Source organism: Micromonospora sp. NPDC005254 (assembly GCF_042872525.1).
Lineage (GTDB): Bacteria > Actinomycetota > Actinomycetes > Mycobacteriales > Micromonosporaceae > Micromonospora.
On the sequence record NZ_JBIAKM010000014.1, the window covers coordinates 57,672 to 112,009 of the forward strand.

A 54,338-nucleotide genomic window follows, 5' to 3' on the forward strand; every position below is an offset into this window, starting at 1 on the left:
GCACCGTCAGTCGCCGGGTGGCCATGGCGGCGTAGATCACTCCGTCGACCTGTCGGTCGAGCATGGCCTCGATGGCGTACTGCTCGAACGTGGCGTCACCCTGCGTCTCGGTGATGAGCAGCACGTGGTCACGCTCGCGGGCCGCGTCGAGCGCGCCGCGGATGAGACCGCCGGCGAAGCGGGTGGTGGCGACGATGTCGGAGACGAACGCGATGGTCGCGGTCTTGCGGGTACGCAGGCTGCGCGCCGCGAGGTTGGGACGGTAGCCCAGCTCCTCGGCGGCGGCGAACACGCGCTGGTGTGCCTCGGCCGAGAGCCGCGTGCCCTCCCTGCCGTTGAGCACCATCGACGCGGCGGTCTTGGACAGCCCGGCTCGCCGCGCGACGTCGGCCAGGGTTGCTCTGTTGCGGCCCATCAGTCCTCCGAATCAGGCGCGGTGCCACGGGCCCCGCTCCTGCCCATCATGATGCGTCGGCGCCCGGACTCTGGCCCCGGTCGGGTCGGGCGTCGTGTGAAGTCGATGTTTCCGGACCGTTGCCAGGTTGTCCTTGACAGCCTCCCGCGTCACGCGCATGCTCTGCTAAATCAGTTTAGCGACCACTTTTGGCGCGTCTGGAGACGTCGTCGGCCGCCGTGCTGAGGGTCAACGGTGGCCGGAACGTCTGCTGCGGCCGGGCGACCGCCACGACGTACCTGTCGTGGCTGTTCAGCCGGTCGCGGTGGTCCCGGTGGAGCCGTCGCGCGGCCCTGAGCCGCGGGACGCGCGGAGGAATCTAGGAGTCATTAAATGGCAGAATTGCTGACGAAAAGCCCGCGACGCAGAGCGGTCATCCTCGCGCCGCTGCTGGTGATCGGGCTCGCCGCGACGGCGTGCAGCGCTCCGGGAGCCGACCGGTCGTCGACCGCCGGGCCCGACGCCGCGGTCAAGACCGACCTGGGCACCGCGCCGATCAAGCTGGAGATGTACGCGGAGACCGGCTTCCCGCTGGCCAAGGCGCTCGCCGACGAGTTCACCAAGCAGCACCCGAACGTCACGTTCGCCATCCGCGAGGACCAGTTCACGGTGATCGTGGAGAACGCGCCGCGCGTCATGGCCTCGGACAACGCGCCCGACATCATCCGGCTCCCCACGATGGTCGACCTGGTGAAGGACGACCTGCTCAAGAACCTCGACCCGTACGTCAGCGCGTACGGCTGGGACAAGTTCCCGGCCTCGCAGCTCATGCAGTTGCGCGTCGGCGACAACACCCGGGGCACCGGCTCGCTCTACGGCATGGGGCTCGGCTACAGCGTCACCGGCGTCTTCTACAACAAGAAGCTGGCCAGCCAGGTCGGCATGACCCAGCCGCCGGCCACGGTCGCCGAGTTCGAGCAGCTGCTGGCGAAGGCGAAGACCAGCGGGGTCCAGCCGATCATGCAGTTCAACAAGAACACCGCGGGCATCAACTTCCCGCACCAGGCGCTGCAGAACCAGTTCGGTGACCCGGCCCAGGTCGCCGACTGGATCTTCCAGAAGCCGGGGGCCACCTTCGACACCCCGGCCGCGCTGAAGGCCACCCAGACCATCCAGAAGTGGGCCCAGGCCGGCTACTTCCCGAAGGACGCCAACGCCCTGGACTACGCGGGCATGGTCGGGCAGTTCCAGAAGGGCAACGGCCTGTTCATGTTCAACGGCGACTGGGAGTCGGCGAACCTGGACAAGGCGATGCCCGGCAACGTGGGCTTCTTCCTGTTCCCCGGCGAGGCTGCCGGCGCCAAGCACGTCGCGATGTCCGCCCCCAACACCTTCGGCGTCTCCGCGAAGGCCAAGAACCCGGACACCGCCGCGTACTTCCTGAACTGGGTCCACACCAACGCCAAGGCGCGGGAGATCGCCGTGACGGTCGGCGGTTCCAGCCCGGGCGGCCCGAGCGACCTGCCGGTGCCGGCCGCCGCCCCGAACACGGTGCTGGCCGAGACCCTCAAGGCGGCGCAGCAGCTCGGGGCCGAGAACGGCGCGGTGGACTTCACCGCCAACGCGACCGGCGGCATCTTCGCCGCCGCGATCACGCCGGAGATGCAGAAGCTGGTCGCCGGCCAGCAGACGCCCGAGGGATACGTGAAGGCGGTCCAGGCCGAGTACGCGAAGGAACTGTCCCGATGACGTCTGCCCTCGGCAGCGCACCAACCGGGCGGGACGACCAGGTGTCGCCGACGGGTCGTCCCGCCCGTTCCACGTCCACGCGGGCCCACCGACGCCGGTGGGCCCGCGCGGCCGGGACCGGCTGGTTGTACGTCCTGCCCGCCCTGCTGATGTACGCGGTCTTCGTCCTGCGCCCCCTCGCCCTGACCGTCCAGTACTCGTTCTACGACTGGAACGGGATCGGCGTCGCCCGCTGGGCGGGCCTGGACAACTACGTCACCGTGTTCACCGACAGCGACCTGCTGAAGATCATCTCCAACGCGATCATCCTGATCGTCTTCTTCAGTTTCATCCCGGTCGCGTTCGGGCTGCTGGTGGCGAGCATGGTCCGCCGGATCACCACCGGCGCGTTCGGGACGGTCGTCCGGACGATCCTGTTCCTGCCACAGGTCATCCCACTCGTCGCGGCTGGCATCGCGTGGAGTTGGCTGCTCTCGACCAACGGGCTGGTCAACCAGGTGTTGCGCGCGCTCGGGTTGGGTGGCCTCGCCCGCGCGTGGCTCGGCGACTTCGACACGGCGCTGCCCGCCGTCGGGGTGATCGGCGCCTGGGTCCTGCTCGGTCTCTGCACGATTCTGCTGGTCACCGGCATGAGCAAGATCGACCCGGCGCTCTACGAGGCCGCCCGGCTGGACGGCGCGGGGCCGGTCCGTGAGTTCCTCGCGGTGACCCTGCCCAGCCTGCGCCAGGAGATCGGGGTCTGCCTCACCGTCACGATCATCGCCGCCCTGGCGAGCTTCGACATCGTCTACATCTCGACCAGCGGAGGCCCGGGTCTGCAGACCACCGTTCCCGGCCTGGAGATCTACCGCCTCGCCTTCTCGCAGCGTCAGGTCGGGCTGGCCTCGGCGCTCGCCGTCGTGCTCATGCTGCTGGTGCTGGCGTTCGTGCTGCCGATCCAGCGACTGACCCGCAAGGAGAAGCCGTGAACCTGAGCCGACGTGAGCAGGTGACCGGGCGAGTCTTCCTGATCGCCCTGATCCTCGTCACCTTGCTGCCGTTCGTGAGCATGCTCTCGGCCGCCCTGCAACCGCGCGGCACCGTACCCGACGGGCTGGCCTGGCCGTCCGACCCGCAGTGGGGAAACTTCGCCGACGCGTTCACCGCCGCCAACATGGGCGCGCTGCTGCGCTCCAGTCTGCTCATCGTGGCAGGCGTCGTACCGGTGTCGGTGCTCATCGCCACCATGGCCGGCTTCGGGCTGGGCCAGTTGCGGGTGCCCGGCGGCCGGCTCGTCTTCGGCCTGCTGCTGCTCGGACTCACCCTGCCGTTCGAGGCCGTGGTCACCCCGCTCTACTACCAGATGCAGGACCTCGGGCTGCTCAACACCCGGTGGGCCATCATCCTGCCGCTGATCGGCCTCTACATGCCGTTCGCGGTGTTCTGGATGCGTGCCCACTTCACCAACGTGCCGGTCGAGCTGTCCGAGGCCGCCCGGGTGGACGGCAGCAGCACCTGGCAGCTGTTCTGGCGGGTCCAGGTGCCGCTCGCCCGACCGGCCATCGCGTCGCTGACGATCCTGATGTTCCTGTGGACGTGGAACCAGTTCCTGCTCGCGATCGTCCTCGTCGACGACGCCACCAAACGCACGATGGCCGGGGCGCTCGGTGCTTTCCAGGGCCAGTGGGGCACCGACCTGGTGCTGCTGTGCGCTGGTTCGCTACTGATCCTCACCCCTACCCTCATCGTGTTCCTGATCTTCCAGCGACAGTTCATCAAGGCCCTGATCCAGGGCTCACTGAAGGGATAGGCAGTGGCCACGCAGATCCACGGCGACGTCGACGAACGCTACGGGCGCGTCGCCGACGCGTTCCGCGACAACTTCACCTCCCGGGGCGAGGTCGGCGCCGCGGTCACCCTCTACGTGCGGGGCCGCAAGGTCGTCGACCTGTACGGCGGGCTGGCCGACACCCGCACCGGACGGCCCTGGACGGCGCACACGCCGGCCGTCGTCTTCTCCTGCACCAAGGGAATCCTGGCGATCTGCGCGTACCTGCTGGCGCAGCAGGGGTGGCTGGACCTCGACGCGCCCGTGACGCGCTACTGGCCGGAGTTCGGTCAGCACGGCAAGGCGGACATCCCCGTACGCTGGCTGCTCACCCACCAGGCCGGCCTGCCGGCCCTGGACCGGCCCCTGACCCTCGACGAGGTGCTCGCCTGGGACCCGGTCGTCGCGGCGATCGAGGCGCAGACGCCGCTGTGGCAGCCGGGCACCGCGCACAGCTACCACTCGATGACCTACGGGTGGCTCGTCGGCGAGGTCATCCACCGCGTCACCGGCCAGCTGCCCGGCGCGTACTTCCACGACACCCTCGCGCGGCCGCTGGGACTGCGGACCTGGCTCGGGCTCCCCGCCAGCGAGCGCGACACCGTCGCCTGGGATCTGGCGCCACCGCCGGACGCCGATCCGTTCGTCGACCCGGTCGCCGAACGGGGCATCACCATGGGTGGCGCGTTCGCCTTCCCCGCCGACGCCGACGGTCTGGTCAGCTTCAACGACCCCGCCATCCAGGCCGCCGGCGTCCCGGGCGCGGGCGCGGTGAGCACCGCGGACGGCCTGGCGCGGCTCTACGCGGCCTGCGTGTCCGACCTGCGGGGTGGCCCCCTGCTCACCGGGGCGTCGGTGGACGACGCGGTCGTCGTCCGCTCCCAGGGTCAGCAGCGACACGGCCCGCCCGACACCGGCCAGCGCTGGGGCAGCGGCTTTCTGCTGCACTCTCCGCCGGCGCGGCCGCTGCTCGGGGAGCGCAGCTTCGGCCACGACGGCGCCGGAGGAAACCTCGCCTTCGCCGACGCGCACCACGAGGTGGGGTTCGGCTACGTGGTCAACCAGATGTACTCCGCGGGCGACGAGCGCGCCAACCGGTTGACCGCTGCCGTCCGCTCCAGCCTGGACGCCTGAGCCGGCCGGCTGCGGTGTGAGTCGGCGCCGCACGGGGTAGGCAGGACGTCGACGGCGGCCACGCAGCGAGATGCCGCCACGATCCGACGGGGTGACCGACTGTGCGCGACTCCCACCTGCCGGCGGGTGCCGGCCGACACGGACGTCGGCGATGACCGAGCCGACGGTGGATCCCGCGCAGGCGCTGGCCGAGTTGAGCCGGATCAGACTCGACGAGATCAGCCTCGACGACATGCTGCGCCGGGTGGCCACGCTGGCCAACCGGAGCGTTCCCGGCGCCAGGGAGGTCTCGGTCACCCTGGTCCGGAATCGCGCGGGTTGGACCGCCGCGTTCACCGGCGATCTGGCCCGCGAGCTGGACGAGCGGCAGTACGAGCAGGATCGGGGCCCGCAAGGTGCGTGACGTCGCGGAGGCCCTGGTTGCCAGGGTGGTCCAGAGGACTCGGGTGTGAGCAGGCGCCGACCTGCGCCGGACGTCCGTCGCGGTCACCACCTGGGCCCCGCCGTGGGTGCACCTCGCGCTGCTGCTCCTGCTTCTTGGCGTACGGGCGGTGGCGCGGCGACGTCGACGACGCCTGGCCGGCCCGCTGGCGCTGGCCCGGGAGCAGGACGGCCAGGCGTCCGTACGCCGTCCATCTGATCTTCTGGTAGTACGGCACCCCCGGGGCGCGCGGCACGTCCGCGACGCCCCGGGGGTGCCGGGGTGGTGAGCTGAGAGGGGACGGATCAGCTCGCGGTGCAGGTGGGGGTGCCGGACGGGCTGGCACCGGTGCCCTGGAAGCCGAACTCGGTGCTGGCTCCCGCGCCGACCTGGCCGTTGTAGTCGACGTTGCGGAAGTCCACAGTGCCCGACGAGCCGCTGGCCTGCGCGCTCCAGGTGTTGGTGACTGCGGTGCCCGAGGGCAGCGTGATCCGGACCGTCCAACCCCGCAGGGCCGTCGAACCGGCGGTGACCTTGACGGTGGCGACGAAGCCGCCGTTCCAGGAGTTCAGCGACACCGAGGCCGAGCATCCGGCACCGGTCGGCGGCGGGGTCGTGGGCGGCGGAGTGGTCGGCGGCGGAGTGGTCGGCGGCGGGGTGGTGGGCGGCGGGGTCGTCGGCGGCGGGGTGGTCGGGGTGGGGGTTCCGCCGGAGTTCAGGGCATTGAGGACCGAGGTGTACGCCGCCTTCTTGTTGCCCGAGCGGTCGAACAGCAGGGGGTTGTCGTTGCCGCGCCACGAGTCGCTGTCCCGGACACCCCACACCGTGATGCCGGTGCAGCGGGGAATGGCCAGGCAGGCCCGCGTGACCTGGGCGTAGGCGTTGGCCTGGTTGGAGCCCTGGGTGATGTCCAGCTCGGTGATCTGCACGTCGACGCCGAGGTCGGCGAAGCGCTGCAGGTTGGCCTGGTAGTCACTGGGCACCGAGGTGCCCAGGTGGGACTGGAAGCCGACGCAGTCGATGGGCACGCCGCGGGACTTGAAGTCGCGCACCATGTTGTAGATGCCGGTGGACTTCGCGTTGATCCCGTCGGTGTTGTAGTCGTTGTAGCAGAGCTTCGCGCCCGGGTCGGCGGCGCGGGCGGCGCGGAACGCCGCCTCGATCCAGTCGTTGCCGGTGCGCTGAAGGTTCGAGTCCCGCCGACCGCCGCCGCCACCGTCGGCGAACGCCTCGTTCACCACGTCCCAGGCGTAGATCTTGCCGCGGTAGTGGGTGGCGACCTGCGTGACGTGATTGATCGCGGCGTTGCGCAGCGCGGTGCCGGACATGCTCTGCGCCCAACCCGGCTGCTGCTGGTACCACAGCAGCGTGTGGCCGCGGACGATCATGCCGTGCGACTGGGCGTGGGCGACGATCTGGTCCCCGCCGCTGTAGCTGAACCGACCCTGCTGCGGCTCGGTGGCGTCCCACTTCATCTCGTTCTCGGGAGTGAGCTGGTTGAACTCCCGGTTCACGATGGTGGCGAACTGGCTGTCGGACAGCTTGAAGGCGGGTACCGCCGCACCGTAGTAACGGCCCTTCTCGGCCGCCGAGGCACCCAGAGTGGTGCCGGCGTTGGCGGCGGAGGTCACCGCCACCGTCGCGGCGACCGCCGCGAGGGTGGCCGCGAGCGGCATCAGCACCCGACGGCCCCGGATCCGGGGCCGCGGTGCGCGTTCGTCGGGGATCTTGTCCATGGTCCTGCCTTTCGAGGTGGTGGCGGCCGGAGTCGAGGGTCGCTGCCAGACCGGCGGTGGGCTGCCCGTGGGAAACCGCTCGGGGTGGATGTGGGCGGGCCCGGGGACGGTGCGACAGGTCGCCAACGGCGATGCCTGAGGGCGGACGTCATGACGGAGCGACCGCGTGCGCGGACGCGGGAACACGGCGTACGCCGGACAGGTGTGGCTCGGACAGGTCACCGACCGTCGACCGGGTCGCGGGACCCGATGCCCTTCGAGGTGCCGGTGACTCCGAGCGGGAGGGACGTGCCCTCGACTCCGTGGCGGAACATAGCATGTTATCGATAACATGCTCAAGGTGAGCGATGGCCGGGCAGCGAGCCTCTCCGGCTATGACGCCCGCGCGGCGAGTTCCAGGCGTTACCGCTAACACTGGCCTGATGCGACGGCGGGTCGATGGTGGACGAAGGGCGTTCGCCGCAGCCCTTTGCCAGCAACGCTTTTTTGGTCGGACGTATGGTGCGCGACGCGTGCATAACGATGCCACAACATGCCTGTAAGACCTTGGCAACATGAGTGTGACCGTGGGAAGGTAACGCCTGATCGCAGGAAACATCCGATCTATCGCGCAGGCGCTGCGGGGAGTGGCCCGTGTGTGACGTCCTGGGGAGGTCCGGTTGCTGAGGAATGCGTCGATCACCGGCGGGGACGCGTGTCGAGCCGGGGACACAGTGGACGAGAGCCGGGCCCGGCGATGAGTGCGGCCGAGGCGACTGCGGAGCCCCAGGGCGGCGCGCTCAACGACTGGTTGCGGGAGCGCATCTCGCACGCGCTCAGTGAGTTCACCGCGGCCACCGCGCTCGTCGTCCTGTTCATCGCGTTGAGTTTCGCCAGTCCCTACTTCCTGACGGCCGACAACCTGTTCAACATCGGCGCGCAGACCGCTGTGATCGCCATCATCGCCGCCGCGCAGACGATGGTCATCATCACCCGGGGCATCGACCTGTCGGTCGGCTCGGTCGCCGCGCTCGCCGGAGTGGCGGGAGCGATGGTCGTCCGTGACCTGGGTTTCCCGCTCCTGGCGGCGACGGCGGTCGCGATCGGTGTCGGTGCCCTGGCCGGGCTGCTCAACGGGCTGCTGGTGACCGTCGCCCGGATACCCCCGTTCATCGCGACGCTGGGGACGATGTCGGTCGGCCGGGGCCTGGTCTTCATCATCACCGGGGCGGTCGGCGTCTACGGTCTGCCCCGATCGTTCCAGCTGCTCGGCAACGGCGAGATCATCGGTATCCCGTTCGCTGTGGTGATCACCGCGGTGGTCGCCGTCGGGGTCGCGTTTCTGCTCTCGCAGACCCGCTTCGGGCAGTACACCTACGCCATGGGGTCCAACCTGGAAGCCGCCCGCCGCTCCGGCATCGGGGTCGGCCGCCACCTGACGTACGTGTACGTCCTGGCGGGTGTGCTGGTCGGTCTGGGTGGCATGATCGCCGCCTCCCGGGTCAACTCCGGCCAGCCGAACTACGGCATATCGCTGGAACTCGACGTCATCGCCGCCGCGGTCATCGGCGGCGCCAGCCTGTTCGGAGGGCAGGGCCGGATCGTCGGGACCATCATCGGCGCCTTCCTCATCGCCCTGGTCCGCAACGGCGCCGTCCTGCTCGACATCAGCATCCACTACCAGCAGGTGATCGTCGGCCTGATCATCTGGGCCGCCGTCTACTTCGACCAGTACCGCCGTCGGCGGCTGGAGTCACGGGGCTGACATGCCGTTCCCGGAGTTCGACAGAGGAAGGACGCACACCATGTCACACACCACCACCAGCCGACGGCCACGAGGGCGTCTTCTGCGCGCACAGGTCATCGTCGCCGTCGCCGCGGCGACCGCTCTGCTCAGCGCGTGCGGCGGAGTCGAGGTCCGCGACGGAGGCGACGGCGCGACCAAGGACGCGGCCGGGCCGCTGAAGCTCGCCGTCGTGCCGAAGGCTGTCGGGGCCGACTACTGGAACACGGTGAAGGCGGGCGCCGAGTGCGCCGCGCAGCGCGCCGGCGACGTCACGGTCCAGTGGGACGGGGTGACGACCGAGACGGACGTCGAGGGCCAGGTCAACCTGATCCAGAACTTCGTCACCAAGAAGGTCGACGGCATCGTCTACGCGGCCACCGACTCCCGGGCGTTGGCGCCGGCCACCGACCAGGCGCTCGGCGCCGACATCCCGGTCGCGATGATCGACTCGGGCACCAGCCCCCAGCCGTCGAGCGTGCCGCTCTTCGCCACCGACAACAAGGCGTCGGCCGTCGAGGCGGCCAAACTGCTCGCCACCGAACTGGGCCCCGGCAACCACGACGTGGCGCTTGTGGAGTTCCAACCCGGCTCGCAGACCAACACCGAGCGGGTCGACGGCTTCAAGGCCGGCCTCGCGCAGTTCCCCAACCTCAAGCTGGTCGGGCAGCAGCCCAGCCGCAGTGACGTCAACGAGGCGCGGCGGGTGACCGAGAACATCCTGACCGCGAACCCCAACCTCGCCGGCATCTTCGCGGCCAACGAGCCGAGCGTGCTCGGCGCCGCGCAGGCCATCCAGGCGGCCGGCAAGTCCGGCAAGGTGGTCATCATCGGTTGGGACGCCGCCCCCGACGAGATCGCGGGGCTGCGCAGCGGTCAGATCTCGGCGCTGGTCGTGCAGAACCCGTTCAAGATGGGCTACTTCGGCGTCGACAAGATGGTCAAGCACCTTCGGGACAAGGCGCCGCTGGCGTCGGCCGACACCGGCGTCACGTTCGTCACCAAGAAGAACATCGACTCGGCGGAGATCAAGGCGGTGCTCGAGCCCAGCTGCGCCAACCCTCCGGTGCAGTGATGGACGCCGCCCCGACGACCACCGTCGAGACCGACCAGCCGGCCGCCGACGAACCGCCGGTGCTCGAAGCCCGTGGCATCGTCAAGCGGTTCGGCCACGTCGAGGCGCTGCGTGGCGCGGACTTCACCGTCCACAAGGGCGAGGTCGTCGCCCTCATCGGCGACAACGGCGCCGGAAAGAGCACGCTGATCAAGACGCTGTCCGGTGTGCACCCGCCCGACGAGGGTGAGATCCGGGTGGGCGGTCGTCCCGTCCACTTCGCGACGCCGGTGGACGCCCGGCGCGCGGGAGTGGAGACCGTCTACCAGGATCTCGCGGTCGCCGACGATCTCAGCGTCGCCGCCAACCTCTACCTCGGGCGGGAGATCCTGCGCTCCGGGCCGCTCGGCCGGCTGGGGCTTCTCGACAAGCGCGCCATGCGGCAGGGGGCCGCCGCGGCGCTCGCCGAGCTGGGTGTGCGGATTCCCCGGGTCACCACGCCGATCGCGATGCTGTCCGGTGGGCAGCGGCAGTGCGTGGCGGTGGCGCGGGCGATCATCTGGGCGACGAACGTGGTCATCCTCGACGAGCCGACCGCGGCGTTGGGCGTCGTGCAGACCGGGCGGGTGCTCGACGTCGTCCGCCGGGCCCGTGACGCTGGCATGTCGGTGGTGCTGGTCAGCCACAACATGCCGCAGGTGCTCGAGATCGCCGACCGGGTGGAGGTGCTGCGCCTGGGCCGACGGGCGGCGCGGCTGCGTGCCGACGAGGTCACCACCGACGACCTGGTCGCGGCGATGACCGGGAGCACCGGCGCGGAGCGGGACGAGCGGTGAGGGCGATCGCCCGCCCGTGACCGAGCGCGAGGGGCCGGCATCGGTTCCGTTGGCGCGCGGAGCGGGCGGGCGATCACTGCGCCTGCGCGTCGACGCCCGTCTCACCCTCGTCGGGCAACCCCTGTAGCGACTCCTCCACACCGATCAGGTGGTTGGCCATCCGGGTGCGGGCCCGCTCCGGGTCGCGCGCCCGGAGGGCCTTGAGGATCGCCACGTGCTCGTCGTGGGTACGCCGGTCCGCGCCCTCCTCGTGCAGGCTCCGCCAGAGTCGCCCGCGCAGGGTGCGCCCGGCGAACGCCTCGATCAGGCCGATGAGCACCGGGTTGTCGGCGTGTGCGGCGATGATCCGGTGGAACGCGATGTCGATTTCCATGATCCGCTCATGGTCCTGCGGCGACCGACCGGCGATCCGGGCTGCCTCGTCGAGCAGCTCCCCGGCCTGGGCGAGGGCCTCGTCGGTGATCCTGGTCGCCGCCAACCGGGCGGCCTCGCACTCCAGCAGGCGGCGGACGGTGTGGATGTGCCGCCCGTCGCCCTGGCCCTGGAAGTCGACGACGAAGCCCATCGGGGCAAGCAGCTGCGGCGCGTCGAGGTTGGTGACGTACGTGCCGTCGCCCTGGCGGATGTTGACGATGCCGAGGATCGACAGCGCCGACATCCCCTCGCGCAGCGATCCCCGCGAGACGCCGAGGGACTCGGCGAGGTCCTTCTCGATGGGCAGCCGATCCCCGGGCTTGAACGTCCCTTCCAGGATCATCCGCTTGATGCCGTTCACCACTTCGTCGGTGCGGGACATGACACCTCCTAGCGGCCGGCGGGGGTGGCCGTCCCACCCGCGATCACGTACGGCTCCGGAGATGACACCGTAGCCGGGTCTGTCGCGGCCCAGTAGAGGCCGTCGGGGAACCGGTACCGCGCGATCGACTCGGGGTGCATCCGGGTGGAGTAGCCGGGCGTGCCGGGCAGAACGTAACCGCTGCCCCAGCCGGTGTCCCGGACGACACACGGGTCGGTGAAGTGCTCGTGCAGATGGTCGACGAACTCGGTCACGCGGCCGGTGAGATCCCCTGAGATGGCGACGTAGTCGAGCACCGACACGTGTTGGACCATCTCACAGAGCCCGACACCGCCGGCGTGCGGGCACACCGGGACGTCGAACTTCGCGGCGAGCAGCAGCACGGCGACGATCTCGTTGATGCTGGCCAGCCGGCCGGTGTCCAACTGGCAGAAGTCGATGGCCTCGGCCTGGAACAGCTGCTTGAACATCACCCGGTTGTGGCAGTGCTCGCCGGTGGCGACGCCGACAGGAGCGACGGCACGGCGTACGGCCGCGTGGCCCAGGATGTCGTCCGGGCTGGTCGGTTCCTCGATCCACAGTGGTGAGAACTGGGCGAGGGCCTTGACCCACTCGATGGCCTGGTCGACGTCCCACACCTGGTTGGCGTCGATCATCAGGTTGCGCTGCGGGCCGAGGATCTCCCGGGCGATCCGGCACCGCCGGATGTCGTCGTCGAGGTCGGCGCCGACCTTGAGCTTGACGTAGCCGTAGCCGGAGTCGACGGCCTCCTGGCACAGCCGGCGCAGCTTGTCGTCGCCGTAGCCGAGCCAGCCCGCCGAGGTGGTGTAGGCCGGGTAGCCGGTGCGCGCCAGCTCGGCCAGACGGTCGGTCTTCGTGCTCTGCTTGGCGCGCAGGATGGCCAGTGCCTCGTCCCGGGTCAGCGCGTCGGACAGGTAGCGCAGGTCGGCGATGTCGACGAGTTGCTCGGGGGACATGTCGGTGAGCAGCCGCCACAGCGGCTTGTCCGCGAGTCGCGCGGCCAGATCCCAGGCCGCGTTCAGCACGGCCGCCAGCGACAGGTGGATGACGCCCTTCTCCGGCCCGAGCCAGCGCAGCTGGGAGTCGGAGGTGAGCAGGCGGTAGACGGCCCCCATGTCGGCGGCCATCGTCGTCACGTCCATGCCCACCAGGCGGTGGGCCTGGTGCACCGCCGCCGCGACGACGATGTCGTTGCCCCGGCCGATGGTGAAGGTGAGGCCGTGACCGGCGAGCGGTGCGCCGGCGCTGTCGAGGCCGTCGGTGTGCAGGATGACGTAGGCCGCCGAGTAGTCGCCGTCCTTGTTCATGGCGTCGGACCCGTCAGCGGTCAGCGAGGTGGGGAAGCGGACGTCCTCGACGGTGACGCCAGTGATCTGCGGCATGCGCTCCTCGCCCGACTAGGCTAAAGATCTGATGATCATTTGGAGTATACGGAGGCTCGATCGGCTGCGTCAACGACATCGATCGACCCGTGCCAATATAGATCTAATGTTTTACGCTCTCTGGCGGCGTCCGGTGACCGCGTCCGTTCCTCGCCCGCCGGGGCGTCCGCCCGGCCGGATGGACGGATCGACACGGCGAGGGCGCGACGGGTTCCGTGTGACACCGGCGCTGCTTGCCGACCCTCCCGCAGGGCGGTCGACCTGCTCTGCCGCGCTGCGGGCCGCGTCGGCCGGCACCGCCCCGGCCGGGGCCGGGTGGTTGTCGTGAACATCGGCCGGGGCCCGATGAAGATTAGATGTTCGCCCCGATGGCCGACGTCGGCTCAGTCTGGCCGCACCGGTGCCGCTGAGCCGATACATCACATCTATGTGGACGCCGTTGCCGTCGGTGAGTCCCGTCGTGGTGCCGGCCGGCGGTGGCGTGTGCCGGCCTCGTCCGTGCTCAGCCGAGGGCGGCCAGATCGGCGACGAGCTGCTCGACCCGGGTCCGGATGTCGTCGCGGATCGGACGGACGGCGTCGACGCCCCTGCCGGCCGGGTCGTCGAGCTTCCAGTCCTCGTAGCGCTTGCCGGGAAAGACCGGGCAGGCGTCGCCGCAGCCCATGGTCACGATGACGTCGGAGGACTCCGCGGTGGCGTACTCCAGGAGGGTGGGGGTCTGGTCGGTGATGTCGATGCCGACCTCGCGCATGGCCTGGACGGCGGCGGGGTTGATCGTCTCGGCCGGGGCGGAGCCGGCCGAGCGAACCTCGACGGTGTCGCCGGCGAGGTGGCGCAGCCAGCCGGCGGCCATCTGGGAGCGGCCGGCGTTGTGGACGCAGACGAACAGGACGCTGGGTTTGTCGCTCATCGTGACGCCTCTCGGTCAAGGGGTGGGGTGAAGAAGCGGCGGCGTGCCCAGAGCGAGACGTGGACGAGGCCGACCAGTACGGGCACCTCGATCAGCGGCCCGACGACCCCGGCCAGCGCCTGACCGGAGGCCACGCCGAAGGTGCCGATCGCGACGGCGATGGCGAGTTCGAAGTTGTTGCCGGCGGCGGTGAACGCGAGGGTGGTCGTGCGCGCGTAGCCGAGGTCGAGCGCCCGGCCGAGAGCGTAGGAACCGGCCCACATCAGCGCGAAGTACACCAGCAGCGGCAGGGCGATACGGGCGACGTCGAACGGCCGGCCGATGATGGCGTCGCCCTGAAGGGCGAACAGGATCACGATGGTGAACAGCAGCCCGTACAGGGCGGCGGGGCCGACGCGGGGCAGGAGGCGGGATTCGTACCACTCGCGACCCCGGGCGCGCTCGCCGAGGCGGCGGGTGAGGTAACCGGCCAGCAGCGGGATGCCGAGGAAGATGAGCACGTTGCGGGCGATCTCCCAGACCGAGACGCGCAACTCGGCGCCCGGCAACCCGAGCCAGCCGGGCAGCACCGACAGGTAGAACCAGCCGAGCAGGCCGAAGGCGAGGACCTGGAAGACGGAGTTGAGCGCGACCAGGACCGCCGCGGCCTCGCGGTCGCCGCACGCGAGGTCGTTCCAGATGACGACCATGGCGATGCAGCGGGCGAGGCCGACAATGATCAACCCGGTGCGGTACGCGGGCTGGTCAGCCAGGAACACCCAGGCCAGGGCGAACATCACGGCCGGGCCGACCAGCCAGTTGAGGACCAGCGACGAGACCAGCAGGCGGCGGTCGCCGGTCACGGTGTCGAGCCGGTCGTAGCGGACCTTCGCCAGCACCGGATACATCATGACCAGCAGGCCGATCGCGATCGGCAGCGAGATACCGCCGACCGCCACCGCCTCCAGCGCGTCGTCGAGCCCGGGGATCAGGCGGCCGAGCAGCAGCCCGACGACCATGGCCAGCCCGATCCAGACCGGCAGGAACCGGTCGAGTCGGGAGAGGCGACCGACGACGGCGCTCGCGGCCGGGTCGGCCTGGCGGATGGCGGTGCTCACGAGCATTCCGACCGGGCGGCGGGAGCGGGGCCTGCCTCGGTCGGGACGACGGTGAGCAGTGCGGCGAGTTGGTGCAGAACCGTCGGCCGGGCGCGGTAGTAGACCCAGGTGCCGCGACGCTCGGCGTCGACGAGCCCGGCCTCGCGCAGCGTCCTGAGGTGGTGCGAGATGGTCGGGCCGGTCAGGTCGAACGCGGGGGTGAGGTCGCAGACGCAGATCTCGCCGCCCTCGGCGGAGGCGATCATCGACATGAGCTGCAGGCGGACCGGGTCGCCGAGGGCCTTGAACGCGGGGGCGAGCGCGGCGGCGGTCTCGGCCGGCACACGCCGTTCGGACAGGGGCGGACAGCACAGCACGTCCACGGCCGCTTGTTTCGACATCAGTCTAGGTTGACAGACATCTAATCAGCGTGCAACTGTCTGATTCGACAGACGTCGAGACAGTCTCTCCTCGTCCGAGACCGGAACGGAGCCCGCCGATGGCCGACCTGACCACGCGCCCGATGACCGCCGGCGACGCCGACCGCGTCCTGACGATCTACCAGGCGGGCCTCGACGGCGGTGACGCCAGCTTCGAGACCACCGCGCCGACCTGGGCGGCGTTCGACGCCACCCGGCTGACCGCGCACCGCTTCGTGGCCGTGGACGGCAGCCACGCCATCCTCGGCTGGGTCGCCGTCACACCGACATCGAGCCGCCCGGTCTACGCCGGAGTGGTCGAGCACTCCGTCTACGTCGACCCGGCGGCCCAGGGGCGCGGGGTCGGCCGGCTGTTGCTCGACGCGTTGATCACCTCAACCGAGGCGGCCGGCATCTGGACCATCCAGTCCGGCATCTTCCCGGAGAACACCGGCAGTCTGGCCCTGCACCGGCGGGCCGGGTTCCGTGTCATCGGCGTCCGGGAGCGGATCGGCCGCCACCATGACCGCTGGCGCGACGTGGTTTTGCTGGAACGCCGCAGCCCCACCATCACCTGACAAGGAGTTACCCGATGAACGCCCTGGACAGCCTTCCCGTCGTGGTCGTCGGCGCTGGCCCGACCGGCCTCGCCGCAGCCGCCCACCTGCACGAACGCGGCCTGCCCTTCGTCGTCCTGGAAGCCGGCGACACCCCGGGCGCCGCCGTCGCCCAGTGGGGACACGTGCGGGTCTTCTCGCCCTGGCGCTACAACATCGACCCGGCCGCCCGCCGGATCCTCGACGACGCCGGCTGGCTCGCCCCCGACCCGGAGGCCCTGCCGACCGGGGCGGAGCTGGTCCGCGCGTACCTCCAGCCGCTCGCGGAGCTGCCCCAGCTCAAGCCCCACGTCCGCTACGGCGCCCGGGTCCAGGCGATCAGCCGCCTCGGCCTCGACCGGCTGCGCACCGCCGGCCGCGACACCACGCCGTTCCTGGTCCGCCTCGCCGACGGTGACGAGCTGCTGGCCCGCGCCGTGCTCGACGCCTCCGGCACCTGGGGCACCCCGAACGTCCTCGGCGCGTCCGGCCTGCCCGCCCGGGGTGAGGCCGACGTGGCCGCGTACCTCGAACACGCGCTGCCGGACGTGCTCGGCGCCGACCGGGACCGCTTCGCCGGCCGCCACACGCTCGTCGTGGGCGCCGGTCACTCCGCGGCGAACACCCTGCTGTCCCTGGCGGACCTGGCCGCCACCGAGCCGGGCACCGAGGTGACCTGGGCGATCCGCACCACCTCGCCCGCGCGCACGTACGGCGGCGAAGATGCCGACGCCCTGCCGGCGCGCGGCGCTCTCGGCGCGCGGCTGCGGGGGCACGTCGACGCGGGCCGGGTCCGGCTGCTCACCGGCTTCTGGGTGCACGCCCTCACACCGGCCGACGGGCGCGTCCGGGTGGTCGTCCGGCACGCCGACGGGGGCGAGGAGTCGGTGCTCGTGGACCGCGTCGTCGCGGCCACCGGGTTCCGCCCGGACCACTCGATCACCGCCGAGCTGCGGCTGGACCTCGACCCGGTGCTCGGCGCGACCCGCGCGCTCGCCCCGCTGATCGACCCGAACGAGCACTCCTGCGGCACCGTGCCTCCGCACGGCATCGACGAGCTCACCCACCCGGAGGTCGGCTACCACGCCGTCGGCATGAAGTCCTACGGTCGGGCGCCGACGTTCCTCATGGCCACCGGCTATGAGCAGGTCCGCTCGGTCGTCGCCGCCCTGGCCGGAGACTGGGCCGCCGCCCGCGACGTCCAGCTCGACCTGCCCGAGACCGGCGTGTGCTCCAGCAACGCCGCCGACTCGGTGAGCGGCGACAGCTGCTGCGGCCCGACGCCGGCCGCCGAGCCGGCCCGACGCGGGCTGGCCACCGGCGTCTCCGGCGGGCTGCTCAGCCTCGTCGCCGTCGACACCGCGCCCGCCGATGGCCAGGCCGGCGGCTGCTGCGCCAGCTGACGTCCCCGCGACGGCGGCGTCCGCCGGCCCCCGGGCCCGCGGGCGCCGCAACCGTCACCGGCGGCTGGCGCAGGCGACGCAGGTACGCGCCGACGGGCGGGCGGCGAGCCGCTCGGCGGGAATCGGGCGCAGGCATCGTTCGCAGACGCCGTAGCTGCCGGCGTCGACGCGGCTCACCGCCTCGTCCAGTTCGGCCAGGCGTCGACGTGCCGCGTCCAGGACGGCACTGAGCTGTGCCCGTTCGAACGCGATCGTGCTGCCCTCGGGGTCGTGTTCGTCGTCGGCGTTCGACGACCGGGACGCCTCGAACAGGCTCCGCAGGTCGCCCTCCAGCGCGGCGGCCTCAGCGGCGGTCTCGTCGCGCCGCCGGAGGAGATCCGCACGAATCGCGCGGGATTCGGTGTCCATGGCGGTTCCAGGCTACGCCCGGTGCCGCGCACCGGGGTCTACATGAAGTTGCGGGTGTGCAGGGCGGAGAGCGCGGCCGCCTCGTTCGACCGGAAGCCCAGCCGGACGAGTCGGCGCTGGCGGCCCTGGTCCATCGCCTGTTGCAGAGCACGCACGTGGTCGAAGCCGGCGGCCACGTCATCGGGGTCCCACCCGCCCGCCGCGAGCAGCACCAGCGCGTCGAAGACGTCCGCGTTGAGGCCCGCGGTGTCGGCCAACGCGTCGTGACGACGGTGGATCGCGGCACGGAGTCGGTCCCGCAGCAGCGGGTCGACCGTCGCCTGGTGCTCCAGATGGGCCATGCCGAACACCACGTGCCGGCGCTCGTCCTGCATCGCCAGCCAGCAGATCCGGCGGGTCACCGGATCGGGAGCGTGCCGCACCAGGAACCCCAGCAGGTCGACGAAGCTGCCCTCGCCGAGCACGGAGAGCAGGAACGACGCCAGGGCGAAATCGGACTCGGCGACGAGCGTGAAGAGCGACTGCCGGCCACCCGCCGAGGACGTGCCCAGCTCCGCGCCGCGCAGCAGCGCCCGCCGGCTGAAGACCTCCATGTGCCGGGCCTCGTCGGCCACCTGCACCGCGAGGAGCTGCACCACCTCCCGAAAGTGCGGGTGGATACGGCCGATGAACCGGGCCGGTACGACGAGAGCCGCCTGCTCGTTCTCGACCAGGTAGGTCATGACCTGCACGACCGCGGCCTCGACATCCGCCGGCAGCGCGAACGCGTCGTCCCACGGCACCGCCGTCTGCGGGTCCCACTGCCGTGCGGCGGCCTGCGCGTACAGCGCGGGGGCGATGTCGGCCCACACCAGATCGCGGTCGTCCAGGTCGAAGCGGGCCTCGGGCCCGCCGGCCTCCAGCAGCGCGCCACGGGCACCGAGCCCCCAGCGTGGCGGTGGACGGCTGCTCAGCGCCGAGGGCAGGGCAGGCCCGGCCCGCTCCGCGCCGAACCAGCGGTCGTCGTCGGCGGCGCCCCGGACGACGACCGCCACCAGGCGACTCCGGTCCGCGGGATCGGGCCATTCGACCCGGTGACCCCGGCTTCGGCACCACGCCGGCAGGTGCACCCCCAACGCCGCATCGGTGCCGGAGACCGCCACCCGGCCGCCGGGCGGCAACCCGGCCAGGGCGCGCTGTACCAACAGGTGCGCGCCACGGCCGAAGCCGAGGCCGCCGAGATCGATCTCGACGTCGGCGGTCACGGCCGATAGTCCGCGGCGGTCACCCGCCCGTCGGGGGCGTAGAACCCGCTCGCGTCGACCGCCTCGGCGAGGGCGTCGTACCCGGTCGTACGGCCGTCCTGCCAGGCCGTCAGGCCCTCCAGGTCGAGCAGCGGGCGCACCTGCGGATCGGCGTACGACATGCCGCGCAGCAGGGTGCCGAAGAGCCGGACCCCGTCGGACGCCGGCTCGCGCACCGTCATGTTGCAGTGGTCGTACCGCCCGGTCTGCGCGACGATCCGGGTGCCCTCGGGTGGCAGCGTGCCCTCCTGCACGAACATCAGGTGGTTGGCGTCGATCATGCAGGCGGCGTCGACCTCCCCGGCCGCCAGGGCGCGCGCGGCGTCACGTTCGCCCCCGACGTGGTCACCGTGCAGCCCGACACCGACGTCGAACCGGCGCACGTCGACCCGGACTCCGGCCGCGGCGAGGTGGCCGAGCGGGATCAGCGTGGCCTGCGGACTGTCCACCGCGCCGGTCGCCACCACCCTTCCGGCGAGATCCTCGACCCGGTGTACCGGCGAGTCGGCGCGCACCACCACGACCGAGGTGAGGTCCCGGTCGGTGTCGCGCATCGTGAGCGCGCGCACGGAGCCGCCAGCGGCCGTGGCAAGCCGGTCGGCTCGCAGCCACGCGAGCGGAGAGTTCCACGCGGCGTCGATGCGGCCGGCGACAAGGTCCTCGACCTGTCGCTCGTAGTGCGAGTAGAGGACGAAGTCGAAATCCAGGCCGTGACCGCGCAGCCAGCCGCGAAAGCCCTCCCAGATGGTGACGACCTTGGGGTCGTACGCGACCGCGCCCATCAGGACCGACGGCGCCGGCATCAGCGGTTGGCCTCGTCGAGCAGCGGCAGGCCGGTGGCGACGCGGCCCACGAAGTCGTGCAGAGCGTCAGTGGTCGGTGCCATCACCCGGGCGGCTCGCGAGTCGCGGAATCGGCGCTCCAGGCCCAACTCCTTGCGAAAGGCGCTGCCACCGCAGAGCCGCATCGCGCCGTCGGTGACGTCCGCGACCGTCTCGCCGGCCAGGGCCTTGACCTGCAACACGCGCAGCGTCGCGTCGTCCCGGCCGGTCTCCAGCGCGGTGAGGGTGTCACCGAGGAAGGCGCGCAGGGCGTCGGTGCGGATCTTCAACTGGGCGAAGTCGCGTCGGGCGACGGGCGCGTCGCGAAGCGCCGCGCCGGTGTGCGTGAGCGTGGTGCCGGTGAGGTGCCGGGCCGCCTCGGCGACGGCGCTGTCGGCGAGGCCGAGACAGAACGCCGAGTTGAGCACCAGGAACCAGGGGAGCACGGCGCCGAGCGCGGTGTCGAGGCCGGTGCCGTCGGTGCCCAGCATCGCGTCGGCGGGGACCACCACGCCCTCGGCCGTCATCGGCCGGGAGCCGTTGCCGCGCAGGCCCAGCCCGTCGAAGTCACCGGCGACGCGGAGCCCGGCGCTGTCGGCCGGAACAAGCCACAGCGTCATCGGCCCGGCCCCCGACGCCAGCGCAAGGCTCGACCAGACGTAGCTGTCGGCCTCGCCCGCCGCGGTGACCCAACTCTTGCGGGCGTCGAGTCGCACCGCGGCATCACCGGACGCCGTCGCCGACCCGGTGGGCGACCAGAAGTGGCTGCGGGATCCGAACTCGGAGAACGCCAACGTGGTCAGGTGACGGCCGGCGGCGATGGCCGCGCGAACCTCGTGCGGGCCGTGCGCCTCGATGACGGCGGTCGCCGCGTAGTGCATCAGAACCACCATCGCCGTGGACCCACACTCGGCGGCCAGCCGTTCGATGACGTCGGCGACCGCGCGCATGCCCTGGCCGCCGCCACCGACCTCGGGGGAGGAGGCCAGGCCGAGCAGGCCCGCCGTGGCGAGGGCATCGACGCCCTCGCGGGGGAAGGCGCCGTCCCGGTCGACGGCCTCCGCCTGCGGGCGGATCACCTCGTCGATCACGGTGGTGAGTGTGGTCAGGACGTCGGTGCGGGACTGGAAACTGTCGACACTGGCCGTCATGCGCGGTGCCCCCTTCATTCGGACCGGCGGGACCGCCATCGAGACTAGCCGATCCGGCCGTCATGATCGAGAGTGTGGTCTCACCGTCGGGAGGGGGTGTCCTCGCGGTGCGGCCGGGCGTGCGTGTCGTCCCGGTCGATCCGCAACTCCCGCTCCAACTCGGCGATGACCGCCCGCAGGTCGTCCAGCCGCTGGGTGAGCGCGATGCGGTCCACCTCGTCGGGTACGCCGTCGCCGTCCTCGTCGTAGCCGGGGGCCAACCGCTCGGTCATCTCCAGGCGGCGGGCCTCCTCCATCGAGTTGACGATGACCGCGATGAGGATGTTGAGCAGCAGGTTGACGGTGATCACCACGTAGCTGACGTAGTAGAGCAGCGTCCACGGCGAGATGGCCAGGCCCTGCTCGATGAGGTCCGGCAGTGTCTCCAGCGAGAGCAGCACGAACAACGTCAGCAGCGACCGGCCGATGTCGCCGTACTCGTCCGGGTACCTGTGGCCGAAGATCAGCCAGCCGGCCATCCCGTACACGTAGAGCGTCACCACGGCCAGGGCGAGGAACCCGCCGACACCGGGCAGGCTGCGCCACAGCGCGGACACGATGGTCCGCAGGCCCGGCGAGAACCGCACCAGCCGGACCATCCGGGCGACCCGCACCACGCGCAGCAGCGCCGAGTCACCGTGCAGGCCCGGAACGAAGATGGCCGCGATCACGACGAAGTCGAAGACGTTCCAGCCGTGCCGGAAGAAGTCCTGCGGACGTCGGCCGTAGGCCGCCAGCCGGATGCCGATCTCGACGACGAAGACGGCGCGGAAGAGCACCTCCAGCCCGTGCAGCGCCCGGGTCGCGGGGACCAGACCGTCGTACGTCTCCAGTCCGAGGACGATCCCGTTGGCGAGGATGACGACGACGATGCCGATCTCGAAGGGGCGGGAACGGGCGAGCCGTGCGCAGGCGTCGGCCAGCGCGGGCCGGTCACGCTGGGGTGTGGACGGTGCGTCTCGCTGCGCGGGCGCGGGCGGTCCGCTCATCAAGCGGCCGACCCGTCGGTGTGCGCCGAGGCGGCGTCGTGGGCCCACCTCGCATCGTCGGGCTGGCGGTGCGGGGGCATGGTCACCACCCTAGTCACGACGCGCAGCCGGGACGCCATCGTGGAGGCCACCATCGCCCTGGCCGACACCGGCGGGCGGGTGACGGAGGCGTACACCCTGTCACCCGCCCGATCGACGAACCGTGAGGAGACCGCGGCCGGTCAGGCCCGCGCGGCCCGGATGGCGTCGCGCAGCGGGGTGCTCGGCCGGCCGATCAACCGGCTGAGGTCGTCGCTGTCGGTGGCCAGCTCGCCGATGGCGATCGAGTGGTCGAGGGCGGCGACGAACCCGGCGGTGCCGGCGTCGAGCCCGACGTTCTCCAGCGCCGAGGCCAGCTCGGCGGCCGACAGGTCGCGGTGGACGACAGTGGTGCCGGTCACCTCGGTGACGGCGTCGGCCAGCTCGTCGAAGGTGAACGCGGCGCCGCCCAGCTCGTAGACGGCGTTGCCCTCCTCGTCCCGGGTCAGCGCCGCCGCCGCGGCGGCCGCGTAGTCGGTCCGGGGCGCGGCGGAGACCTTGCTGCCGCCGGTGGCACCGAGGATGGTGCCGCTCTGCAGGTACTGCGGCAGCTGGTCGGTGTAGTTCTCGGTGTACCAGCCGTTGCGCAGCACCGTGTACGGCAGGCCCGATGCGGCCAGGACGTCCTCGGTGGCCTTGTGCTCCGGTGCGAGCGGGTTCGTGGTCGTGTCGGCCTTCAGGATGCTGGTGTAGACCACGCGCCCGACCCCGGCGAGCGTGGCGGCCTCGATGACCGCGGTGTGCTGGGCGGTCCGCTGCCCGGGCGTGTCGCCGGAGATGAGCAGCAGGCGGCGTACGCCGGCCACGGCGCCGGGCAGCGTCGTCGGGTCGTCGTAGTCGGCCCGGCGGATCTCGACCCCGCGCGCGGCCAGGTCGGCGGCCTTCTCCGGGCTGCGAACGATCGCGGCGATCTCGGTGGCGGGCACGCCGGCGCCGAGCAGGTGCTCGATCACCAGGCGACCCAGCCGGCCGGTGGCGCCGGTGACGGCATACGTGGGCATGGGGACCTCCGATTGACGGTGACGAAACGTAAGCACTTACGAATCTACAGCACAAGCTCTCAGGTAAGCGTCGGGTAAGCTGGTGACATGAGCGACATGCCGGCCCGGGACCCGGCGGGGCCTACCCAGGAACTCGTCAGTGATGTCTTCGCGCGCGGCTGCACCTCCCGTGCCGCCTTCGAGAGCGTCACCTCGAAATGGGCCTCGCTCGCTCTGCTCGCGCTCGGTGAGGGCAGTTACCGGTTCAACGCGCTGCGGCGGCGCATCGACGGGGTGAGCGAGCGGATGCTCTCCCAGACCCTGCAGACTCTCGAACGCGACGGCATGCTCACCCGCGAGGTGCTCACCGCGATCCCGCCGCGCGTCGAATACTCGCTGACCCCTCTCGGCGCCCGGGTCGCCGATCAGTTGCGCGGCCTCGCGGACCTGCTGGAGGCCTCGGTGTCCGAGGTGCAGACCGCCGGCGAGCGGGAGCGGGGCTGACCCGAGCCGGAGTCCGCCGAGGCGGTCAGCGGTAGCTGATCAGTTCCAACAGCGAGCCGTCGGGGTCGCGGAAGTAGACACTTCTGCCCGGTCCGCGTCCGCCGTGGCGGTCCACCGGCCCGGCCTCCACCTCGACGCCGTGCCGCCGCAGGTGGTCGAGGATCTCGTCGGCGGTGCCCGGCCAGACGAGACAGAGGTCGCTGCCCCCGGCCTCGACGGGACGCCGGGCGACCAACGCGCCGACGTCCAGGCCCGGACCGTGCACGTTGAGCTGCTGGTCGCCGAACCGGTACGCGACCCGACCATCGGGTTGGTCGACGATCTGGGCGCCCAGGACATCCCGGTAGAAGGCGGTGGACCTCGCCCAGTCGGTCACCGCGATGACACAGTGGTCGAGCCGTAAACCGTCCGGCATGGCACCGAGCTTACGGCCGGGCCGTCCGGACGTGGGGCATGCGGCGCGGTCAGGCGCGGAGCGTCTCGCGAGGCGGCACGCCGTAGCTGGCGTGGTAGCGGGCGGTGAACCGGCTGTGGTTGGCGAACCCCCAGCGACTCGCGATGGCCGACACGGTCCCCTGTCCGGGGTCGGCCCGGACCAGGTCGTGGTGGGCCCGATCGAGCCGGATCCTGCGCAGGTACGCCATCGGGGTGGTGCCGAGATGGCGGCGGAAGGCGAGCTGCACCGCGCGCTGGGAGACGGCGGCGGCGCTGGCGATGTCGGCGGCGCTGATGTCCCGGTCGGCGTTCTCCTCCATGAATGCGACGGCGCGGCGCAGGGTGGCGGTGCTGGCGTCGCGGCGGTCCTCGGCGGTCTCGTCGGTGAACGCCGTGTTGGGGAAGATCGCGAGCGCTGCCGCGGCGAGCATCCGTGCGGCGTTGCCGATCACCAACGGCTGGGCGCTGGCGCTCGGGATGCTCGCCACGACATCGCTGACGTAACTGGTGGTTCGGTGCCACTGCCGGGCGAGCGGCGCGTTGACTCCGCCGAGGTCGGTGAACCGGATCTGGCCGGGCCTCCGGGCCGTGGCGGCGGTCGCCACCTGCGTCAACACGCCGAGGTCCAGGACGCAGAGTTCCACCTCGCCGGGGTCCCACCGCACGTGGACCGGCTGACCGGGACGGGTGACGAGAAAGGCGTCGCCGGGGCCGACCTGTTGGGGCACTACCTGCTCACGGCGTTGCTGGCCCACCAGGTGGGGCCGGACGCCCTGGTCCGCGTCGGGGCGCTCCTCGGCACCGTCCGGCGCTACCTGCCCGCCCCGCGGCCACCCGCGCACCGCAACGGGGGCCCCGAGCCCCGGCGACGCGACGTGCGAGCGGACAACAGCGTCGTGGGCCGGTACCGACGGACCACGCTGCCCGAGCACCTGCCCAGTCCGCCGAGCTGGACCTGCACCGGATGTGGCCGCGAATGGCCCTGCGCCACCAAGCAGAGCCAGCTGCTCGCCGAGTTCGGCGGGGCGCGTGCCGCGCTCGCCGTCTACCTCGGGTCGTGCCTCGTGGCCGCCGCCCAGGATCTGCCGACGCTGCCCCTGCCCCGAGTACGACTCCGCTTCCTGGGCTGGCTGCCACGCGCCCGGATCTGACGACACGCGCACGCCCCGCTGTCGGCGCGTGACCCACCGCCGCGCCCCGCGCGCCCTTCAACGGGCTCCGCGAGGGTGTTCATCGTGCACCCGCCCGTCGTACGGCGGACGTTCACCAACCTCTTCGAGGCTTCTTGATCGAAAGAGCATTCGCTTGATCGAGGAGAGGCTCTCACGTGCGAGACAAGCAAGCCGAAGAGATCGAGCACGCGCAGTTGTCGCGGCGCAAGCTGGTCAAGTACGCCGGCGTCGGCGCGACGCTGGCCGCCGCCAGCCCGCTGGTCGGCGCGGGCGCGGCGTGGGCCGACGAGGAGCGCCGACCCGGCGACGACACGAGCGACCGGGGCAACGCCAAGAACCGGTCCTGGCGCGCTGGTGACCACCACGTGCACTCCGAGTACAGCGGCGAGTTCGACACCGCGAAGAGCCCGATCGTCTTCCACAAGGGCGCGGACGCGGTCTACCCGATCGTCACCAACGCGATCATGGCCAAGAACTTCGGTCTGACCTGGGCAATGTGCACCGACCACGGTGGACCGACGCACTCGAAGGTGAACATCGAGCAGGCGTACCCCGACCTGTTGCGCTCGCGCAAGCTGGTCCCCGAGGTGCTCCAGTTCTGGGGCATGGAGTTCGACGCGCCCGCGCTGGACCACCACACGCTGATGATCCCGCGCCACGACGACGAGGCGAAGCAGCTCTTCGAGCTGGAGAGCCGGTTCGCCAAGTACGACGCGTTCCCCACCGACCCGGCCCGCGACACCGAGGCCAAGATGGTGGAGTTCCTCAAGGTCGCCCGGGGCATGCCGCACAAGCCGCTGGTCATCGCCCACCACGCCTCCCGGTCGGCGCCCGGCCTCGGTGTCTACGGCCAGGACACCCCGCGGGAGTTCCGCAACGGCAACAACGCCGCGCCCGACGTCTACGTCGGCTTCGAGGGCGCGCCCGGCCACCAGGCCGGTCCGCTCAACGGCGGCAAGCGCGGCGGGTACGGCAACCACCCCACCTACGGTGGCTTCGACCAGATGACCGCGCGGGTCGGTGGGCTCTGGGACTCGCTGCTCGGTGAGGGCCGGCGCTGGTGGATCACGGCGACGTCGGACTCGCACGTGCACTGGACGCGCGGCGGCTCGGACTTCTGGCCGGGCGAGTACAGCAAGACCTACGTGTACGCCCGCCAAGACTACGGCGACATCATGGACGGACTGCGCAACGGCCGGATCTGGGTGACCACCGGCGACCTGATCCGCAGCCTCGACGTGACCGCCAGATCCCAGGGGCAGACGGCCGAGGTCGGCGAGACCATCATGGTCAGTCGCCGCAGCCGCACCGACGTCGAGATCGAGATCACGTTCCGTCCGCTGGACGGTGTAAACGGCAACGGGGACCGTCCCGAGGTCCGTCGGGTCGACCTGATCGTCGGCCAGATCACCGGGCCGAGCGCCAACCCGGACGCCGACACCAACCCCACCACCACTGTGGTGGCCCGGTTCGGCCCGCGGGACTGGCGTCGCCAGGGTGCGGACTACGTCATCCGGCACACCCTGCGCAACGTCGAGGCCGACACCTACGCGCGGGTGCGCGGCACCAGCACCGACGAGGCGGAGCCGCTCGCCGACGGGCTGGAGAGCCCGTGGGACGACCTGTGGTTCTACTCGAACCCGGTGTTCGTGCACGTGCGCTGACCCGTCGCCGCAAGCGACGCTGCCGCCACACGGTGGGCCCGCCGGCACTCCTCGATGCACGATGGTCGGGGAGGGCCGGCGGGCCCACCTCGCCGTTCGACAGTCCGGTCAGCCGTCGCTGCGGCCGCGCGACCGGGCGGCGCGCGGCCGACCGTGCTCGGACGCTGCGCCCGGCCGGCTCGGCATCGGCGCAGCGGGTTCGGGCCGCACCTCGGCCACCGCCTGGCAGAGATCGCGCAGGGGGTCGATCGCCTGGGTCGAGCAGGCGACCCGTTGCAGCAGTGCGCGCAGGGTCGCCGACTCGGTCGGCGTGAGCGCCCCCAGCAGGTGCGCCTCGACCTGCCGCAGCGCCTCGCGCCGCTGCTCCCAGGCCGCCCGCCCGGCGTCGGTGACGTCCACCAGCCGGCTGCGCCGGTCGGCCGGGTCCGCCCGCCGGGCGACGAACCCCGGGCGTTCGAGGTCGTCGATCAGGTACGTGAGCACCGTCCGGTCGATGCCCAGCTCCTCGGCGATCGCGCCCTGGTTGCGGGCCGGCCCGGTGGCCGCGGCGGTGAGCACCTGATAACCGCGTGGGCCGCCGGGGAAATCGGTCAGGGTCTGCTCGGCTGCCCGGACGTAGCCCCGGAAGACGATCCCGAGCATCCAGCCCAGATCGTCGTCGAGGGGATCGGGCCGGTCCGGCCGGTCGCTGGCACCCGTCATGCCCCGACAATAGCGCAGGACAGCCAACCTTGTTGGCAACAGATGTTCTGTCTGACATAAGGTCGAGGCCACGACGCATCGTCCGACGCGTCGCGGACGACGGGAGGCTCGCACGATGAGCGACTACGGCCACGACCTGGTCTTCGGATCGTTCACCACGCCCGGCAACGACGATCCGGACCGCACGGTCGGGCTCGCGGTCCTGGCCGAGCAGGTCGGGCTGGATCTGGTCACCTTCCAGGACCATCCGTACCAGCCGCGATTTCTGGACACCTGGACGCTGCTGAGCTTCGTCGCGGCGCGGACGGACCGGGTGCACCTCTCGGCGAACGTCACCAACCTGCCGCTGCGCCCGCCCGCCGTGCTCGCCCGCAGCGTCGCCAGCCTCGACCTGCTCAGCGGCGGTCGGGTCGCGCTGGGTCTCGGCGCGGGGGCGTTCTGGGACGCCATCGAGGCGATGGGCGGCCGGCGGCTGACCCCCGGCCAGGGCGTACGGGCGCTGGAGGAGGGCATCGACGTCATCCGGCAGACGTGGGACGTCCAGGCGCGCGGCGGCGTGCGGGTCGACGGCGAGTTCCACCGGGTGGTCGGCGCCAAGCGCGGCCCCGCCCCCGCCCACGCGGTGCCGATCTGGCTCGGGGCGTACAAGCCGCGCATGCTCGCGCTCACCGGTCGTCGGGCCGATGGCTGGCTGCCCTCACTGGACTACCTCCAGCCCGGTGACCTGGCCAGGGGCAACAAGATCATCGACGATGCCGCCCAGGAGGCGGGCCGCTCGCCCCGCGACGTCCGCCGGCTGCTCAACATCTCCGGCACCTTCTCGTCGGCCGGGGGCGGCCCGTTGCACGGGCCCGCCGAGCAGTGGGTGCGGGAGTTGGTCGAGTTGGCGCTGGGCGAGGGCGTCGGCACGTTCATCCTCGCCAGCGACGACCCCGACGACCTGCGCCGGTTCGCAGGCGAGGTGGCCCCCGCCGTGCGCGAACTGGTCGCGGCCGAACGCGACAGTGGCGCCGCGTCGACGCGTACTCCCGCCGAGCCGGTGGTGGCCGCGGAGCCGGCGGCGCTCGTCGCGCCCTCCGCGCGGCCGACCCGCGCGAGGGTGACCGCCGGGGCCTTCGCGGTGGTGCCGACCCCGGACGACGGCCGGCGGCTCAGCGACCGGCAGGTCTGGGACGAGTCGGCCCGTCCCACCGGGCCCGCGCCCGACCCGACGCGCACCTACACCGCCCACGAGCAGGCCACCGGCCAGCACCTGGTGCAGGTGCACGACGGCCTGCGCGGCGAACTGGCCCAGATCCACGACCTGATCGAGCAGGTCGCGGCGGGCGAGATCGACGCCGGCGTGGCGCGATCGCAGATCAACACGATGACCATGCGGCAGAACCGGTGGACGCTCGGCGCCTACTGCGAGTCCTACTGCCGCATCGTCACCACCCACCACACCATCGAGGACCAGGCCCTCTTTCCGCGGCTGCGGCAGGCCGACCCGCGGCTGCGCCCGGTCGTCGACCGGCTGGAGCAGGAGCACCACGTCATCCACGACGTGCTGGAGGGGGTCGACAAGGCGCTGGTCGCGTACGTCGGGGCGCCGGACGGCCTGGCCGAGCTGCGCGCCGCGGTGAACCTGCTGACCGACGCCCTGCTGTCGCACCTCAGCTACGAGGAACGGGAACTGGTCGAGCCGCTGGCCCGCCTGGGGGTGAGCTGAGCGGAGGAACCGGCGTCTCCGGGGGTTGCTTCGCAAGATCTGAGAGGCTACTTTCGAAACATGTCTCTCAAGAATCCGTACGGGGATTTCGAGATCACCGAGCCGCAGGCGCTGCGGGCGCTGGCGCATCCTGTCCGGTTGGCCATCCTCGACCGGCTCCAGCAACACGGCCCGGCCACGGCCACCGGACTGTCGCCGCACGTCGGCGCCACGCCGTCGGTGGTCAGCTGGCACCTGCGCCACCTCGCGACGTTCGGCCTGGTCACCGATTGGGACGGCGCCACCAGCAAGCGGGAACGCTGGTGGCAGGCAGCCGCCCGGGGGTTCCGCTTCTCGCTGCCCGACGACGCCGAGGGGCAGGCCGCGGCCCGGCAGTTGCGCGGCGAGATGTTCGCCCGCTATGCCGAGGCACCCCAGCAGTGGCTGCTGCACGACGAGCCTCGGCTGAACACCGAGTGGCGCGGGCTGGCCGGGGTGGCCGACACCCGCTTCGTCGCCACACCGGACGAGCTGCGACACCTGGAAGAGGCGATCGAGGAGCTGCTCGCCCCGTACGTGCGGCGCAAGGACGACGAGACGACGCCGGACGGCGCCCAGCTCGTCCGGATGCTGCGGTACCTGCTGCCCGAATCCAGCGACGATTCGCCCGCGTCATGACGGCCGTCGACGCCCCGCCCGCACCGGCGCTGGGCCGCGACCGGCGGTTCCGCACCTTCTGGATGGGTGAGACGATCTCGGCGTTCGGCGACCGGATCAGCGAACTGGCCCTGCCGCTGATCGCCGTCTCCCTGCTCGCCGCGACGCCCGTGCAGGTCAGCGTCCTCACCGCGCTGATCTGGCTGCCCAACCTGCTGGGCCTGTTCCTCGGCGCGTGGGTGGACCAGCGCACCCACAAGCGTCGACTCCTGATCATCGCGGACCTCGCCCGCGCGGCCGTGCTGCTCAGCCTGCCCGTGGCCTACCTGTTCGGCGCGATCACCCTCACCCAGCTCTACCTGGTGGCGCTGCTCAGCGGCGCCGGGGCGGTGGTGTTCACCCTGGGACAGCAGGCGTTCTTCGTCGCCCTGGTGCCGCGGTCGGCGTACGTGGACGCGAACAGCAAACTCAGCGTGAGCCGGTCCCTCTCGTTCATCGCCGGCCCGGCCGTCGGCGGTGGGCTCGTGCAGGCGCTCAGCGCGCCGGTGGCGGTCCTCGTCGACGCGGTGTCCTTCCTGGCCTCCGCGCTGCTGCTGCGGCGCATCCCGGTCACCGAGTCGCCTCCGCCGCCACGGCGGACGTCCACCCTCGGCCTGGTCCGCGAGGGCCTGGTGCTGGTGCTGCGCCACCCGGTGCTGCGCGCCGCGCTCGGCTGCACCACCACCGTCAACTTCTTCACCTTCATCGCCGCGGCGCTGCTGGTGCTCTACGCCAACCGTGAACTCGGCCTGTCGGCCGGCGCCATCGGCGTCGCGTTCGGCATCGGCGCGCTCGGCGGACTGGCCGGCGCGGCCCTGGCGCCTCGCCTGTCGCGGGCCATCGGGTTGGGCCGTACCGCGATGATCGGCGTGGTGGTCTTCCCCGCACCGCTGGCGTTGACGGCGCTGATCGCCGGCCCGACCTGGGCGAAGGTGGCCATGCTGGCGGCCATCGAGATGGTCTCCAGCGTCGGGGTGATGCTGATGGACGTCAACCTCAACGCCCTGCTCACCGCCGTCACACCCGACGACGCGCGCGGTCGCCGGGCCGGCGCGTACAGCGCCGTCAACTACGGCATCCGGCCGCTCGGCGCGCTGGTCGGCGGCGCGCTGGGCACCACCCTCGGGCTGCGGCCGGCCCTGGTCGTCGCCGGAGTGGGCGGCGTGCTCGCCGTCCTGTGGCTGCTTGCGTCCCCGGTACGCCACATCACCACCCTCGACGACCCCGCGACCTGACCTGCCGGGCCGGCCCGCCGAGACCGTCGTCGCCCGCGCGGTCAGCCGATCTCCTCCACCAGCAACCGCGCCAGCTCGGCGGGTTGGGAGAACATCGGCCAGTGGCCGGTGGCCATCGTGACCAGCCGCCAGTGCTCGCTGGTCAGCAGCGCGGACACGGTGTCGTTGGGCTCCGGTCCGTCGAGCAGACATTTGACGTACGTCGTCGGCAGCTCGCCCAGCGGACGGGCCAGCACGGCCGGTTCGGTCAGCGTGGCGCCCGGGTGCGGGGTGGCGCCCTTGAGCAGCCGCGCGATCTGCTCGTCGGTGAGCCCCTGGCCGTCGAACTCGGCCGCGTCGGGCGGCGGCCAGTCGCCGCCGTTGTCGGCGAGCACCGACTCGAACGCCGCCTGACCCTGCCACCAGCCGGACGCGAACGACCCGCCGTCGACCGGCACCTCCGCGTCGACGTAGACCACCCGGGTCAACCGGTCGCCGATCCGCGCGGCGGCCTGACCCACCGGGATGCCCGCGTAGCTGTGCCCGACCAGCACCACGTCGCGCAGGTCGCGCCGCTCGATCTCGCCGACGATGTCCTGCACATGGGTCTGCTGCCCGGCGGGCACGCCAGGCCTCTCGGCGAGGCCGGAGAGGGTCAGGGGACAGGTCTGGTGGCCGGCGGCCCGCAGCCCCGGCACCACCTCGTCCCACGCCCACGACCCCAGCCACGCGCCGGCCACCAACATCACATTCGCCATGTCCGGAACCCTAGCGCCGACCTCTGACAGCCCGGCGCGTCATGACCAGGTCCGGGACTGGGCGTCGAACACCTCAGGTGGGCTCTCGACCGGCAGCACACAGAGCAGGTGCCCGCCGGGCGCCCGCAGAATCCGACACTCCAACCACTGCGACACCTCGGTGGCGCCCAGGCCGACCAGCCGAGCGGTCTCGGCCGCCACGTCGTCGGTCTCGATGTCGAGGTGGTAGCGCGGCGCGTCGTCGACGGCCTGGACGGCGGTGACCAGGCCCGGCAACGCCTCGTGCAGACCGACGAACTGCGGCTCGGCCGGATGGGTCCGGGTGCCGACGCCGAGTGCCGCCGACCAGAACTCCGCCGCCCGCGCGGCCTCCGCCTCGGGCGCGTCGATCAGCAACGCGTACACACGGCTTCGATGCATGCGAGGCAGGATATCGAGGACTCTCACCCACCGCCCGTCGCGCCGAGGCGAGCGGCGATCTGAGCCGGTAGCGGGTAGGGACTCTCGACCGGCAGGTGGTCCATCGCCGCTCGCTCATCGCCTGCCCGCACCAGCTCCCGTACACGGTGGACGGTTGGGGTGATGTCCGTGACGGCCACGATCCAGTCGTCGACGTACCGGGCGACCGCCGTACCGGACAACCCGACCTGCAGCGACCGATGGGGCAGCGCGGCCATCCGCACCGTCCGTTCCGGGTCCCACTGCACCCGTACCGGGCTGCTCCTCAGCTGCCGCGACCAGGTCGCCCGGTCACCGTGCACGTCCCGGTCGTAGTGGCTCAGACAGGCGTGCGCCAGCGCCCACTCGAAGCCCTCCCGCGCGATGTCGATCGACAGCACGCGCTCCTGGCCGGGCTTGGTGGCCCAGCCGCAGCGGTACATCATCCACCGGAACGACGGCTTGATCCAGGTCATGCGGTCCCGCTTGAAGGGGGCCACGAAGCGGCCGGCGGCCACGGCCGGCAGCGCGACCTCCGGGGGGTACGCCTGGTACACGGTGATCGTGTCGGCCGAATGGCGAGCGCGGATCTGACGGGCGGGAACGGACACGCCCCGATTCTCACCGATCGGGCCTCGACCGCTCCACAGGAATACCGCCCTCAGGCGTGGTCGCGCGGGGGCGGACCGGCGTCGACCGGCATCCGGTAGATCCGGACCGGATAGTCGACGGCCGAGTGGCCGCCGTTGAGCCCGGCGGTCAGGTGCAGTTGGGCCGCCGGCAGCCAGAGGTGACCCTCGGCGTCGAGCCACATCGCGTCCACCCAGGCCAGGCGCGGGTCGGCGACGAGCGTACGGACGCTGCGGTCCGGCCCCACAGCGAGCACGCGACGTCGCTCCACATCGCTGACGTAGATGGTGCCGAGCGCGTCGATGGCCGTGCCACCGGTGCTGGGCGTGTCCCACCAGGGCTCGACCCGCCGGGCCAGCTCCTCGGCGGACAGCGTCGGGTCGTCCAGCCAGCGGGTGCCGATCCGGGACATCCCACCCGAGGCCGGCTGGTAGTACAGCCACCGACCGTCCGGCGACACCTCCAGCTGGTCGGCGTTCAGGCACACCTCGGCGCCGCCGGGATCCCGCAGCGCCCGGCCGTCGGCGACCACCGGCCCGCCCACGGTGCTCGGGTGCCCGTCCAACACCCGTCGGCACCGGCCCGAGTCGAGGTCCAGCACGATGAGGCCGGGCGTGCCGGCGTCGGTGAGGTACGCGGTGCCGCCGTGAAACCGGACGTCGTCGACGTAGCTGCGCGGACGCACCGCGTCGTCGAGGTGGTAGACCCGGTCCACCCGGTCAGCGTCGACGTCGACGGCGATCAGCCGCGCGCCGCCGGGCACCTGCTCCCCGCCAAGCTGCGGCGACCCCGAATCGATGATCCACAGTCGGCCGTCCGGGCCGGCCCGCAACCCGTTGACGTGCACGAACGCTCCGTCCGGCGGTTGGTCCGGCTCGTTCCACGCGGCGTCCGGGTACGGGTTGCGACCGCCGTCCGGCAGCGCCTCGGCCACCTGCACGCCCGGCCCGTCCGCCGACGGGTAGCTCAGGAAGACCCGCCCCCGCAGGGTGGTCACACCCGTGCACACCCGATCCTCGACGAGCACGGGTGTCAACCGAGGATCCTCCTCGGTCCCAAGCCTGGACATGGGCCGCTCCTCGCGCGACGGGCGGCGTCGCCGATTCCCGTCGGTGATCCGCCACCGTTGGCGCGGTATCCCCGAGCCGACCCGGGCGAAACGCCCGGCCTCGCCGGGTGCGCTCAGCCGGGCCGGTCGACCAGTGCGGCGAGCCGTTTGGGCGCCTGCACGCAGTAGCTCTCGGTGAGCAGCTCGCCGACCTCGTCCCAGTCCGTGTCCTCGTCCAGGATCATGCCCAGCACGTTCGGGCTCCAGTCCGGCTTGTAGAAGGGGTGCCCGACGCTCAGCAGACCGGCGATCTCGTCGAGCGGCGATCGGAAGACCAACAGGCAGGCCGGCCGGTCGAGCGCGGCGGCGCGCGCGTGCACCGCCTGACGGTCGGGGTCGACGGTGAGCACGTGGGCGAAGGTGCGCCGGCGGATCCGCCAACGGGTGCCCACCCAGGCCGGCTCCTCGTAGGTCTCCGGCAATCCGCGGCAGATCGTGCGCAGCCGGTCGAGAACCTCGGGGTCGACGTCTCCGGGTGCGGTCACGGGCAGGACCCTAGTCGGCGGGTACGACATTGACGCCCGCCGGCGGGCGGTGGTGTGCTCCCGGCGGATCGGTCAGGATGGTTCGGGGGCGACGCCGGGCCGCCGCCCCCGACCCGACACACCCCAGCCCCGCCGAGGAGTTCCGTGCCGTCCACCCTGCTCTCCCGCCGTGACCTGGACTTCCTGCTGCACGACTGGTTGCGGGTGTCGCAGCTCGCCGAGCGCCCTCGCTACGCCGAGCACTCCCGGGAGACCTTCGACGACGCGCTGGACCTCGCCGAGCGGGTGGCCACCGAGCAGTTCGCCTCGCACAACCGGGCCGCCGACCTTGCCGAACCGACGTTCGACGGGCAGCGGGTGAGGCTGATCCCGCAGGTGCGCGCGGCGTTGGACAGCTTCGCCGAGACGGGTCTGCTCACGGCCGGGCTGGACGCCTCGGTCGGTGGCCTGCAACTGCCGCAGGCCGTCGCCGCCGCCTGCTTCGCCTGGTTCCAGGCGGCCAACGTGGCCACCTCGGCGTACCCGATGCTGACCCTGGGCAACGCGAAGCTGTTGTTGGCGCACGGCAGCGCCGAGCAGGTCGACACGTACGTCCGACCCATGCTGGAGGGCCGGTTCTTCGGCACCATGTGCCTGTCCGAGCCGCACGCGGGCAGCTCGCTGGCCGACATCACCACCCGGGCCGAGCCCCAGCCGGACGGGACGTACCGGCTCTTCGGCACCAAGATGTGGATCTCCGGCGGTGATCACGAGCTGGCCGAGAACATCGTCCACCTGGTGCTGGCGCGGATTCCCGGCGGGCCGCCCGGGGTGAAGGGCATCTCGCTGTTCATCGTGCCCAAGGTGCTCGTCGAGCCGGACGGATCGCTGGGCGACCGCAACGACGTGGTACTCGCCGGGCTCAACCACAAGATGGGTTTCCGGGGGACCACCAACACCCTGCTCAGCTTCGGCGACGGCGGCCACACCCCGGCCGGTCGCTCCGGCGCCGTCGGCCATCTGGTCGGCGTGCCGCACCAGGGGCTCGCCCAGATGTTCCACATGATGAACGGGGCCCGGATCGGTGTCGGCGCCGGTGCCATGGCGCTGGGCTACACCGGCTATCTCAAGAGCCTGGCGTACGCCCGCGAGCGGCCGCAGGGCCGGCCGGTCGACGCGAAGGACCCGGCGGCGCCGCAGGTGCCGATCATCGACCACCCGGACGTACGGCGGATGCTGCTGGCGCAGAAGAGCTACGTGGAGGGTGCCCTGGCCCTGGTGCTCTACTGCGCCCGGCTGCTCGACGAGGAGCAGACCGCCCCGGAGCAGACCGACCGCGAGCGGGCGCACCTGCTGCTGGACGTGCTCACCCCGATCACCAAGAGTTGGCCGTCGCAGTGGTGCCTGGTCGCCAACGACCTGGCGATCCAGGTGCTCGGCGGCGCCGGCTACACCCGCGACCACGACGTGGAGCAGCACTACCGGGACAACCGGCTCAACCCGATCCACGAGGGCACCCACGGCATCCAGGCGCTGGACCTGCTGGGGCGCAAGATGACCATGCGCGACGGCGCGGGCCTGCTCCTGCTGGCCGAGAGGATGGGCGACACCGTCAGCCGGGGCCGCCGGGCCGGGGGCGAGGCGGCCGAGCTGGCCGACCGGCTGGCCGGCGCGGTGGATCGGGTCGTCGCGGTCACCCGCCGGCTCTGGTCCGGCGGTGATCCGGTGCTCGCCCTGGCCAACGCCAGCGTCTACCTGGAGGCGGTCGGGCACGTGGTGATCGCGTGGATGTGGCTGGAGCAGGTGCTGGCGCTGCCGCCCCAGGAGGGTGGCGACGCCTTCCACGCCGGTAAGCGGCAGGCCGCCCGCTACTTCTTCACGGCCGAGCTGCCCCGGACGGGCCCGCAGTTCGACCTGCTGGACAGCCTCGACCGGACCACGCTCGACATGCGCGCCGACTGGTTCTGAACGGCCCCGGCGTCACCGTCGGCGGGTCTGGTGGTGCATGGCCTGCCGTCCCTTGACCACGCCCAGGATGATCACGATCACCAGCGCGATCAGACCGATGATGATCAGCCAGCGGACCGCCTCGAGGATCAGCCCGAGCAGAATCAGCACGCCGGCGACCACACCGACGACCCAGAGCAGGGCACGCATCGCGACCTCCCGTAACCCGGCCGCGGCGCGAGATGCGGCGACCCCGGGCTCCACGTCCCCGATTCCGCCAACCTCAAACGCCATCCCCAGGCGGAGTCAGCGGCGGGCGACGTAGACCGTGTTGGCGGACTGGCCGCCGGTCAGCGGGTTGGCGAACGGCACGACATGAGCCCGCGCGGTCGCGAACACCTCCGTGAGCGCCGCGACGAACTCGTCGTCCGGCGGGTCGTCCGACCACAGCGCGAAGACGCCCTCCGGTCGTAGCAGCGCGGCGAGTCGGCGTAGCCCGTCCGGCGCGTAGAAGGGGGCGTGGCTCGGGTGCAGGACGTTGCGCGGCGAGTGGTCGACGTCGAGCAGGACGGCGTCGTACCGACGTCCGGGCGTCTCGGCGTCGAACCCGTCGTCACCGGCCACGGCGGCGAAGAAGTCGGCTCGCGCGAACCGGGTCCGGGGGTCCTCGGCGAGCCCGGCCGCGAACGGCAGCAGTCCCCGCCGGTGCCAGTCGATGACGTCCTCGATGGCCTCCACCACGAGGAGTGTTCGCACCCGTGGGTCGGCCAGCGCGGTGCACGCGGTGTAGCCCAGCCCGAGGCCGCCGACCACCACGTCGAGGGCGTCGCCGGTCAGTTCGGCCAGGCCCAGCCGGGCCAGCTCGATCTCGGCGACGGGGAAGAGGCTGGACATCAGGTACTCGTCGTCGAGCTTGACCTCGTACACCTCGACCTGCAGCGCCGGATCGCGGCGCCGCCGCAGGCTGATCGCGCCGATCGGGGTCTCCCGCCAGGCCAGCTCCTCGAAACGCGCGCCCACGGGTGCCCTCTCGCCGCCGGATTCGTCCCCGGATGGTACCGGTCGGGGCCGGGCCCGCCACGCAGGGTCCACGGGACATCGACGCAGCGCATATCCTGTGGCCCGGTCGAACCAGCGGAAGGGACCTCATGCCGTCGCGGCAGGATCAGCTGCACTCCTACCAGTTCAGCGTCCAGCGGGCGGTCGCCGCACTGGTGATGCGGGAGACCGACCCCGCCCAGTCACCGTTTCGGCGGCTGGCGGGCGCGGGCCTGGCCAGCGTCCTCGTCGCGGCGATCGGGCTCGGGGGTTCGGCGCTCTACGGCCTGTTCGCCGGCGGTGGCAAGGGGTGGCGCGACCCCGGCGCGGTGATCGTGGAGAAGGAGTCCGGCGCCCGGTTCGTCTACCGGGAGCAGAAGCTGCACCCGGTGCTCAACTACGCGTCGGCGTTGCTGATCGTCGGCGCGGACCGGTCGAAGACCGTGCTGGTCTCCCGACGCTCGATCGACGACGTGCCGCGCGGCCTGCCCCTGGGCATCGCCGACGCGCCGGACTCGCTGCCCGCTCCGGGCCGGCTGGCGACGTCGGCCTGGACGGTCTGCTCGACGGCCGGCGGCGAGGACCCCCGCTCCGCGCTGCTGATCGGCACCGATCCCGACGGCGGTCGGCCGCTGGGCGACGACGCGCTGCTGCTGCGCCACCCGGACGGCGGCCTGCACCTCGTGTGGCACCAGCGCCGGTACCTGGTCCGCGATCCCAACCGGGTGCTGGCCGCGCTGGCGACCACCCGGACGCGGGCGGTGCCGGTCGCGCCGGCCCTGCTCAACGCGCTTCCCGCAGGCGTCGATCTGGCCCCGCTGGCGCTGCCCGGCGAGGGTCGACCCGCCACCCGCGTGCCGGGCGCCACGATCGGTCAGGTCTACCTGGTGCGCAACTCCGGCGGCGGCCGGCAGTACGCGGTGGCGCTCGACGACGGGCTGGCCGGGATCACCGAGTTGCAGGCCGGGCTGCTGCTGGCCCGCACCGGGCAGGGGGAGTCGGAACCGATGACGCTGGGCCGGTTCGCCGCGCTGCCCACGTTGCCCGATCTCGCCCCGAGCGGCCCGACCGCGCCGCCGCCCGTGCCGCCCCCGCTCGTCAGCTCCGACGACGCGGCGATCTGCGCCCGGGTCGGGGACGACGGCGGCACCGGCGAGGTGCTGCGGGGCGTACGGCTGCCGGACCTGGCGGCCGTCCCACGGACCGCGTCGAGCGGCGGCGCGGCGCTGGCCGACCACGTGGTGGTGCAGCCGGGTGGCGGCGCGGTGGTCGAGGCCGCCGCGGCGCCCGGCGCGTCCGGAGGCGCGGTGTCCGTGGTCACCGACCTGGGCCGGCGGTACGTGCTGGCCGACCGGGAGGTGCTGGCGATGCTCGGCTACCGCGACGTGCGACCGGTGCGGCTGCCCGCCGGCCTGGTCAGCCTCGTGCCGGCCGGCGCCACCCTGGACCCGGCCGCGGCCCGGGCCGTCGCCGCCCCGTCCTGACGCCGGTCGGGCGTCAGGCGGCCGGGCGACGCAGGATGCTGACCGCGAACGGCGCGTCGTCGCGCCATGGCCGCAGGTCCCAGGTGGCGAAGCGGTGCTCCAGGCGCAGCCCGGCGGCGACCGCGTCGGCGTCGAACGCGGTCAGCGGGTAGCCGCGTTCGGTGCCGAAGCCCACCGCCAGCACGCCGTCGGGGCGCAGGTGCCCGGCGAGTCGGCGCAGCACCTCCGGCTCGGTGCCGGCGGCGACGAAGGCGAGGACGTTGCCGGCCAGGACCGCCGCGTCGAACGGCTCCGCCTCCCCGAGCGCCGGCAGGTCCAGTTCGGCCAGGTCGGCGACCAGCCAGCGGGGGCCGGGGTGGTCGGCGCGGGCGGCCTCCACCAGCGCTGGGTCGGCGTCGACCCCGACCACGGTGTGCCCACGCTGGGCCAGCGCGGCGCCGACCCGGCCGGTGCCGCTGCCCGCGTCGAGGATCCGTGAGCCGGGCGCGACGAGCGCGTCGACCAGCCGGGCCTCGCCGGCCAGGTCCGCTCCCTCGGCGGCGAGCTTGCGGAACCGGTCGATGTACCACTGCGAGTGCTCCGGACCGGTGTCGGTCGCCCAGCGGGTCGGGTTGGCCATACGGCCACCGTAACCGGGCCGGTCGGGGCGCGACGGGTCGGTCCGGCAGGCGCACCGATCGGTGGCAGCTCAGCGGCGACGGGGTCGGCGTGTCGGGCCGCTGGGCTGCCACCGATCAGGGAACCGGTCAGCCCTTCTCCGCGCCGCTGGTCAGGCCCTCGGTGAGCAGCCGCTCGCTGGCGAAGAAGAGGATCACGATGGGCAGGGTGAGGACGACCGACCCGGCCATCAGCACCGTCTTGGGCACCTCCACGCCGTCGGCGAGCAGTGACAACCCCAGCGACACCGTCCACCGGTCCGGCTTGTCGACCAGGAACAGCAGGGCGAAGAGGAACTCGTTCCAAGCGATCATGAAGTCGTAGAGCGCGACCGCCATGATCGATGGCGCGGCGAGGGGCAGGCTGACCCGGCGGATGATGCCGAGTCGGCCGGCGCCGTCGATGGCCGCCGACTCCTCCAGACTGACCGGGATGGTCTCGAAGTAGTTCTTCAGCATGTAGACCGACACCGGCAGGGTCTGCGAGATGTAGACCAGCACCAGGCCGAACAGCGAGCCGCGCAGCCCGGCGAGGCTGAAGACCACGAACAGCGGGATCGCGATGACGATCGACGGGAACAGGTAGACGGCCAGGAACAGGAAGTCGACCTGCCGCCGGCCGAAGAACCGCAGCCGGGCCACCGCGTACGCGCCGGGGATCGCGACGAGCAGCGTGAGCACGGTCGCCGCGACGGCGACGAGGCCGCTGTTGCGGATGAAGGTGAGGAATCCCTGGCCGCCGTCGTCGGTGGCCTTGAGCACCTCGGCGTACGTGGCGACGGTCAACTCGCCGAAGCCGACGACCAGCGAGCCCGGGTCGAGTAGCAGCCGCTCGATGGGGCGCACCGAGAGCACGAGCATGTAGTAGAAGGGAAAGACGGTGACGACCAGGAACGCGGCGATCACCAGGCGGCGCAGCCAGCGCAGGCTCACCGTCTCGACCATGTCCCGGTCCATCAGCCGACCCTTCGTCCGAAGAAGCGCAGATAGATCAGCACGAACACGATGAGCACCACGGCCAGAACGACCGCCTGCGCGGCAGCCGCGCCGATGTCGGTACGGGCGGTGAGGAACTCGTACACCCGGACGCTGACCACCTCGGTGCCGGCGGCCCCGCCGGTGAGCAGGTAGACGTCGTCGAACTTGTTGAACGTCATGATGAAGCGCAGCACCCCCAGCAGGGCGATCACCGGCAGCAACTGCGGCAGCAGGATGTGCCGGAACCGCTGGGTGGGCGTGGCCCCGTCGACCCGGGCGGCCTCCTCCAGCTCACCGGGCACCGCCTGGAGCCGGGCCAGCAGGAACAGGAACGCGAACGGGAAGTAGCGCCACGCCTCGAACACGATGACCGTGGCCAGCGCTGTCGACTCCTGGGTGAGGAACGGCACGGGCGCGTCCCAGCCCAGCAGGCGCTGACCCCAGTGGTTGACGATGCCGAGTTGCGGGTCGAGCATCACCTGCCAGACGAAGGTGACCGCGACCACCGGCGCCACGTACGGCAGCAGCATGGAGGCCCGCACCAGCGTGCGGCCCCGGAACGGCCGGCGCACCACCAGCGCGGCGACCAGACCGAGCGCGATCGACCCGACGGTGCCGCCGATGCTGTAGAGCAGCGTGACCCACAGCGTGTCGGCGAAGCCGGGGGTGTGCAGCACCCGGTCGATGTTGTCCATGGTGAACTCGCCGAACAGCCCGGTCTTGCGCAGGGTGGCGAGCCGGACCCGCTGGAAGGCGAGCACCACGGTCCAGATGATCGGGATGCCGATGACCGCGATGGTGACGAGCAGGGTCGGCGCGACCAACGCCAGCCCGGCGCGGGACTCGCGGCGGCGCAGCGTCAGTGGTCGGCGGCGGGGCGGCTCCGGCCGCTCCTTCGTGGGGGAGCGGCCGGTGTCGGGGGCGGTGGTGGTCAATTGACGCCCGCCTTGATCGCTTCGACGTCCTTCCTGGCCCGGCCGGCGGCGGCCGCCGCGTCGGTCTTGCCGGAGGTGAGGTCGCCCAGCACCTTGGGCACCGGCAGCTCACCGAGCATGGCGCCGACCAGCTTGCCCTGCCCCTGGCTCAGGCCCCACCGCCCGAAGGTGTCCGGGCTGCTGCGCAGGGTGGCCAGCACCTCGTCGCCGTACACGTCGGCGAGGGGCAACTTGGCGTCCACGCCGGCCTGGCTGGTGTTCCAGGCGGTGAGGAACGCCTCCGGCTCGGCCGGGGTGCCCTTGCGCACCGGGAATCGACCCTCGGGGGACATGCCGAACCAGCGCGGGTAGCCGTCACCGAGCATGTACTCCACGAAGGACTTCGCCGGGTCGGCCGCCGCGCCGTCGAGCACGGCCCAGGAGCTGATCTCGCCGTACTGCGCGGGTTCGGTGCCGTTGGGGCCCTTGATCGCGGTGACGAACCCGCTGTTCTTGGCCAGGAACGTCGGGTCGGCCTGGCACTGGGGGCAGGTCGGTTTGGCGTCGTTGCGGAGCCCGGCCAGCTCGTCGAGGATGAACGGCGACCAGATCACCATGGCCGCCTTGCCCGCGAAGTAGGTGGCCCGCGTGGTGTCCACGTCCTGCGCGCCCTTCACCGAGCTGGTGCGGATGAGGTCGCCGTAGAAGCGGAACGCCTCGACGCACTGCGGCGAATCGAGCGTCACCGCGCCCGAGTCGTCGGTGAGCTGGCAGCCGTTGGCCAGTGCCAGGTGCTCGAAGGTCTGCTGGGTGAACACGTCGCTGGGCGAGGTCGCCGCGGTGATGCCGGCGACGCCGCCGGTGTTCAGCTTCGCCGCGGCGGTGGTGATCCGTTCGTACGTGTCGGGGGCGGGCAGGCCGGCGGCGGCGAACAGGTCCTTGCGGTAGACGAGCAGTTGCCCCCACCCGTCGCTGGGCACGGAGAGCTGCTTGCCGTCGTCGGAGGTCAGCTCCAACGCTCGCGGAGAGAACGTCTGTCGGCCCAGCTTGTCGACGACCTCCGCGTTGGCCGAGGCGTGCAGCAGCTCGTTGCCGGCGAGCGTCCGGATGCCGGCCAGGGAGACCGAGCCGACCACGTCGGGCAGGTCGCCGGCGGCGGCGTTGGCGGCGATCAGGGAGGGGAACTGGTCCTCGTTGACGGTCACGAGGTCGACCTGGATCCCGGTCTTGGCGGTGAAGTCCGCGATGATCGCCTTGGTGGCGGTGACGCGGTCGGCAACGTCCTCCAGGCTCCAAACAGTGATCTTTTTGCTGTTGCTGTCTGATCCGTCATCTCCGCAGGCCAGCAGGGTGGACGCGGTCAGTGCCATGATCAGGGTGGTGGCGAGTATCCGCCTCGGAGGTGCTGACATCGGTGGCACTCCTCTCGAACGGTACATGCCGGATTCAACACCTTCGATTGATCAATAGCAAGACATATTGCGATTTTGTGTCTATCCTGGAGCCCAGTGCTACCGGGATGTGACACATGGGCAACTGGGTGGTCTCTCTCGCCGGGCCTCGACGGATCAGCCTCGAGCCCTGCCCGCCGGATCCGCTCGGCCCGGGCCAGGTCCGGGTCCGCACCTGCTACTCGGGCATCTCCGCCGGCACCGAGCTGACCCTCTACCGGGGCAGCAATCCCCGGCTCAGCAAGGACTGGGACGACGCCGCCCGCATGTTCGTCCCCCGCCAGACCCCCGTGCCGTACCCGCTGATCGGCTTCGGCTACGAGGAGGTCGGCGAGGTCGTCGAGGTGGCGCCGGGCGCCGTCGACCGGCACCCGGGGCAGCTCGTGTGGGGCATCTGGGGGCACCGGGCCGAGGCGGTGCTCGCCGCCGACGCGGTCCGGCCGCTCCCCGCCGACCTGGACCCGCTCGCGGCGGTCTTCGCCCGGCCGGGCGCGATCGCGCTCACCGCCGTGCTCGCCGGTGACCTGCACCTGGGCGACTGGGTCGGCGTCTTCGGGCAGGGCGTCATCGGGCTGCTCGCCACCCGGCTCGCAGTGCTGTCCGGCGCCCGGGTGGTCGCCGTCGACCAGGTGCCCGGCCGGCTTGCGTACGCCACCCGCTACGGCGCGCGGTCCACCGTGGACGTCGCAACCCAGTCCGCCGCCGCCGTGCTGCGCGCGGCCACCGACGGCCGGGGCGCGGACGTCTGCCTGGAGCTGTCCGGGGCGTACCCGGCACTGCACGAGGCGATCCGCTCCACCGCACACGCCGGCCGAGTCGTGGCCGCTGGCTTCTACCAGGGCCAGGCCGACGCGCTCGGCCTCGGCGAGGAGTTCCACCACAACCGCATCCAGTTGGTGGCCGCCCAGGTCTCCGGGCCCACCCCCGCGCCGGGCATGGCCGGCCGGTGGACCGGAGACCGGGTCGCGCAGACCTTCATGGACCTGGTGGCTGAGCGCAGCGTCGACCCGTTGCCGCTGGTCAGCCACATCGTCGACGCCAGCGCGGTCGCCGACGCCCTCGCGCTGCTCGACCGCGGCGCCGGTGACGTCCTCCAAGTGGTGTTGAGGTTCTAGATGACCACCATCGCGCTGGCCTGCCAGGAACAGCTCCTGCCGGGCACCAACCTGATCCAGAAGTACGCCCTCGCCACCGCGCTCGGCTACCAGGGCATCGAGCTGCGCGGACGCGGTGACCTCGCGTTCGCCGACCGACTGCCCGAGCTGCGCCGGGCCCGCGCCGCCGGGGTGGTGATGCCCACCGTCTGCGTCGAGATGGACCACTTCATCGGCGACTTCGACCCCGCCCGGTCCGCCGACGCCGTGCGCAACCTGCGCTCCCACCTGTCGGTCATCGCCGAGCTGGGCGGCGTCGGGGCGATGACCCCGGCCGCGTGGGGCATGTTCTCCCGGCGGCTGCCGCCGTTCGAGCCGCCCCGTCCGCCGGCCGGCGACCGCCAGGTGCTCCTCGACGCCCTCGGCGAGCTGGGCGAACACGCCCGCGCCGAGGGGGTCACCCTCTTCCTCGAACCCCTCAACCGGTACGAGGACCACATGGTCAACCGGCTCGACGAGGCGGTCGCCCTCTGCGCCGCGCTCGGGCTGCCCTCGGTGCGGGTGGTCGCCGACACCTTTCACATGAACATCGAGGAGGACGACGTGCACCGGGCGTTGCGCGCCGCCGCGCCGTACCTCGGGCATGTGCAGGTCAGCGACTCCAACCGGTGCCAGCCGGGCACCGGGCACCTGGACTGGCCGGCGCTCGTGCGGACCCTGCTGGAGCTGGACTACCGCGGCTGGCTGGCCCTGGAGTGCCGGCTGCGCGGCGACCCGGTCCGGGCCCTGCAACAGGCCGCCGCGGTGCTGCGGCACGCGCTGCCCCGGCAGGCCGCCGCATGACCGCCGGCGCTGTCCCCACCCGCACCGGTGGTCCGACCGATCTGGCCGGGCTGCGGCGGCTCGCCATCGCCACCCTCGACGCCAACTGGGAGCACGACCACACCGTCCCGTCGCGCACGCTCTACCCGCACCAGTGGAGCTGGGACTCCGCGTTCATCGCGATCGGGTTGGCCCACGTGCGTCCCGAGCGGGCCTGGCAGGAGCTGACGAGCCTGTTCCGGGCGCAGTGGGCCGACGGGCGGGTGCCGCACATCGTCTTCAACCCGGCGCCGCGCGTCGGCGCGTACTTCCCCGGGCCGGAGCTGTGGCGCTCGTCCGACGTCGAGGGCGCGCCGACGATGGACACCTCCGGCCTGGTCCAGCCGCCGGTGCACGCGCTCGCCGCGCTGCTGGCGTACCGGCGATCGCCCGATCCGGCCGGGCTGGCCGCGCTGGGCCGGCTCTACCCGGCGCTGGTCGCCCAGCAGCGGTACCTGGCGACGCGGCGGGACGTCGCCGGCGACGGCCTGGTGTGCGTCGTACACCCGTGGGAGTCCGGTCTGGACAACAGCCCCGCCTGGGACGAGCCGATGGCCGCGGTCGACGCCGACGCGGCGGTCATGCGCGCGTACCGTCGGCACGACACCGCGCACGCCGACGCCGCGCACCGCCCCACGGACCTGGACTACGCGCGCTACCTGGCGATCGTCGCGGCCTACCGCGACCACGGCTACGCCGACCGCGACCTGGCCGACGGCCATCCGTTCCTGGTGGAATGCCCGCTGTTCAACGCGGCGTTCGGGGCCGCCGAGCACGCGCTGGCCGAGATCGCCGCGCTGATCGGCGCGGACCCGGCCCCGCACCGGGTCCGCGCGGACCGCGTCACCGAGGCGTTGGTACGCCGGCTGTACGACCCGGGCACCGGCACGTTCCAGCCCCGCGACCTGCGCACCGATCGGCTCGTCGGCGCGCGTACCGTGCTCGGGCTCGCGCCGCTGATCCTGCCCGGCCTGCCCGCCCGGCAGGTCGACGCGCTGGTCGTCGAGGCCCGGTCGCCGCGCTTCGGGGTGGCCCGGTGGATGGACCGGCCGTTGCCGACCTACGACCGCACCGCGACCGACTTCGAACCGGTGCGCTACTGGCGCGGGCCGAGCTGGCTGAACATCGGCTGGCTGGTGCGGCGTGGCCTGCTGACCCACGGGCATCCGGAGCTCGCGGCCGGCCTGCGCCGCTCGATGATCGACCTGGTCGCCGGGGCGGGCTGCCACGAGTACTTCCACCCGGACACGGGTGCCGGGCTGGGCTCACCGGCGTTCGGCTGGACCGCCGCGCTGCTGCTCGACCTGCTGGCCAACTGAGTGTCTCGCGGTCCGCGCCGGGTGGTAGCGTGCCCGCTCTCAGCGGGGCGGGAGGCGCGCGTGCGCGAGATCGACAAGGTGGCCTGGATCCTCATCGAGGACGGACGGGTGCTGAGCACCCGTTCGCAGGGCAAGGACGTGTGGTACCTGCCCGGCGGCAAGCGCGAGCCGGGGGAGAGCGACCTGGAGACCCTGCGCCGGGAGATCGACGAGGAGCTGAGCGTCGAGGTCGACGTGCGAAGCGCGGTGCACCTGGGCACGTTCAGCGCGCAGGCGCACGGGCACGCGACCGGGATCACCGTGCGAATGACCTGCTACCGGGCCGGATACCAGGGGCGGTTGCAGCCGGCCAGTGAGATCGCCGAGATGGCCTGGCTCGGGTACGCCGACCGGCACCGCACCTCCCCGGTCGACCAGCTCATCTTCGATCACCTGTTGGCCGCCGACCTGCTGCGCTGACGGACGTCTTATTGCGCGCGGTGGTGGCTGGTCCGGCGAGCTGTTCGGCTGCGCTGTTGTGCCGACGGCTGCTCGGACGTGCTGGTGGCTGCGCTGCTGCGGACGGCGCCGTTTGGCGTCGGCGGCCCGGGGTAAGCGCGCGGCGTGACCGACAGCGCGGGCGGCGACGGATTTCCGCATTTCATCGACGCGGTCTCCCGACGGTCCGGCCTGCCGACCGAGCAGGCCGCCGCGCTCGCCCGCGCGGTGCTTGCGACGATGGCCGAACGAGTCACCGGCCGCCCGCCGGATGATCTCACCGGACACCTTCCCGACGAGGTCGACGACTACCTGGACGGCGCGTCGCCGATCCCGCCCGGGGACCTGTCGAGCCCGTCTGCGGATGTGGCGGGTCTGCCTGCGGACCCGGCTGGCTCGCCAGTGGACCTGGCTGGCTCGCCCTCGATCCTGGGGACTGGTTCGGTTACCGGCCCGAACAGCGGCGTTGACGGGCTCGAGACCGGTGTGGGCCTCGACGTCGGCGGGCCTGTCGCGACGCCGCCACCAATGGACGCCGGCCCAGCGGAGTTCCTGCGCCGGGTGGCCCAGCGCGCCGGGGTGGACCCCGCCACGGCACGGGCCGGTACCGGAGCCGTCTTCGCGACCCTGCGGGAGGCGGTGACCGTACGGGAGTTCCGGGAGATGGTCGCGCGACTGCCCCGCGACGACGATGGCGGCGCCGCGACCGATCCGCCCGTTCTGCCCGACCCGTTCACCCGCTGACCCTCGCATACGCCCCCGTCGGCGCTCTGGGCTGCCGAGATCCACCCGACTTCCAGCAAGTCGGGGCATCCCGGCCCGGGGATACCGCGATTTCCAGGAAGCGGAGTGGATCGTCGCGGGCGCTCTGTCATTCGCCGAATCGCTCCCTGAAGGTGCGAATGAACCTCTGGGTCACCTCTCCCACGAAAACCCGGGGTTCGGTGTCAAACTTCGTCAGCATTGCGCGAGCACCGGGCAGGTCGCCCGATACCGCCAGGCAGACAGCCAGAGTGCCGTACTCGACCTGTGACTTCGGTCGGCCGACGAGTGTCTCGATCATCGCCGACAACGTCTGGTTGTCGACGAGGAAGGGCTCACCGTGAGTCGTCAGATCGGCGACCACCTGGGCAACGACCTCCTCGGCCCGCTCCGGCGACGCGACCCACCACCGAAGGGGGGTGACCTTTGGCGTCGCTGCCTCCCGGAGCAGATCGCCCATGGTCGCGCCGACCTGGCAGACCGTGCTGGTGTGCCGGAAAAGTTCTCGCTGAAGGTCAGCAATGCCAGCATGCTCGACGCCAAGGGCTGGGGAGAGCGAGATGCCGCCGTCGCCGGCGAGGTTCACGCTCAGATGGAAGACGACCTCCGTAGAGGGTGCGCGGACGAAGGCCACCTCGTCGTCGGGCACCAGGCGGTGCTGCCGCCATCCAGCGGGTGCCAGTTGCTCGGCCAGCCGATCGACCACCACCGTCCGTATCGGGCTGACATGCTCCGGCCGTGACCTCATGACGCGATCATGGCACGCACGGTTCGGCGAGGAGCGCCGCCGAAGGTGACACCCCAAGGTCCCGCACTGTCGCATTTGGGTTGTGCGTCCGCGTCGCTCCAATCCACGCCATTCCACTATTGACGCCGCCTCTGCGCGGGGGCTGCGGGATTCGTGGCGACCTACGATGCAGAGGCGTCACCGCCGTCATGGGGGCGGCGGGCGGACTGTCGGTGACGCTCCCCTGGGGAACGGAGCGACATGAACATCTGGGAGAAGCTCAAGAGGCTCGTCACGCGCAGAGGTGAGCGCAGTTGGGGGCCCGGGGTCACCGTCCACCACCCGCCACCTGAGCACCCCGAACCGGGCGGCGGGGGCATCGGCGCGTTCGACGCGTCGGCCGTGAGCACCGGCGTGAGCGACGGCGGCCCGGAGGAGACCGCCGCCTACACCCCACCCCCGCCGGGCTCGCGCACGGCGGCCGGGCAGAACGTCGACAGGTATCTGGCGCTGACGATCGCGCAACAGAGCGCCCGCGAGGCGTGTGGCATGGACGCCGGACTGCCGACGATTCACACCACCGAATTCCAGCGGACGACTGTCGACGACGGTCACGGCCACCTGGTGCCCGGCTGGGAGGCGCGGGTGTTCTTCACCTGCCCGGGACCGCCCATCGCCTAGAACCGTGCCGGTGATCGACTCGGTTTCGCCGATATCGGGGTGTCCTCACGACCGGGATACCCCGATATCGCTGATGTGGGGGTCGATCAAGCCCGCGACGGGCGACTAGGCGTCGGCGTCGGGCAGGTCGTCCGGCTCGGTGACCCACGCCGAGAAGACCGGCACCCCGTGCCACGGCCCGGTGGCACCATCGGCCCTGGTGTCGGTGGCGACGGCCACCACGGCGTACGGGTGGCCGAAGCGCAGCTCGGCGGTGCGGGCGACGCCCTCCGGCGGCAGGCTGACGGTGCCGAACATCCCGGTGACCGCCGCCGCCTCGAAGCCGTACCGGCCGTACCGGGCCATCGCCACCTGCCGCGCCTCGAAGCCCTGCACCGGCTGGGCGAGCGCCCCGGCCAGCGTCGCCGTGGCGGCCGGGAAGCCCAGGGCCTCGGCGGTCAGGTCGTGCTCGCTGTGGGCCGACCAGCAGGGGAGCAGTGCGCTGTGTCGTTCCTCGCGGCCGTCGCGGGCCCGGGTCCGGATTCGCTCCTCGCGCAGCGTCCACAGCGGAGCTTCGCCGAGCGGCAGGTCGAACAGCGAGCGCCGTCCGGGCGGTTGCGCGCCGTCGGCCGCGCCGGCACTGAGGTCGTACGCGGCGGTGAGCACATCGGTCGGCGGCACGTGCGGTGCGGCGGCCACCGAGAGCACCACCAGCCCCGCGCCGTCGGTCGCCTGGGCCCGGGCGGCGTGCACGATCACGTCGCCGGCCCGCTCGGTCGTGACGATGGCCCCCTGGTGCCCGTGGTCCGGGCTGCGCAGCGCTCGCCGTAGGCCGCGCGCCCAGGCGCTGGCCGGGCCGAGCGCGCGGGCGTCGGTGACCTCGAACGGCTGGGCCCAGGAGATCCGGGTGGCCAGCGCGCTGGCCAGGGCGAAGACGACGTCCGGGCTGACCTTCAGGGGGAACGTCTCGATCAGGCCGTGGGTGTGCTCGCGTGCCCACGCGTCCAACCCGGCCTGGTCGGGCAGCGTGCCGACCTCGGTCGCCGCCGGCAGCGCGGCCCGCCACCCGGCCGGCTCGTCGGTGAGCCGACCCGGTCGGAGCCAGAGCGCGGTGCCGGAGGCGACCAGCGGATGCGGCGCGTCCAGCAGGGCGCGGGCAACCTCCGCCGCACGGGCCAGGTCCGTGCCCAGGGCGTCCGCCAGCTGCCCGGTCGCCGGTTCCGGTGCGGTCGCCGGGTCGGTGTCAGCCGTAGCCGCGCTGAGGGCGAGCAGCAGCCAGGCCCCGAGCGGGGAGGCGACGTGATGCCGGTCGCCGATCGTGGCGTGCAGCCGCTCGGCGTACGCGGAAAGCGGCTCGTGCAGGTCCGTCGTCATGTCCCCACTCTGCCCGTCGTACCGGGGTCCGGCATCTCCGCCGGCCCTGCTCACGACCACAGCTCGAACGGTTCGTCGATCTGCTCGCCGGCCAGGAAGGGCGTGATCAGCCGGGGGAGCTGGCCCGGATAGAACCGTTCCCCGCTGGCCGCCACCTCCGGCAGCGGCCACCACCGGAAGCCGAAGTAGTCCTCACGCTCGTAGTCGAGCCGGTCCGCCTCGTCCACGTCCGGCCCGGGCCCGTTCAGCCGTACGGCGACGATCACCTCGTCCTGGACGTGGCGCAACTGGCGGTGCAGGAAGCTGGCCCGCCGTCGCCAGGTCGGCGCGCCCACCTGGCCGGCGGTGACGATGATGCCGGTCTCCTCGCGTAGCTCCCGCACCGCTGTCTCCCGGTACGTCTCGCCGGGGTCCATGCCGCCGCCGGGCAGCTCCCACCAGGTGCCGAGCCGAGGGTGGTCCGGGTCACGGGTGTGGAACAGCAGTACCCGTTCGGTGTCGTCGGAGACGACCACGCGCACCGCGCGCCGCTCGAGGATCGGCAGGTCGTCGGGCAGTTCGTCCATCGGGCCAGTCTGCCGCAGTGCGCCGACTCCGGCGGGCCGCGCCGGGGCCGGTAGGCTGCCCGCCGTGGCTGGTCTGTTGAGGAACGTGGCGCAACGCATCTCCCGGGTGGGCGCGGTCATCCCGTCGCCCCGGCGTACCGGGCCGGCTCCGGCGCGGGTGGCCCGCCCTCGCCAGGTGAGCGCGTTGCAGCGGCGCGAGCTGAGCTACGCGCCGGAGGTCGACGGCCAGGCCGACCCGGGCGAGATCGTCTGGACCTGGGTGCCGTACGAGGACGACCCCCGCCAGGGCAAGGACCGCCCGGTGCTGGTGGTCGGACGGCACAGCCGGACGCTGTTCGGGCTGATGCTGTCCAGCCAGAGCGAGCGGGACGGTCAGCGGCACTGGTTCGCGCTCGGCCCCGGCGAGTGGGACCGCGACAAGCGGCCGAGCTGGGTCCGGCTGGACCGCGTGCTCACCATGCGCGAGGACAGCATCCGCCGCGAGGGCGCCGTGCTGGACCGGCCCCGGTTCGACCGGGTCGGGCAGGCGCTGCGCGCCGGCTACGGCTGGCGCTGACCGTACCCCCTGGCACGCCCGGGGCCGGACGGCCCGTCAGGCCGGCTCGCGGCTCGGGCCCACCGCGGCGCCCTGCGCCTCCGGCGGCGGGTACGGCTGCTCGGCGAGCAGCCGGGCCAGGTGCGCGCTGTTGAGCGCGAGGGCCTTGGTGGTGCGGCCGGTGGTGTCCGGCTTGGGGCCGGCGTCGCGGTAGTCCACCTTGTGCAGTGCCTCGCCGACCCAGTAGGTCGCGCCGGCCGCCGCGAGGGTGAAGCCGACCTCGCTGAGCGCGCCCTGGATTTCGGCGATGGTGTGGTGCGCGCCGTCCTCGTTGCCGACGACCGCGACGCCGGCCACCTTGCCGTAGGTGAGCAGCCGTCCCTCGTCGTCGGTCTCGGACAGTTCGGCGTCCAGGCGTTCGAGGACCATCTTGGTGACGCTGGCGGGCTGGCCCAGCCAGATCGGTGTGGCGATGATGAGTATCTGGGCCGCGAGCAGCTTGGCGCGGATCGCGGGCCAGCCGTCGCCGTCGCCCTCGTCCGTCGACACCCCGAAGCGCACGCCGTGGTCGACCACCCGCACGATCTCGCCGTCCACGCCTTGGCGGGTGAGCTCCGCCACCACCTCGCGACCCAACTGGTCGGAGCTGGACGGGGTTGGCGACGGCTTGAGCGTGCAGTTGAGGACGAGGGCGCGAATGCTCACCACGACGGGTTCCTCTCGGCGACGGGACGGCCGGGTTCCCCATACCCGGTCTCCGGGGTGACTCACCAGGGATCTCCTGAACGGGTTGACAGACAGCGGATGAGCTGTAAATTCAACTCATCGGTTAATCATCTAGGTGGTTGAAAGCGACATGACAGCAGACCCGGTCAGTGCCGTGTTCGCCGCGCTCGCCGACCCGACCCGCCGCGCCATCCTGGCCCGACTGGCGACCGGCGAGGCGACGGTGAACGAACTGGCGGAGCCGTTCCCGATCAGCCTCCAGGCGATCTCCAAGCACCTCACGGTGCTGGAGCGTGCCGGGCTGATCGTGCGGACCCGCGAGGCGCAGTGGCGGCGCTGCCGGCTCGACCCGGCGCCGCTGCGCACCCTCGCCGAGTGGGTCGACCAGTACCGCCGGCTCTGGGACGAGCGCCACGACGCCCTGGACGACTACCTACGCGACCTGAAGGAGACCAGCCGTGACCGAAACCCGTGACCTGACGATCGACATGTCCTCCGACCGGGACATCACGATGACCCGGTCGTTCGACGCCCCGCGCGACCTCGTCTTCGCCGCACACACCCAGGCCGAACACCTCAGGCACTGGTGGGGCCGGGGCAATCCGCTGGACGTCGAGATCGACTTCCGCGAGGGCGGTCGCTACCGCTTCGTCGAGCACGCCCCGGACGGCAACGAGTACGCCTTCCGGGGCGAGTTCCAGGAGATCGTCGCGCCGGAGCGGATCGTGCAGACGTTCGAGTTCGAGGGCATGCCCGGCCAGGTGGCGGTGGAGACGCTGGTCTTCACCGAGCAGGACGGCCGCACGGTGCTCACCGGCACCACCCGCTTCGACACCACCGAGCAGCGCGACGGCATGGCCGGGTCCGGGATGGCGCAGGGGGTAGCCGAGTCGTACGCCGCACTGGAGCGCCACCTGTCCACAATGCGCTAACGCGGAGGGCGCGCGAGGGAAACAAAAACGGCAGGGAAGTCGCGCTCCCTGCCACCTCCAACATATATCGCACCGGGGGTCTTGCGGCAAGACCCGGGTGCTGCCGCAGAATCTCCACCCGAAGCCCAAAACTGGGAAAATCGGGGGATCTCGTGATCGATGTCATCATTGCCGGCGGCGGGCCGACCGGTCTGATGCTGGCCAGCGAGTTGCGACTGCACGGTGTGCACGTTCTCGTGCTGGAGAAGGACGCCGAGCCGACCCGCTACGTCCGTTCGCTGGGTCTGCACGCGCGCAGCATCGAGGTGCTGGACCAGCGCGGTCTGCTGGAGCGTTTCCTCGCCCTGGGCACGCGGCATCCGCTCGGTGGCTACTTCGCCGCGATTCCCAAGCCGTCGCCGGGCGGTCTCGACAGTGCCCACGCGTACGTCCTCGGTATTCCGCAGACCACCACCGACCGGCTGCTCGCGGAGCACGCCGTCGAGGTCGGCGTCGAGGTCCGCCGCGGCTGCGAACTGGTCGGGCTGAGCCAGGACGACAACGGGGTGACGGTGGAGCTGGCCGACGGTACGCCGCTGCGGTCGCGCTACCTCGTCGGCTGCGACGGCGGCCGGAGCACGGTCCGTCGGCTGCTCGGGGTCGGCTTTCCGGGTGAACCCAGCCGGGTCGAGTCGCTGCTGGGCGAGATGGAGGTGGGCGTACCGGCGCAGACGGTCGCCGACGTGGTGGCCGAGGTCCGCAAGACGCACCTGCGGTTCGGCCTCGGGCCGCTCGGGGACGGCGTGTACCGGGTTCTCGTGCCCGCCGCGGGGGTGACCGAGGATCGCTCCGTCCCGCCGACCATCGAGGAGTTCCAACAGCAACTGCGGGCGTACGCGGGCACCGACTTCGGCGTGCACTCCCCGCGCTGGCTCTCCCGCTTCGGCGACGCCACCCGGTTGGCCGAGCGCTACCGGGTCGGTCGGGTGCTGCTGGCCGGAGACGCGGCGCACATTCACCCGCCCACCGGCGGGCAAGGGCTCAACCTCGGCATTCAGGACGCGGTGAACCTCGGTTGGAAGCTGGCCGCCGCGGTCAACGGCTCGGCGCCCGACGGGCTGCTGGACAGCTACCACGCCGA

59 protein-coding genes (2 of these 59 cut by a window edge) are annotated in these 54,338 nt (G+C 72.0%); 28 read left to right on the plus strand and 31 right to left on the minus strand.

Translation table 11 applies throughout. The features are described 5' to 3' along the window. Positions 1-415, minus strand: the 5' portion of a protein-coding gene (locus tag ACFYPR_RS31195) for a LacI family DNA-binding transcriptional regulator (protein WP_387264168.1). It extends 611 nt beyond the left edge of the window; the window shows 415 of its 1,026 coding nt (coding positions 1-415); its start codon is at positions 413-415; the stop codon falls past the left edge of the window. Between the two features lie 372 nt (positions 416-787). Between ACFYPR_RS31195 and ACFYPR_RS31200 the strand changes: the two genes are divergently transcribed. From ACFYPR_RS31200 to ACFYPR_RS31220, 5 genes are all read left to right on the plus strand, one after another. After that, positions 788-2,143, plus strand: a complete 1,356-nt coding sequence (locus ACFYPR_RS31200) for an ABC transporter substrate-binding protein (protein WP_387264171.1) — start codon at positions 788-790, stop codon at positions 2,141-2,143. After that, a complete protein-coding gene (locus tag ACFYPR_RS31205) occupies positions 2,140-3,111 on the plus strand; it encodes a carbohydrate ABC transporter permease (protein WP_387264173.1) in 972 nt (323 codons plus the stop codon). The genes ACFYPR_RS31200 and ACFYPR_RS31205 overlap by 4 nt, the downstream gene beginning before the upstream one ends. Next, the gene (locus ACFYPR_RS31210) at positions 3,108-3,932 is read left to right on the plus strand and encodes a carbohydrate ABC transporter permease (protein ID WP_354857223.1); all 825 of its coding nucleotides are present in this window, start codon (positions 3,108-3,110) and stop codon (positions 3,930-3,932) included. The genes ACFYPR_RS31205 and ACFYPR_RS31210 overlap by 4 nt, the downstream gene beginning before the upstream one ends. A 3-nt stretch (positions 3,933-3,935) precedes the next feature. Next, positions 3,936-5,084 (plus strand): serine hydrolase domain-containing protein, encoded by a 1,149-nt coding sequence (locus ACFYPR_RS31215; RefSeq protein WP_387264176.1) that lies wholly within the window; start codon positions 3,936-3,938, stop codon positions 5,082-5,084. A gap of 151 nt (positions 5,085-5,235) precedes the next feature. Next, positions 5,236-5,487 carry a hypothetical protein gene (locus ACFYPR_RS31220; protein ID WP_354857220.1) on the plus strand — a complete coding sequence of 84 codons (252 nt, stop codon included), beginning with the start codon at positions 5,236-5,238 and terminating at the stop codon, positions 5,485-5,487. A gap of 323 nt (positions 5,488-5,810) precedes the next feature. On the opposite strand, the gene ACFYPR_RS31225 is transcribed toward ACFYPR_RS31220, so the two are convergent. Then, on the minus strand, positions 5,811-7,241 hold the full coding sequence (locus tag ACFYPR_RS31225) for an endo-1,4-beta-xylanase (protein ID WP_387264179.1): 1,431 nt from the start codon (positions 7,239-7,241) through the stop codon (positions 5,811-5,813). Positions 7,242-7,977: 736 nt separating this feature from the next. Between ACFYPR_RS31225 and ACFYPR_RS31230 the strand changes: the two genes are divergently transcribed. Genes ACFYPR_RS31230 through ACFYPR_RS31240 form a run of 3 tightly spaced genes read left to right on the plus strand, consistent with a single transcriptional unit; the run spans position 7,978 to position 10,893 of the window. Continuing rightward, entirely contained in the window at positions 7,978-8,985 is a 1,008-nt protein-coding gene (locus ACFYPR_RS31230) for an ABC transporter permease (protein ID WP_354857216.1), read from the plus strand. 40 nt (positions 8,986-9,025) lie between these two features. Continuing rightward, positions 9,026-10,078 carry an ABC transporter substrate-binding protein gene (locus tag ACFYPR_RS31235; RefSeq protein ID WP_354857214.1) on the plus strand — a complete coding sequence of 351 codons (1,053 nt, stop codon included), beginning with the start codon at positions 9,026-9,028 and terminating at the stop codon, positions 10,076-10,078. Beyond that, entirely contained in the window at positions 10,078-10,893 is an 816-nt protein-coding gene (locus ACFYPR_RS31240; protein WP_354857211.1) for an ATP-binding cassette domain-containing protein, read from the plus strand. Before ACFYPR_RS31235 ends, ACFYPR_RS31240 begins: the two co-directional genes overlap by 1 nt. A 73-nt stretch (positions 10,894-10,966) precedes the next feature. Here ACFYPR_RS31240 and ACFYPR_RS31245 read toward each other — a convergent pair whose 3' ends face one another. The 5 genes from ACFYPR_RS31245 to ACFYPR_RS31265 form a co-directional block, all read right to left on the minus strand. After that, positions 10,967-11,689, minus strand: coding sequence for a FadR/GntR family transcriptional regulator (locus ACFYPR_RS31245; protein WP_354857210.1), 723 nt, complete (start codon positions 11,687-11,689; stop codon positions 10,967-10,969). Positions 11,690-11,697: 8 nt separating this feature from the next. Further along, complete coding sequence (locus tag ACFYPR_RS31250; RefSeq protein WP_387264182.1) at positions 11,698-13,092, minus strand: enolase C-terminal domain-like protein; 1,395 nt, start codon at positions 13,090-13,092, stop codon at positions 11,698-11,700. A gap of 502 nt (positions 13,093-13,594) precedes the next feature. Beyond that, positions 13,595-14,002 (minus strand): arsenate reductase ArsC, encoded by a 408-nt coding sequence (locus ACFYPR_RS31255; protein ID WP_355067455.1) that lies wholly within the window; start codon positions 14,000-14,002, stop codon positions 13,595-13,597. Then, positions 13,999-15,099 carry an ACR3 family arsenite efflux transporter gene (gene arsB, locus ACFYPR_RS31260; RefSeq protein WP_387264185.1) on the minus strand — a complete coding sequence of 367 codons (1,101 nt, stop codon included), beginning with the start codon at positions 15,097-15,099 and terminating at the stop codon, positions 13,999-14,001. Before arsB ends, ACFYPR_RS31255 begins: the two co-directional genes overlap by 4 nt. After that, positions 15,096-15,479, minus strand: a complete 384-nt coding sequence (locus tag ACFYPR_RS31265) for a metalloregulator ArsR/SmtB family transcription factor (RefSeq protein ID WP_354857201.1) — start codon at positions 15,477-15,479, stop codon at positions 15,096-15,098. Before ACFYPR_RS31265 ends, arsB begins: the two co-directional genes overlap by 4 nt. A 98-nt stretch (positions 15,480-15,577) precedes the next feature. Here ACFYPR_RS31265 and ACFYPR_RS31270 point away from each other — a divergent pair, with 98 nt between their 5' ends. Together ACFYPR_RS31270 and ACFYPR_RS31275 are read left to right on the plus strand one after the other, a co-directional pair. Beyond that, positions 15,578-16,075 (plus strand): GNAT family N-acetyltransferase, encoded by a 498-nt coding sequence (locus ACFYPR_RS31270; protein ID WP_387264188.1) that lies wholly within the window; start codon positions 15,578-15,580, stop codon positions 16,073-16,075. A gap of 14 nt (positions 16,076-16,089) precedes the next feature. Next, positions 16,090-17,496, plus strand: a complete 1,407-nt coding sequence (locus ACFYPR_RS31275) for an NAD(P)-binding domain-containing protein (protein ID WP_355067449.1) — start codon at positions 16,090-16,092, stop codon at positions 17,494-17,496. 54 nt (positions 17,497-17,550) lie between these two features. Here the strand turns inward: ACFYPR_RS31275 and ACFYPR_RS31280 are convergent, their stop codons facing one another. The 6 genes from ACFYPR_RS31280 to ACFYPR_RS31305 form a co-directional block, all read right to left on the minus strand. Beyond that, on the minus strand, positions 17,551-17,904 hold the full coding sequence (locus ACFYPR_RS31280) for a TraR/DksA C4-type zinc finger protein (protein ID WP_355067447.1): 354 nt from the start codon (positions 17,902-17,904) through the stop codon (positions 17,551-17,553). Positions 17,905-17,942: 38 nt separating this feature from the next. Then, entirely contained in the window at positions 17,943-19,148 is a 1,206-nt protein-coding gene (locus ACFYPR_RS31285; protein ID WP_355067445.1) for a ferritin-like domain-containing protein, read from the minus strand. Continuing rightward, entirely contained in the window at positions 19,145-19,990 is an 846-nt protein-coding gene (locus ACFYPR_RS31290; RefSeq protein ID WP_354857187.1) for a PhnD/SsuA/transferrin family substrate-binding protein, read from the minus strand. The genes ACFYPR_RS31285 and ACFYPR_RS31290 overlap by 4 nt, the downstream gene beginning before the upstream one ends. Then, on the minus strand, positions 19,990-21,159 hold the full coding sequence (locus ACFYPR_RS31295) for an acyl-CoA dehydrogenase family protein (RefSeq protein WP_354857185.1): 1,170 nt from the start codon (positions 21,157-21,159) through the stop codon (positions 19,990-19,992). The genes ACFYPR_RS31290 and ACFYPR_RS31295 overlap by 1 nt, the downstream gene beginning before the upstream one ends. A gap of 80 nt (positions 21,160-21,239) precedes the next feature. After that, positions 21,240-22,187: an ion transporter gene (locus ACFYPR_RS31300; protein WP_387264192.1), complete on the minus strand. Its 948-nt coding sequence runs from the start codon at positions 22,185-22,187 to the stop codon at positions 21,240-21,242. Between the two features lie 221 nt (positions 22,188-22,408). Beyond that, positions 22,409-23,266 carry an SDR family oxidoreductase gene (locus ACFYPR_RS31305; protein ID WP_387264195.1) on the minus strand — a complete coding sequence of 286 codons (858 nt, stop codon included), beginning with the start codon at positions 23,264-23,266 and terminating at the stop codon, positions 22,409-22,411. A gap of 87 nt (positions 23,267-23,353) precedes the next feature. Here ACFYPR_RS31305 and ACFYPR_RS31310 point away from each other — a divergent pair, with 87 nt between their 5' ends. Further along, positions 23,354-23,749 (plus strand): helix-turn-helix domain-containing protein, encoded by a 396-nt coding sequence (locus ACFYPR_RS31310; protein ID WP_354857180.1) that lies wholly within the window; start codon positions 23,354-23,356, stop codon positions 23,747-23,749. A 25-nt stretch (positions 23,750-23,774) separates the two neighbouring features. Here ACFYPR_RS31310 and ACFYPR_RS31315 read toward each other — a convergent pair whose 3' ends face one another. Together ACFYPR_RS31315 and ACFYPR_RS31320 are read right to left on the minus strand one after the other, a co-directional pair. Continuing rightward, on the minus strand, positions 23,775-24,164 hold the full coding sequence (locus ACFYPR_RS31315) for a VOC family protein (protein ID WP_354857177.1): 390 nt from the start codon (positions 24,162-24,164) through the stop codon (positions 23,775-23,777). Positions 24,165-24,213: 49 nt separating this feature from the next. Further along, positions 24,214-24,849 carry a helix-turn-helix transcriptional regulator gene (locus ACFYPR_RS31320; protein WP_355067440.1) on the minus strand — a complete coding sequence of 212 codons (636 nt, stop codon included), beginning with the start codon at positions 24,847-24,849 and terminating at the stop codon, positions 24,214-24,216. On the opposite strand from ACFYPR_RS31320, the gene ACFYPR_RS31325 reads away from it, so the two are divergent. Both ACFYPR_RS31325 and ACFYPR_RS31330 read left to right on the plus strand, forming a co-directional pair. Then, positions 24,850-25,335, plus strand: coding sequence for a hypothetical protein (locus tag ACFYPR_RS31325; protein ID WP_355067438.1), 486 nt, complete (start codon positions 24,850-24,852; stop codon positions 25,333-25,335). A 176-nt stretch (positions 25,336-25,511) separates the two neighbouring features. Further along, positions 25,512-27,020: a phosphoesterase gene (locus ACFYPR_RS31330; RefSeq protein WP_387264199.1), complete on the plus strand. Its 1,509-nt coding sequence runs from the start codon at positions 25,512-25,514 to the stop codon at positions 27,018-27,020. Between the two features lie 108 nt (positions 27,021-27,128). On the opposite strand, the gene ACFYPR_RS31335 is transcribed toward ACFYPR_RS31330, so the two are convergent. Continuing rightward, positions 27,129-27,722, minus strand: coding sequence for a MarR family winged helix-turn-helix transcriptional regulator (locus tag ACFYPR_RS31335; protein WP_355067434.1), 594 nt, complete (start codon positions 27,720-27,722; stop codon positions 27,129-27,131). Between the two features lie 115 nt (positions 27,723-27,837). Here ACFYPR_RS31335 and ACFYPR_RS31340 point away from each other — a divergent pair, with 115 nt between their 5' ends. The 3 genes from ACFYPR_RS31340 to ACFYPR_RS31350 are packed head-to-tail and all read left to right on the plus strand — an operon-like array spanning position 27,838 to position 31,340. Then, positions 27,838-29,430, plus strand: coding sequence for an LLM class flavin-dependent oxidoreductase (locus tag ACFYPR_RS31340; RefSeq protein ID WP_387264202.1), 1,593 nt, complete (start codon positions 27,838-27,840; stop codon positions 29,428-29,430). Positions 29,431-29,490: 60 nt separating this feature from the next. After that, positions 29,491-30,087 (plus strand): helix-turn-helix domain-containing protein, encoded by a 597-nt coding sequence (locus ACFYPR_RS31345; RefSeq protein ID WP_354857163.1) that lies wholly within the window; start codon positions 29,491-29,493, stop codon positions 30,085-30,087. Further along, complete coding sequence (locus ACFYPR_RS31350) at positions 30,084-31,340, plus strand: MFS transporter (RefSeq protein WP_354857162.1); 1,257 nt, start codon at positions 30,084-30,086, stop codon at positions 31,338-31,340. Before ACFYPR_RS31345 ends, ACFYPR_RS31350 begins: the two co-directional genes overlap by 4 nt. 41 nt (positions 31,341-31,381) lie before the next feature. Here ACFYPR_RS31350 and ACFYPR_RS31355 read toward each other — a convergent pair whose 3' ends face one another. From ACFYPR_RS31355 to ACFYPR_RS31375, 5 genes are all read right to left on the minus strand, one after another. Further along, positions 31,382-32,077 (minus strand): alpha/beta fold hydrolase, encoded by a 696-nt coding sequence (locus tag ACFYPR_RS31355; RefSeq protein ID WP_387264206.1) that lies wholly within the window; start codon positions 32,075-32,077, stop codon positions 31,382-31,384. A gap of 39 nt (positions 32,078-32,116) precedes the next feature. Next, entirely contained in the window at positions 32,117-32,497 is a 381-nt protein-coding gene (locus ACFYPR_RS31360; RefSeq protein WP_387182802.1) for a VOC family protein, read from the minus strand. A 23-nt stretch (positions 32,498-32,520) separates the two neighbouring features. Then, entirely contained in the window at positions 32,521-33,126 is a 606-nt protein-coding gene (locus ACFYPR_RS31365) for a DUF4291 domain-containing protein (protein WP_355067424.1), read from the minus strand. Between the two features lie 50 nt (positions 33,127-33,176). Next, on the minus strand, positions 33,177-34,214 hold the full coding sequence (locus ACFYPR_RS31370) for an L-dopachrome tautomerase-related protein (RefSeq protein WP_363936333.1): 1,038 nt from the start codon (positions 34,212-34,214) through the stop codon (positions 33,177-33,179). Between the two features lie 113 nt (positions 34,215-34,327). Next, positions 34,328-34,738: an MmcQ/YjbR family DNA-binding protein gene (locus ACFYPR_RS31375; protein ID WP_363936336.1), complete on the minus strand. Its 411-nt coding sequence runs from the start codon at positions 34,736-34,738 to the stop codon at positions 34,328-34,330. A gap of 144 nt (positions 34,739-34,882) precedes the next feature. Here ACFYPR_RS31375 and ACFYPR_RS31380 point away from each other — a divergent pair, with 144 nt between their 5' ends. After that, positions 34,883-36,685 carry an acyl-CoA dehydrogenase gene (locus ACFYPR_RS31380; protein WP_363936339.1) on the plus strand — a complete coding sequence of 601 codons (1,803 nt, stop codon included), beginning with the start codon at positions 34,883-34,885 and terminating at the stop codon, positions 36,683-36,685. A 12-nt stretch (positions 36,686-36,697) separates the two neighbouring features. Here the strand turns inward: ACFYPR_RS31380 and ACFYPR_RS31385 are convergent, their stop codons facing one another. Together ACFYPR_RS31385 and ACFYPR_RS31390 are read right to left on the minus strand one after the other, a co-directional pair. After that, positions 36,698-36,874, minus strand: a complete 177-nt coding sequence (locus ACFYPR_RS31385) for a hypothetical protein (RefSeq protein ID WP_355067416.1) — start codon at positions 36,872-36,874, stop codon at positions 36,698-36,700. A 96-nt stretch (positions 36,875-36,970) separates the two neighbouring features. Next, positions 36,971-37,684 (minus strand): spermidine synthase, encoded by a 714-nt coding sequence (locus ACFYPR_RS31390; RefSeq protein WP_354857144.1) that lies wholly within the window; start codon positions 37,682-37,684, stop codon positions 36,971-36,973. A gap of 128 nt (positions 37,685-37,812) precedes the next feature. Between ACFYPR_RS31390 and eccB the strand changes: the two genes are divergently transcribed. After that, on the plus strand, positions 37,813-39,186 hold the full coding sequence (eccB, locus tag ACFYPR_RS31395; protein WP_355067414.1) for a type VII secretion protein EccB: 1,374 nt from the start codon (positions 37,813-37,815) through the stop codon (positions 39,184-39,186). A gap of 13 nt (positions 39,187-39,199) precedes the next feature. Here the strand turns inward: eccB and ACFYPR_RS31400 are convergent, their stop codons facing one another. The 4 genes from ACFYPR_RS31400 to ACFYPR_RS31415 form a co-directional block, all read right to left on the minus strand. Continuing rightward, positions 39,200-39,805: a class I SAM-dependent methyltransferase gene (locus tag ACFYPR_RS31400; RefSeq protein WP_354860046.1), complete on the minus strand. Its 606-nt coding sequence runs from the start codon at positions 39,803-39,805 to the stop codon at positions 39,200-39,202. 127 nt (positions 39,806-39,932) lie between these two features. Next, positions 39,933-40,799: a carbohydrate ABC transporter permease gene (locus ACFYPR_RS31405; RefSeq protein WP_355136754.1), complete on the minus strand. Its 867-nt coding sequence runs from the start codon at positions 40,797-40,799 to the stop codon at positions 39,933-39,935. Continuing rightward, positions 40,799-41,755, minus strand: a complete 957-nt coding sequence (locus ACFYPR_RS31410) for a sugar ABC transporter permease (RefSeq protein ID WP_355136756.1) — start codon at positions 41,753-41,755, stop codon at positions 40,799-40,801. The genes ACFYPR_RS31405 and ACFYPR_RS31410 overlap by 1 nt, the downstream gene beginning before the upstream one ends. Beyond that, positions 41,752-43,146: an extracellular solute-binding protein gene (locus tag ACFYPR_RS31415; RefSeq protein WP_363936343.1), complete on the minus strand. Its 1,395-nt coding sequence runs from the start codon at positions 43,144-43,146 to the stop codon at positions 41,752-41,754. The genes ACFYPR_RS31410 and ACFYPR_RS31415 overlap by 4 nt, the downstream gene beginning before the upstream one ends. Positions 43,147-43,262: 116 nt before the next feature. Here ACFYPR_RS31415 and ACFYPR_RS31420 point away from each other — a divergent pair, with 116 nt between their 5' ends. The 5 genes from ACFYPR_RS31420 to ACFYPR_RS31440 all read left to right on the plus strand — a co-directional run bounded on the left by ACFYPR_RS31420 (position 43,263) and on the right by ACFYPR_RS31440 (position 47,680). Then, positions 43,263-44,300, plus strand: a complete 1,038-nt coding sequence (locus tag ACFYPR_RS31420) for a zinc-binding alcohol dehydrogenase (protein ID WP_355067406.1) — start codon at positions 43,263-43,265, stop codon at positions 44,298-44,300. Further along, the gene (locus ACFYPR_RS31425; RefSeq protein WP_387264210.1) at positions 44,301-45,122 is read left to right on the plus strand and encodes a TIM barrel protein; all 822 of its coding nucleotides are present in this window, start codon (positions 44,301-44,303) and stop codon (positions 45,120-45,122) included. Further along, entirely contained in the window at positions 45,119-46,459 is a 1,341-nt protein-coding gene (locus tag ACFYPR_RS31430; protein ID WP_363936502.1) for a hypothetical protein, read from the plus strand. The genes ACFYPR_RS31425 and ACFYPR_RS31430 overlap by 4 nt, the downstream gene beginning before the upstream one ends. A gap of 60 nt (positions 46,460-46,519) precedes the next feature. After that, entirely contained in the window at positions 46,520-46,918 is a 399-nt protein-coding gene (locus ACFYPR_RS31435) for an NUDIX domain-containing protein (protein ID WP_363936499.1), read from the plus strand. Positions 46,919-47,062: 144 nt separating this feature from the next. Next, positions 47,063-47,680 carry a DUF2267 domain-containing protein gene (locus tag ACFYPR_RS31440; RefSeq protein ID WP_355067399.1) on the plus strand — a complete coding sequence of 206 codons (618 nt, stop codon included), beginning with the start codon at positions 47,063-47,065 and terminating at the stop codon, positions 47,678-47,680. 127 nt (positions 47,681-47,807) lie between these two features. Here ACFYPR_RS31440 and ACFYPR_RS31445 read toward each other — a convergent pair whose 3' ends face one another. Next, positions 47,808-48,446: a hypothetical protein gene (locus tag ACFYPR_RS31445; RefSeq protein WP_355067397.1), complete on the minus strand. Its 639-nt coding sequence runs from the start codon at positions 48,444-48,446 to the stop codon at positions 47,808-47,810. A 240-nt stretch (positions 48,447-48,686) separates the two neighbouring features. Here ACFYPR_RS31445 and ACFYPR_RS31450 point away from each other — a divergent pair, with 240 nt between their 5' ends. Next, a complete protein-coding gene (locus tag ACFYPR_RS31450; RefSeq protein ID WP_355067395.1) occupies positions 48,687-49,106 on the plus strand; it encodes a hypothetical protein in 420 nt (139 codons plus the stop codon). Positions 49,107-49,211: 105 nt separating this feature from the next. Here ACFYPR_RS31450 and ACFYPR_RS31455 read toward each other — a convergent pair whose 3' ends face one another. Together ACFYPR_RS31455 and ACFYPR_RS31460 are read right to left on the minus strand one after the other, a co-directional pair. After that, positions 49,212-50,459 carry a hypothetical protein gene (locus ACFYPR_RS31455; RefSeq protein ID WP_355067393.1) on the minus strand — a complete coding sequence of 416 codons (1,248 nt, stop codon included), beginning with the start codon at positions 50,457-50,459 and terminating at the stop codon, positions 49,212-49,214. A 50-nt stretch (positions 50,460-50,509) separates the two neighbouring features. Next, positions 50,510-51,025 (minus strand): NUDIX domain-containing protein, encoded by a 516-nt coding sequence (locus ACFYPR_RS31460; protein ID WP_355067391.1) that lies wholly within the window; start codon positions 51,023-51,025, stop codon positions 50,510-50,512. A 64-nt stretch (positions 51,026-51,089) separates the two neighbouring features. Here ACFYPR_RS31460 and ACFYPR_RS31465 point away from each other — a divergent pair, with 64 nt between their 5' ends. Continuing rightward, the gene (locus tag ACFYPR_RS31465) at positions 51,090-51,581 is read left to right on the plus strand and encodes a type II toxin-antitoxin system PemK/MazF family toxin (protein WP_354860017.1); all 492 of its coding nucleotides are present in this window, start codon (positions 51,090-51,092) and stop codon (positions 51,579-51,581) included. 36 nt (positions 51,582-51,617) lie between these two features. Here ACFYPR_RS31465 and ACFYPR_RS31470 read toward each other — a convergent pair whose 3' ends face one another. Further along, positions 51,618-52,268: an NAD(P)H-dependent oxidoreductase gene (locus tag ACFYPR_RS31470; RefSeq protein WP_355067389.1), complete on the minus strand. Its 651-nt coding sequence runs from the start codon at positions 52,266-52,268 to the stop codon at positions 51,618-51,620. Between the two features lie 148 nt (positions 52,269-52,416). Here ACFYPR_RS31470 and ACFYPR_RS31475 point away from each other — a divergent pair, with 148 nt between their 5' ends. The 3 genes from ACFYPR_RS31475 to rox all read left to right on the plus strand — a co-directional run. Further along, positions 52,417-52,761, plus strand: coding sequence for a metalloregulator ArsR/SmtB family transcription factor (locus ACFYPR_RS31475; RefSeq protein ID WP_355067387.1), 345 nt, complete (start codon positions 52,417-52,419; stop codon positions 52,759-52,761). Then, positions 52,745-53,218, plus strand: coding sequence for an SRPBCC family protein (locus ACFYPR_RS31480; protein WP_355067385.1), 474 nt, complete (start codon positions 52,745-52,747; stop codon positions 53,216-53,218). The genes ACFYPR_RS31475 and ACFYPR_RS31480 overlap by 17 nt, the downstream gene beginning before the upstream one ends. Positions 53,219-53,370: 152 nt before the next feature. After that, positions 53,371-54,338 carry the 5' portion of a rifampin monooxygenase gene (gene rox / locus ACFYPR_RS31485; RefSeq protein ID WP_355067383.1) on the plus strand. Its footprint extends 460 nt past the window's final position, so the window shows 968 of its 1,428 coding nt (coding positions 1-968); its start codon is at positions 53,371-53,373; the stop codon falls past the right edge of the window.

What these genes read in the sequence shown, in the direction of transcription:
- ACFYPR_RS31385 (WP_355067416.1), bottom strand. Translation starts at nt 36,874, where the DNA reads ATGCGTGCCCTGCTCTGGGTCGTCGGTGTGGTCGCCGGCGTGCTGATT.
- ACFYPR_RS31200 (WP_387264171.1), top strand. Translation starts at nt 788, where the DNA reads ATGGCAGAATTGCTGACGAAAAGCCCGCGACGCAGAGCGGTCATCCTC.
- ACFYPR_RS31290 (WP_354857187.1), bottom strand. Translation starts at nt 19,990, where the DNA reads ATGCCGGCGCCGTCGGTCCTGATGGGCGCGGTCGCGTACGACCCCAAG.
- ACFYPR_RS31280 (WP_355067447.1), bottom strand. Translation starts at nt 17,904, where the DNA reads ATGGACACCGAATCCCGCGCGATTCGTGCGGATCTCCTCCGGCGGCGC.
- ACFYPR_RS31460 (WP_355067391.1), bottom strand. Translation starts at nt 51,025, where the DNA reads ATGGACGAACTGCCCGACGACCTGCCGATCCTCGAGCGGCGCGCGGTG.
- ACFYPR_RS31300 (WP_387264192.1), bottom strand. Translation starts at nt 22,187, where the DNA reads ATGAGCGGACCGCCCGCGCCCGCGCAGCGAGACGCACCGTCCACACCC.
- ACFYPR_RS31430 (WP_363936502.1), top strand. Translation starts at nt 45,119, where the DNA reads ATGACCGCCGGCGCTGTCCCCACCCGCACCGGTGGTCCGACCGATCTG.
- ACFYPR_RS31360 (WP_387182802.1), bottom strand. Translation starts at nt 32,497, where the DNA reads ATGCATCGAAGCCGTGTGTACGCGTTGCTGATCGACGCGCCCGAGGCG.
- ACFYPR_RS31400 (WP_354860046.1), bottom strand. Translation starts at nt 39,805, where the DNA reads ATGGCCAACCCGACCCGCTGGGCGACCGACACCGGTCCGGAGCACTCG.
- ACFYPR_RS31250 (WP_387264182.1), bottom strand. Translation starts at nt 13,092, where the DNA reads ATGCCGCAGATCACTGGCGTCACCGTCGAGGACGTCCGCTTCCCCACC.
- ACFYPR_RS31340 (WP_387264202.1), top strand. Translation starts at nt 27,838, where the DNA reads ATGAGCGACTACGGCCACGACCTGGTCTTCGGATCGTTCACCACGCCC.
- ACFYPR_RS31335 (WP_355067434.1), bottom strand. Translation starts at nt 27,722, where the DNA reads ATGACGGGTGCCAGCGACCGGCCGGACCGGCCCGATCCCCTCGACGAC.
- ACFYPR_RS31315 (WP_354857177.1), bottom strand. Translation starts at nt 24,164, where the DNA reads ATGCCGGACGGTTTACGGCTCGACCACTGTGTCATCGCGGTGACCGAC.
- ACFYPR_RS31425 (WP_387264210.1), top strand. Translation starts at nt 44,301, where the DNA reads ATGACCACCATCGCGCTGGCCTGCCAGGAACAGCTCCTGCCGGGCACC.
- ACFYPR_RS31345 (WP_354857163.1), top strand. Translation starts at nt 29,491, where the DNA reads ATGTCTCTCAAGAATCCGTACGGGGATTTCGAGATCACCGAGCCGCAG.
- ACFYPR_RS31305 (WP_387264195.1), bottom strand. Translation starts at nt 23,266, where the DNA reads ATGCCCACGTATGCCGTCACCGGCGCCACCGGCCGGCTGGGTCGCCTG.
- ACFYPR_RS31295 (WP_354857185.1), bottom strand. Translation starts at nt 21,159, where the DNA reads ATGACGGCCAGTGTCGACAGTTTCCAGTCCCGCACCGACGTCCTGACC.
- ACFYPR_RS31450 (WP_355067395.1), top strand. Translation starts at nt 48,687, where the DNA reads ATGAACATCTGGGAGAAGCTCAAGAGGCTCGTCACGCGCAGAGGTGAG.
- ACFYPR_RS31370 (WP_363936333.1), bottom strand. Translation starts at nt 34,214, where the DNA reads ATGTCCAGGCTTGGGACCGAGGAGGATCCTCGGTTGACACCCGTGCTC.
- ACFYPR_RS31355 (WP_387264206.1), bottom strand. Translation starts at nt 32,077, where the DNA reads ATGGCGAATGTGATGTTGGTGGCCGGCGCGTGGCTGGGGTCGTGGGCG.
- ACFYPR_RS31225 (WP_387264179.1), bottom strand. Translation starts at nt 7,241, where the DNA reads ATGGACAAGATCCCCGACGAACGCGCACCGCGGCCCCGGATCCGGGGC.
- ACFYPR_RS31455 (WP_355067393.1), bottom strand. Translation starts at nt 50,459, where the DNA reads ATGACGACGGACCTGCACGAGCCGCTTTCCGCGTACGCCGAGCGGCTG.
- ACFYPR_RS31420 (WP_355067406.1), top strand. Translation starts at nt 43,263, where the DNA reads ATGGGCAACTGGGTGGTCTCTCTCGCCGGGCCTCGACGGATCAGCCTC.
- ACFYPR_RS31205 (WP_387264173.1), top strand. Translation starts at nt 2,140, where the DNA reads ATGACGTCTGCCCTCGGCAGCGCACCAACCGGGCGGGACGACCAGGTG.
- ACFYPR_RS31445 (WP_355067397.1), bottom strand. Translation starts at nt 48,446, where the DNA reads ATGAGGTCACGGCCGGAGCATGTCAGCCCGATACGGACGGTGGTGGTC.
- ACFYPR_RS31245 (WP_354857210.1), bottom strand. Translation starts at nt 11,689, where the DNA reads ATGTCCCGCACCGACGAAGTGGTGAACGGCATCAAGCGGATGATCCTG.
- ACFYPR_RS31405 (WP_355136754.1), bottom strand. Translation starts at nt 40,799, where the DNA reads ATGGACCGGGACATGGTCGAGACGGTGAGCCTGCGCTGGCTGCGCCGC.
- ACFYPR_RS31475 (WP_355067387.1), top strand. Translation starts at nt 52,417, where the DNA reads ATGACAGCAGACCCGGTCAGTGCCGTGTTCGCCGCGCTCGCCGACCCG.
- ACFYPR_RS31255 (WP_355067455.1), bottom strand. Translation starts at nt 14,002, where the DNA reads ATGAGCGACAAACCCAGCGTCCTGTTCGTCTGCGTCCACAACGCCGGC.
- ACFYPR_RS31230 (WP_354857216.1), top strand. Translation starts at nt 7,978, where the DNA reads ATGAGTGCGGCCGAGGCGACTGCGGAGCCCCAGGGCGGCGCGCTCAAC.
- ACFYPR_RS31220 (WP_354857220.1), top strand. Translation starts at nt 5,236, where the DNA reads ATGACCGAGCCGACGGTGGATCCCGCGCAGGCGCTGGCCGAGTTGAGC.
- ACFYPR_RS31275 (WP_355067449.1), top strand. Translation starts at nt 16,090, where the DNA reads ATGAACGCCCTGGACAGCCTTCCCGTCGTGGTCGTCGGCGCTGGCCCG.
- ACFYPR_RS31235 (WP_354857214.1), top strand. Translation starts at nt 9,026, where the DNA reads ATGTCACACACCACCACCAGCCGACGGCCACGAGGGCGTCTTCTGCGC.
- eccB (WP_355067414.1), top strand. Translation starts at nt 37,813, where the DNA reads ATGCCGTCGCGGCAGGATCAGCTGCACTCCTACCAGTTCAGCGTCCAG.
- ACFYPR_RS31350 (WP_354857162.1), top strand. Translation starts at nt 30,084, where the DNA reads ATGACGGCCGTCGACGCCCCGCCCGCACCGGCGCTGGGCCGCGACCGG.
- ACFYPR_RS31415 (WP_363936343.1), bottom strand. Translation starts at nt 43,146, where the DNA reads ATGTCAGCACCTCCGAGGCGGATACTCGCCACCACCCTGATCATGGCA.
- ACFYPR_RS31265 (WP_354857201.1), bottom strand. Translation starts at nt 15,479, where the DNA reads ATGTCGAAACAAGCGGCCGTGGACGTGCTGTGCTGTCCGCCCCTGTCC.
- ACFYPR_RS31310 (WP_354857180.1), top strand. Translation starts at nt 23,354, where the DNA reads ATGAGCGACATGCCGGCCCGGGACCCGGCGGGGCCTACCCAGGAACTC.
- ACFYPR_RS31270 (WP_387264188.1), top strand. Translation starts at nt 15,578, where the DNA reads ATGGCCGACCTGACCACGCGCCCGATGACCGCCGGCGACGCCGACCGC.
- ACFYPR_RS31240 (WP_354857211.1), top strand. Translation starts at nt 10,078, where the DNA reads ATGGACGCCGCCCCGACGACCACCGTCGAGACCGACCAGCCGGCCGCC.